Source organism: Nocardia sp. NPDC005746 (genome assembly GCF_040630785.1).
Lineage (GTDB): Bacteria > Actinomycetota > Actinomycetes > Mycobacteriales > Mycobacteriaceae > Nocardia.
This window is the reverse complement of sequence record NZ_JBEXYE010000035.1, coordinates 1-41221: the sequence shown is the minus strand read 5'-3', so window position 1 is coordinate 41221 and position 41221 is coordinate 1. Positions and strand designations below refer to the sequence as shown.

The following is a 41221-nucleotide window of genomic DNA, read 5'->3' as shown; positions in this document are numbered from 1 at the left end:
CTGCGCCGATGGTACTGCACTCGACAGGGTGTGGGAGAGTAGGACACCGCCGGAACATCCTTCGCGAAGGCCCCCAGCAATCTGCTGGGGGCCTTCTGCGTATTCTGGTGTTTCCCGGGTATCCCGGGTATGTACCCACAGAGAGTTCCCAGCCGAAAACCAGTCCCGGCTGGATGAGAAAGACAATGATCGACAGCATGGTCCTCGCGCCCGCGTCTCAGCGGCCCGTCACCGCCCGCCGCTTCCGGTGGTCGGCCCTCTGGCTCCCCGCCACCTACAGCTACGTGGGTGTGCTGATGGCGGTGGCTGTCGCCCTGACCATGGTGAGCGCTCCCCGTGAGACGCGAATCCTGCTGCACGCCAGCACCAACCTGCACAACCTCACCAACGGCCGCTTCGGCACGTTGTTCTCCAGCGCCTTCCTGGTCGGTGAGGGTGCGGCCACGGTCTTCTTCATCGTCCCCATGCTGGCCTGCCTGCTGGCGTTGGCGGAGCGCAGGCTGGGGGCTGTGAGGCTTGTGCATACTTTCTTCGTCGGCCATATCGGTGCGACCGTCCTGGTCGCGCTGGGCCTGTGGGTAGCTGTGCAGTCGCAGCTGATCCCCGGCAGCATCGCCATGGCCCAGGACGTGGGCGTCAGTTATGGCTCGATGACCGTCGTGGGCGCCCTGGTGGCCGTGCTGCCGCCGCATCGCCGGTGGGTGTGGGCGGGTACCTGGCTGTCGTTCGCGCTGGGCGGGGTGGTGTTGTGGCACACCTTCACCAATGTCGGTCACTTCCTGGCGCTGTGCCTGGGGCTGGGAATCGGGCGGTTGACGATTCGCCGGCAGGGCGGTGCGGTGCGGCCGTTGAACGTTCCGGAGTACCTGTTGCTGGCGGGCGGGTCGCTGTTCGCCTGCCTGATGCTGCTGGGCTGAATCCGACGCCGCCTGGGTCGAGGCCGCGTCACCGCGGCCGCCGCCCGGTCACTAGACTCGACCGGTGCGCCTTGTGATTGCTCGTTGCCAGGTCGATTACGTTGGCCGTCTGACCGCCCATCTGCCCATGGCTCGTCGTCTGCTGATGATGAAGGCCGACGGTTCGGTGCTGGTCCATTCCGACGGTGGTTCCTACAAGCCGCTCAACTGGATGAGCCCGCCGTGCTGGCTGGAGGAGCGGGAAACCGATTCCGAGACAACCCAACTGTGGGTGGTGGCCAACAAGGCCGGTGAGGAACTCCGGATCACGGTCGAGGACATCGAGCTGGATTCCAAGCACGAGCTGGGTGTGGACCCGGGTCTGGTGAAGGACGGCGTCGAGGCGCACCTGCAGGAGCTGCTGGCCGAGCACATCGAAACCCTCGGCCCCGGTTACACCTTGATCCGCCGCGAGTACATGACGGCCATCGGACCGGTCGACATCCTGTGCCGGGACGCGGACGGCGCCACGGTGGCGGTGGAGATCAAGCGCCGCGGCGAGATCGACGGTGTGGAACAGCTGACCCGCTACCTCGAGCTGCTCAATCGCGACCCCCTGCTGGCCCCCGTGGCGGGCGTGTTCGCGGCCCAGCAGATCAAGCCGCAGGCGAAGACCCTGGCCGCCGATCGCGGCATCCGTTGCCTCACGCTGGATTACGACGCCCTGCGCGGCACCGACTCCAGCGAATTCCGTCTTTTCTGACCCATGCCCCGCCGTAAGCCCCGCCCCCAGGACTCGGCGCGATCCCGCCAGGATCCGCGCCCCCTGGGCGACGTCTTCGGCCGCACCGAATCCGGTCCCGGCACCGACGAGACCTTCATCGTCCGGACCGTCCCCGGTACCCGCGCCACCAAGCCCTACCGCTGCCCCGGCTGCGATCAGGTGATCCCGCCCGGCACCCCGCACATCGTGGCCTGGGCCGCACACGACGGCGAGGACGACCGCCGGCACTGGCACACGGGCTGCTGGAAGGGCCGCAACACCCGCACCATCACCCGCCGCTGGTCCTGACCACCCCCCGAGTCCTGACGCCCTGGAAATCGGTGTTGAGCCTCCCTCGGCCCCTTGGAGCCGCGATGACTGTCGGCATGCGTCACACCGTTGCGGCACAGCACAACTCGGCGGATCGGTTCCCGATCGCCATGGGGCGCATAAGGAAGGCCGCCTCCCGGTAGGGAGGCGGCCTTGGTACGGAACGGGTTGTCGCCCGGGATGGTGGAATTAGCCGGAGATGTCGGCGTTTTCGCGCTCGTCGACGATTTCGTCGTCGTCCTGCGCCTCGGAGATGGCCTTGCGGCCGCCCTTGGCGAGGGAACGCTGTTCCGGTGCGCCGTCGAGGAGTTCGCTTTCGCGGTTGACGGCGGCGAGCATGGCCGGGACCGAGTCGAGCTGGCCGCGGATGCCGAGCAGCTGGGCCAGGACGCGGCCGCGGAGGACACGCATTTCCTCGGCGAGTTCCTTGGCGTGCGCGATCTTCCGATCGGCGGTGTTGGTCGCCGAGGTGATGAGGCGGTTGGCCTCGTCGGTGGCGTCCTTGATGCGCTGGGCGGCCTCGGCGCGGGAGGTGGCCTCGAGCTCCTCCATGGCGCGGGTCAGCTTGGTGCGCCGCTCCGCCATGGTGACCTCGAAGTCCTGCTGCGTCGCCTTGCGCTTGGCGTCGGACTCCTTGGTGAGGCGATCGGCCTCGGCGTTGGCCGCCTCGACGATCTTGGCGGACTCGGAGCGGGCGTTGGCGAGAGTCTGCTCGAATTCGATTTCGAGAGCTTCGCGCTTCTCCTTGGTCTCGGAGAGGAGCGATTCGTACTTCCCACGCATTTCGGTGGCCTGCTGCTCGGCGATCGAGATCATCTCGGCGGCCTCGGCCTGAGCCTGGGCGCGGACCTCGGAGGCCTCGTCGGAGGCCAGGCGCAGCATGCGGGAGATGCGATCGGACATGCCTTCGGCGGTCGTCGGCGGCACGGACAGCCGGTCGACTTCCTTACGGAGCTCGTCGATCTCGTCCCGGGCATCCTCGAGCTGTGCGGCCAGGTTGCGGGCCTGGGCGGCGGCGGCATCGCGGTCGGTGGCGGTGACCCTCAGCTCGGCATCGAAACGGTCGAAGTAGTTACGCACCTCGTCACGGTCATAACCCTTCCGCACAACGGTAAAGGGCAGCGCGACGAAGCGATTGCGATCGGGCTCAGTGGACGACATGCCCCACAAACTACAGCCTGACCGTCGCGGATGGTGAGCCGACCGCGAATGTTGTTACGCCCTCTTTAGGAGGGCGGAACACGGTACTAGTGAGTAGTTTTCGCGGCCGGTTCGACGAGTTCGACCAGCACACCGCCAGCATCCTTGGGGTGGATGAAATTGATGCGGGAACCAGCGGTTCCCCCGCGCGGCTCTGCGTACAGCAAACGCAAGCCCCGTTCACGCAGTTGCGCGGAAACCGCCTCGACATCGGTGACGCGGTAGGCGAGCTGCTGCAGGCCAGGACCGTTTCGGTCGATGAACTTGGCGATGGTGGACTCCTCGTTGAGCGGAGCCAGCAACTGGAGAGCGACCGAGCCCTCGGGCGTGCCGGGGACCGACAGCATGGCCTCGTGGACGCCCTGCGACTCGTTGATCTCGCGGTGGGTCTCCACCATGCCCAGATTGTCGCGGTACCAGGCGACCGCGGAATCCAGGTCCGGCACGGCGATTCCCACGTGATCGACGGCCACGACGTATTCCGACGGGATGAATGCGGTGTTCTCGGTAGTGCTCACAGCAGTGACGGTAGCGCGCACCCGCATACCCCCGCCGAAGTGCCTGGAGTTACCGTGGAGTACGGCTCCGATGGTTGGCGGAGCCGTGACGACACACAGTAAGTGAGGCCCCACGTGACGACTACCTCCGTGATCGTGTCCGGTGCGCGCACCCCGGTGGGTCGCCTGCTCGGGTCGCTGAAGGATTTCAGTGGCTCCGACCTGGGCGGCATCGCCATCAAGGCGGCGCTGGAGAAGGGCGGGGTAGCGCCCGAGCAGGTCGACTACGTGATCATGGGCCAGGTGCTCACCGCCGGCGCGGGCCAGATCCCGGCCCGGCAGGCCGCGGTCGCCGCGGGGATCCCGATGGACGTCCCGGCGCTGACCATCAACAAGGTGTGCCTGTCCGGCATCAACGCAATCGCCATGGCGGATCAGCTGATTCGCGCCGGTGAGTACGAGATCGTGGTGGCCGGCGGCCAGGAGTCCATGACCAACGCCCCGCACCTGCTCGAGAAGAGCCGCGAGGGCTTCAAGTACGGCGATGTGAACCTGCGCGACAGCATGGCCTACGACGGCCTGTACGACATCTTCACCGACCAGGCCATGGGCGCGCTGACCGAGCAGCGCAACGACACCGACAAGATCAGCCGCGAGGAGCAGGACGCCTTCGCCGCCGCCTCGCACCAGAAGGCGGCCGCGGCCTGGAAGAACGGCCTGTTCGCCGACGAGGTCGCGCCGGTCTCCATCCCGCAGCGCAAGGGCGACCCGATCGTGTTCGCCGAGGACGAGGGCATCCGCGCCGACACCACCGCGGAGTCGCTGGGCAAGCTGCGCCCGGCCTTCCGCAAGGACGGCAGCATCACCGCCGGTTCCGCCTCCCAGATCTCCGACGGCGCGGCCGCCGTGATCGTCATGTCGAAGGCCAAGGCCGAGGCGCTGGGCCTGAGCTGGATCGCCGAGATCGGCGCGGCCGGCGTCGTCGCCGGTCCCGACTCCACCCTGCAGGACCAGCCCGCCAACGCCATCGCGAAAGCCTGTGCCAAGGAAGGCATTTCGCCCGCCGAACTGGACCTGGTCGAGATCAACGAGGCCTTCGCCGCGGTCGGCATCGCGTCCACCCGCAAGCTGGGCATCGATCCGGAGAGGGTGAACGTCAATGGCGGCGCCATCTCCATCGGCCACCCGCTGGGCATGTCCGGCGCCCGCATCGTGCTGCACCTGGCCAACGAGCTGAAGCGCCGCGGCGGCGGTGTCGGCGCGGCCGCCCTGTGCGGCGGTGGCGGCCAGGGTGACGCCCTGATCATCCGCGTGAAGTAAGCGCGCTCCGCGCGGACAGCTGCACCGAACAGGCCCCGGCTCACGATGAGCCGGGGCCTGTTCGTGAACTGGGGTTTGGGGCCTTCAGGAACTGGGGTTCGGGGCCTCGAGGAACTGAGGTTCGGGTCCTGCAAGAACTGGGGGTTCGGGGGCCCAGCCCCCCGAAAATCCTCCTCTCACGCTGAAAGCGTGTGACCAGCTCCACTACGGGGCGTCGTAGCCAGTCGGGCAGAATGGGGGCATGGGTGATCTGTTCGACCTGTCCACGGTCGCGAAGCGTGTGCGTTTCTTCGGCCTGCTCGAGGTGCCGTCCTGGGTGCTGCTGTTCATCGGCTCGGCCCTGAAGCGCGCCGACGCGCTGGGCATCGCCGATCAGCCGATCAAGTGGCCGGTGATGGTGTTCGGCATGCTGCACGGCGTCGTGTTCCTGGCGTACGCGATCAACTGCCTGCTGGCCTCGCGTGAGTTCGAATGGCCGGGCAAGACCACGCTTCTCGCGCTGGCGTCCTCGGTGGTGCCGTTCACCTCCGTGCTCTTCGAGCGGTGGGCGATCAAGACGGGTCAACTGGGTGAACTGAGCGGAGCCCCGGCGCCCGCCGCCGTCGCTTCGTGACAAACTGGATGGCGTGACTCGACCCGCACGCCGTCCTTCCGCCGCCGCAGCCGCCGCCATGTCGGGCGCTGTGGACCTGTCCGCTCTCAAGCAGCCGGCCGCCCCCGCGGGGGAGGTCCCGGGTGACCACGCCGTCACCGAGGCCAATTTCGAGGATCGAGTGCTGCGGCGCTCGACCCAGGTCCCGGTGGTGGTGGCGCTGTACTCGCAGCGCAGCCCGGGCAGCATCGAGCTGGTGAAGCTGCTCGAGCAGCTGGCCGGCCGCAGCGGCGGCGACTGGGATCTGGCCACCGTCGAGGCCGAGGCCAATATGCGCATCGCGCAGGCCTTCGGTGTGCAGGGCATTCCGACCGTGGTCGCGGTGGCCGCGGGCCAGCCGCTCGCCGACTTCACCGGCAATCAGCCCGAGGAGCAGGTGACGCAGTGGCTGGCCGCCGTGGTGGACGCCGTGCGCGGCAAGCTCCCCGGTGTCGGCGAGGGTGACGCCGCCGAGCCCGAAATTCCCGAGGATCCCCGTTTCGTCGCGGCCGAAGAGGCTTTGGAGCGCGGCGAATTCGACAACGCCATCGCCGCCTACCAGGACATCCTGACCGCCGAGCCGAACAATGCCGAGGCCAAGGCCGCGCTGCGGCAGGTCCAGTTCATCTCCCGCGTGCAGGATCTCGACCCGGCCGCGGTGGCCAAGGCCGACGCCGACCCGGCGGATCTGGACGCCGCCATCGCCGCGGCCGACCTCGAGATGTTCAATCAGCAGCCCGACGCCGCGTTCGATCGGCTGATCGCCCAGGTCAAGCGCACCGCCGGGGACGACCGCACCCGGGTCCGCACCCACCTGCTGGAGCTGTTCGAGCTCTTCGACCCGGCCGAGCCGCTGGTCGTGGCCGCCCGCCGCAAGTTGGCCGCGGCCCTGTACTGATTCCGAGATCAGGGAGCTCCCAGCGCGGGGATTCGGACAGAATCCCGCGCTGGGAGCTCCCTGTTCTTTTTCAGAGCTTGGGGAGTCCGGCGAGCGCCGCGTCGATCCGGGGCTGGGGTAGTTCGAAATCGGGGATGTCGCCCGCCAGATAGCGTTCGTAGGCGGTCATGTCGAAGTGGCCGTGCCCGCACAGCGCCGTGAGCAGGACCTTCTTCTCCCCGGAGGCGGTGCAGCGGTTGGCTTCCTCGATGACCGCCGCGAGCGCGTGCGAGGGTTCGGGGGCGGGCAGGATGCCCTCGGTCTTGGCGAAAGCGACCGCGGCGGCGAAGCATTCGCGCTGCTGCTTGGACACCGCCTCGAACAGCCCGAGCTCGTACATGTGCGAGAGCAGCGGCGACATGCCGTGGTAGCGCAGGCCGCCCGCGTGTACGGGATCGGGGATGAAGTCGTGGCCCAGGGTGTGCATCTTCATCAGCGGCGTGAAGCCGGCGGTGTCGCCGAAGTCGTAGGCGTAGATGCCGCGGGTGAACGACGGGCAGGCGGCCGGTTCGACGGCGCGGATGACGGGATTCCCTCGGCCCGCGAGCTTTTCGCGCAGGAACGGCAGGAACAGGCCCGCGAAGTTGGAGCCGCCGCCGGTGCAGCCGATGATCACGTCGGGGGCGCGCTCGCCCGCCGCGGCGAACTGCTTCAGCGCCTCCTCGCCGATGACGGTCTGATGCAGGAGCACGTGGTTGAGCACGCTGCCCAGCGCGTAGCGGGTGAACGGGTCGCCCCCGGCCACCTCGACCGCCTCGCTGATGGCGATGCCCAGGCTGCCTGGCGAATCCGGGTGGTCGGCAAGGATTTTCGCGCCCGCCGCGGTGACCGGGGAGGGGCTGGCGTGCACGGTGGCGCCCCAGGTCCGCATGAGGGTGCGCCGGTGCGGCTTCTGGTCGTAGGAGGCGCGGACCATCCACACTTCGCAGTCGATGCCGTACTGCGCGCACGCGAACGACAGCGCGCTGCCCCACTGGCCGGCGCCGGTCTCGGTGGTCAGGCGGCGGGTGCCTTCGGCGGCGTTGTAGAAGGCCTGCGGCACAGCGGTGTTCGGCTTGTGTGAGCCCGCGGGGGAGACGCCCTCGTATTTGTAATAGATGCGCGCCGGGGTGCCGAGCGCTTTCTCGAGTCGGTGTGCCCGGAACAGCGGTGTCGGCCGCCAGAGCCGGTACACGTCGATGACCTCGTCCGGGATGTCGAGGTAGCGGTCGTCGCTGACTTCCTGCCGGATCAGTTCCATGGGGAACAGCGGGGCGAGGTCCTCGGGGCCGACGGGCTGCCCGGTGCCGGGGTGCAGTGGTGGCGGCGGGGGTTCGGGCAGGTCCGGGATGACGTTGTACCAACGCCGCGGGATCTCGGATTCGTCCAGTGTGATCTTGGTGCGCTCGTCCACGGGGCCCTCCCGGGCTTGATCCGACTGTCCGTCCAGGGTGCGCCCGAAGCGGACCTGTTGGTGTGGAATTGGCCGGATTGTTCCTGGTCTAGATCGGTCGAAATTAGTAAGCTTGTGCGTATGATACGCGCGTACGAAGAATTGTTGGCCTCGGGAACCGAACTGCTCGCGCTGGACGCCCGCGCGGTGCGGACGAGCATCGACGTGGTGTCGTGGGTGACCTCGGGCGACCTGGACGCGTCCACCCCGTGCGAGGGCTGGGCCCTGCGAGAGCTGCTGGAGCACATGATCGTTCAGCACCACGGGTTCGCCGCGGCGGCTCGCGGGGAGAGCGATCTCGGGCTGTGGAAACCGCAGCCGCTGGGCGCGGACCCGGTCGGCGAATACCGCGCGGCAGCCGAGCACGTGCTGGCCACGTTCGCCGAGCCGGGCGTGTTGGAGCGTCAGTTCCCCCTGCCGGAGGTCCGCGACGGCATCGTCATCCCGGGGACACTGGCGGTCAGCTTCCACTTCATCGACTACGTCGTGCACTCGTGGGATGTCGCGCGGGCGCTCGGCCGGACCGTGGAGTTCGACGACGATCTGCTGAGCGCGGCGCTGCCGGTGGCCGAGGCGGTCCCGCGAGGTGCGGAGCGGGAGCGGCCGGGCGCGTCGTTCGCGCCGGAAGTACCCGGCGCGCAGGCGTCGGGGCTGGATCGGATTCTGGCCGTGCTGGGCCGCTCGCCGAGCCGGCCGGAATAGGGAACCGTCAGTCGCGCGTGGCAGGTGGCGTGGTCGAGAGCCAGATCGCGCTGTGCGGCGGCAGGGTGAGGGCGGCCGACACCGGGCGGCCGTGCCACGGCTGCTGTTCGGCCGGGATCGGCCCGCCGGCGCCCGCGCCGCTGCCGCCGTAAGCGACCGCGTCGGTATTGAGCACCTCGTACCACGAAACCTGTTCGCACTCCGGCAATCCGATGCGGTAGCCGCTGAGCTGCCGCCCGGAGAAGTTGTACACGCAGGCGAGGATCGACCCGTCGGTCCCGTACCGCAGGAACGACAGCACATTGTTGTCGCGGTCGTCGGCGTCGATCCAGGCGTACCCGCCCGGCGAGGTGTCCTGACTCCACAGCGCCGGATTCGCGACGTAGAGCCGGTTGAGGTCGCCGACCAGGGCCTGGATGCCGCGGTGCAGCGGGTTCTCCAGCTCCTGCCAGTCCAGTCCGCGGTCGTGGTCCCATTCCCGGAACTGGCCGAAGTCCTGGCCCATGAACAGCAACTGCTTGCCCGGGTGCGCCCACAGGTAGGCGAGCAGCGCCCGCACCCCGCCCGCCTTGGCGTAGTCGTCGCCGGGCATGCGGGTCCACAGCGTGCCCTTGCCGTAGACGACCTCGTCGTGGCTGATCGGCAGCAGGTAGTTCTCGCTCCAGGCGTAGGTGAGGGAGAAGGTGACCTCGTTGTGGTGCCAGCTGCGGTGCACGGGATCGCGGGCCAGGTAGCCGAGGGTGTCGTGCATCCAGCCCATGTTCCATTTCATGGTGAAGCCGAGCCCGCCGACCTCGGTGGGGCGGGTGACGCCGGGCCAGGTGGTGGATTCCTCGGCGATGGTCAGCACGCCCGGATGATGCTTGTGCACGGTGGCGTTCATCTCCTGGAGGAAGGCGACGGCCTCCAGGTTCTCGCGCCCGCCGTGGATGTTCGGTTCCCAGTCCGGGCGCGAATAGTCCAGGTAGAGCATGGCGGCGACGGCGTCCACACGCAGGCCGTCGAGGTGGAATTCCTCGATCCAGTAGAGCGCGTTGGCGACCAGGAAGTTGCGGACCTCGTGGCGGCCGAAGTTGAAAACGTAGGTGCCCCAGTCGAGTTGCTCGCCGCGGCGCGGGTCGGCGTGCTCGTAGAGGGCGGTGCCGTCGAAGCGGGCCAGTGCCCACTCGTCGCGCGGGAAGTGCGCGGGCACCCAGTCCAGGAGCACGCCGATGCCCTTGCGGTGCAGGTGATCCACGAGGAAACGGAAGTCGTCGGGGCGGCCGAAGCGGGCGGTCGGCGCGAAGTAGGACGTGACCTGATAACCCCACGAACCGCCGAAGGGGTGCTCGGCCACGGGTAGCAGTTCCACGTGGGTGAAGCCCTGGGCGAGAACGTATTCGGCGAGCTGCTCGGCGATCTCGCGATAGTCGAGACCCGGCCGCCAGGAGCCGAGGTGCACCTCGTAGATGCTGATCGGCGCACGCAGCGGGTCGGTGCGGGCGCGTTCCCGCAGCCATTCCCCATCGCACCAGGTGAATTCGCTCGCCGTGATCACCGAGGCGGTGGCGGGCGGCACCTCGGTGGCGAAGGCCATGGGGTCGGCGTGATCGACCACGCGCCCATCCGCCCCGTGCACCCGGTACTTGTAGAGCGCCCCGGGCCCGATGCCGGGCAGGAACACCTCCCACACGCCCGAATCGCCGAGTCTGCGCATGGGCGCGGTGTTTCCGCTCCAGCCGTCGAAGTCCCCGATCACGGCGACACCGCGCGCGTTGGGCGCCCACACCGCGAACGCGGTGCCCGTCACCTCGCCGTCGAAGGAGGGATAGGACTGGGGATGCGCGCCGAGCACCTCCCACAGTCGCTCGTGACGGCCCTCCCCGAGCAGGTGCAGGTCGACGTCGCCGAGGGTGGGCAGGAAGCGGTAGCCGTCGGCCTCGACCACGGTGCGCCCGCCCGGATAGGAGGCGACGATGTGGTAGTCCCACAGCTCCGGGAACGGCAGCACGGCCTCGAACACCCCGTGATCCCGGTGCGTCAGTGGATGATCCACCTCGCCGACGCGGGCCGCGACCGCGTCCGCGTGCGGGCGCAGCACCCGGATGACCGTGCCGTCCGGATGCGGGTGGGCCCCCAGCACGGTGTGCGGATCGGGATGCGTGCCCGCCGCCAGCAGCAGGAGGTCACGCCGGTTCATCGGAACGATCTGCGATAGGCGAGTTCGGTGCGCGCGGCGGCTGGGACCGGCGGCAGGGTGAGGATGTGGGCGGCCGCGCGATGCGGGTCCAGACGCACGTAATTGCTCTGGCCCCAGTGGTATTCCTCGCCGGTGATCTCGTCGGTCACCACCGGCCGGTCGTGCCATTCGCGGCCGATGGCGGGCAGGTCCAGCGACACCATGCCGTGTTCGGTCCCGAACGGGTTCAGGTTCACCACGACGAGCACCGCGTCACCGGTGGTCGGATCCATTTTCGAGAACGCCAGGATCGCGTCGTTGTCCACGTGGTGGAAGTGGATGCAGCGCACCTGCCGCAGCGCCGGGTGCGCGCGCCGGATCTCGTTGAGCCGGGTCAGCCACGGTTCCAGGGATTCCCCGCGCGCGGCCGCGGCGGCGAAATGCCGTGGGCGCAGCTGGTATTTCTCGGAGTCGAGATATTCCTCACTGCCGGGCCGCGCCGCCTGGTGCTCGTACAGTTCGAAGCCGGAGTACACGCCCCAGGTCGCGCCGAGGGTGGCGGCCAGCACGGCCCGGATCGCGAACATGCCGGGCCCGCCGTGCTGCAGGCTCTCGTGCAGGATGTCGGGGGTGTTCACGAACAGGTTGGCGCGCGCCTCGTCGGCCTTGGCGGCGAGTTCCCGCCCGAACTCCTCGAGCTCGTGCTTGTGGGTGCGCCAGGTGAAATATGTATAGGACTGGGTGAATCCGCGGCGCGCCAGCCCGTACATGCGGGCCGGTCTGGTGAACGCCTCGGACAGGAAGATGATCTCCGGGTGCTTCTTGTGCACCGCGGCGATCAGCCATTCCCAGAAGTCGGCGGGCTTGGTGTGCGGGTTGTCGACCCGGAAGATGGTGACGCCCAGTCCGATCCAGTGCCGGACCACGCGCAGCACCTCGGCGTAGAGGCCGTCGGGGTCGTCGTCGAAGTTGAGCGGGTAGATGTCCTGGTACTTCTTGGGCGGATTCTCCGCGTAGGCGATGGTGCCGTCGGGCAGGGTGATGAACCATTCCGGATGCGCGGTCACCCACGGGTGATCGGGCGCGCACTGCAACGCCAGGTCGAGCGCCACCTCCAATCCCAGTTCCCGGGCGGCCGTGACGAAGTCGACGAAGTCGGCCTCGGTGCCCAGCCGCGGGTGGATGGCGTCGTGGCCGCCCTCGTCGGAGCCGATGGCCCACGGCGAGCCCACATCCTCGGGGCCCGCGGTCAGGGAATTATTGGGCCCCTTGCGGTTCACCTTGCCGATCGGGTGGATCGGCGGCAGGTACACCACGTCGAACCCCATGGCGGCGATGCGCGGCAGATCCTTGGCGGCGGTGGCGAAGGTGCCGTGCACCGGCGTGCCCGCGGCGTCCCAGCCGCCGGTGGAGCGCGGGAAGAATTCGTACCAGGACCCGTACAGCGCCCGCTGCCGGTCCACCTGCACGGTGTGCAGCGGCCCGTGGGTCACCAACTCCCGCAACGGGGTTGCCCGCAGGATCTCGCCGACCTCGGCGCCGAAGGCGGGCGCCACGCGCGCGGGCAGCTGGGCGTCGCTGCGCAGGGCGGCGGCCGCGGCGCGCAGGATCTGCCACTGCTGCTTCGGCACCGCGAGCGCGGCCCGGTCCAGCAGGCGCGCCCCGAGCTCCAGGTCGTTGGCCAGGTCGACGGCGCTCTGCCCGACGGCCAGCTTGGCCTCGACGCCGGAACGCCAGGTGGCGATGGGATCGCCCCAGCCCTCGACGCGGAAGGTCCAGCGGCCGGGCGTACTCGGGGTGAACACCGCGTTGAACACGTCCGGCTCGTATTCCGGGCTCATGCGAATACGTTGCGTGCGTGCCGAACCCGGGCCCTGCACCGCGAGGGTCGCGGCCACGGCCTCGTGTCCCTCGCGCCAGACCACGGCCCGGACCGGGACCACCTCGCCCACCACGGCCTTCGACGGCCGGCCGCCGGGGATCGCGGGGGCGGTGTCATCGATGGCGATGCGGCCGGTCACGCCTTCGAACTTACCGGAGCGACTACTGCTGGCCCGGCTTGAGGAGCAGGAACAGGCCGTGCGCCTCGGCACACAGCCGGTCGCCGTCGTGCAGGGTGGCGCGCACGAACACCTTGCGGCCCTCCTGCCGCTCCACCCAGCCGTGCACCCTCAGCTCGGTGTTCAGCGGCGTGATGGACCGGTAGTCGACGTGCAGGAAAGCGGTGCGGGTGACCGCGCGCGTGTTCAACGCCACGGTCATGCCGAGCAGGTCGTCGAAGCCCAGCGCGATGTGGCCGCCGTGCGCGGCCGCATTGCCGCCCAGGTGGAAGGTGCGGAAGGTGATGCGCGCGTGCACGCCCTCGGCGCTCGCGTCGTCGATCAGGAACGGCGGCAGGGTGATATTGCCGCGCGCCGGCAGGTCGTTGCGGTGCCAGGCGGGCGCGTCCCACTCGTCGCCGACCGCGGAGTCGAGCTTGGCGTTGAGTTCCTTCAGCGTGGCGATGGCCTCGAGGGCGACCTCGTCGGTCGGGGAGGCGAGCCGGACCCGGTCCATCAGCCCGCGCACCTGCTCGATGAACTCCCCGTAGTGCGGCCCACCCCGGCTGGCGTCCCGGCCGAGGGTCTGGATCGGCCGAAACCCGCCCTCATGGTGCTCTTCGGGGGCCAGTTCCTCGACCTGCTGCTCGCTCATTCGAAACACGTTATCGGTTGCTTACCGGATGCCCCCCGCTGGGATGCCGCTGACCAGCATCAGACCCGCCCCTGAGGTTCGCGGCCGTCTCGTTCTGGACTTGCGCTCCGCCTCCCCGCGCTTGGAACGGGGGAGCGAAGCGGAGGAGGGAAGAACGAGACTTCGGGGCCGCGAACCCGCCCGGAGCGAAGCGGAGGGCAGAATAAGCACGGTGAAGGCATTGCGTCGATTCACCGTTCGTGCCCATTTGCCGGAGCGGTTGGCTGCTCTGACGGAGTTGGCGACCAATCTGCGCTGGTCGTGGCATGGGCCCACGCAGGACGTGTTCGCGGAGCTGGATCCCCGGCTATGGGTCGAGGTCGGGAACGATCCGGTGCGGATGCTGGGGGAGGTGCCCGCCGAACGGCTCGACGAACTGGCCGTGGACGAGGCCTACACGCGGCGTGTGGATGCCGCCGCCGAGGACCTGCGCGACTATCTGGCCCGGCCGCGCTGGTTCCAGACGCAGCAGAGCGGGCCGCGCGGGATCGCCTACTTCTCGATGGAGTTCGGTGTCACCGAGGTCCTGCCCAACTACTCCGGTGGCCTGGGGATCCTGGCGGGCGATCACCTCAAGGCCGCCTCCGATCTGGGGCTGCCGCTGATCGGTGTCGGATTGCTGTACCGCTCCGGCTATTTCCGGCAGTCGCTGACCGCCGACGGCTGGCAGGCCGAGCACTATCCGGCGCTGGACCCGATGGGCCTGCCGCTGCGGCTGCTCACCGACGGGGACTCCGGCGCGCCCGTGCTCATCCACGTGTCCATGCCGGAGGGCCGGGTGCTGCGTGCCCGGGTGTGGATCGCCCAGGTCGGCCGGATCCCGCTGCTGCTGCTCGACTCCGACATCGCCGAGAACGATCCGGAACTGCGGGCCGTCACCGACCGCCTCTACGGCGGTGACCAGGACCACCGCATCAAACAGGAGATCCTGGCCGGGATCGGCGGCGTGCGCGCGGTGCGCGCCTATACCCGCGCCAACGGCCTGCCCGATCCGGACGTCTTCCACATGAACGAGGGCCACGCCGGTTTCCTCGGCATCGAACGCATCCGCGAATTCATGGTCGCCGGAATGGATTTCGACACCGCGCTGACCGCGGTCCGGGCGGGCACCGTCTTCACCACCCACACCCCGGTGCCCGCGGGCATCGACCGTTTCGCGAGCGCGCTGGTGCGCCGCTACTTCGGCGGCGCGCACGGCGAACGCGAATCCCCAGTGCTGCCGGGTGTTTCGGTGGACCGCATCCTCGCCATGGGCCGCGAGGCCGATCCGTCGGTGTTCAACATGGCCCACCTGGGTCTGCGACTCGCCCAGCGCGCCAACGGCGTGTCGAAGCTGCACGGTGAGGTCAGCCGCGCCATGTTCGCGCCGCTGTGGCCGGGCTTCGATGCCGCCGAGGTGCCGATCGGCTCGATCACCAACGGCGTGCACGCCCCCACCTGGGCCGCGCGCGAGTGGATCGACAAGGCCCGCGAGCTGATCGGCGACGAACTGGTCGAGGAGGCCCGCGGCTGGGAACGGCTCTGCGACGTGGACCTGCACGAACTGTGGTCCACCCGCAATGCCCTGCGCGGTGTCCTGGTCGACGAGGTGCGCCGCCGGTTGCGCGCCTCCTGGCTCGACCGCGGCGCGGCCCCGGCCGAGCTCGGCTGGGTCGACGAGGTTTTCGACCCGCGCGTGCTGACCGTCGGCTTCGCCCGCCGCGTCCCCACCTACAAGCGGCTCACCCTCATGCTGCGCGACCCGGACCGGCTGCGCGCCCTGCTGCTCGACCCGGAACGCCCGGTGCAGCTGGTGGTGGCGGGCAAGTCCCATCCCGCCGACGAGGGCGGCAAGGCGCTGATCCAGCAGATCGTCCGGTTCGCCGACGATCCGGCGGTGCGGCACCGCATCGTCTTCCTGCCCGACTACGACATCTCCATGGCCCGCTACCTGTACTGGGGCTGCGATGTCTGGCTCAACAATCCGCTGCGCCCGCTCGAGGCGTGCGGCACCTCCGGTATGAAGTCCGCCCTCAACGGCGGCCTCAACCTGTCCATCAAGGACGGCTGGTGGGACGAGATGTGCGACGGCGAGAACGGCTGGTCCATCCCGACCGCCGACGGCGTCCGCGACGAGCACCGCCGCGACGACCTGGAGGCGTCGGCGCTCTACGAACTGCTGGAACGCGCTGTGCTGCCGCGCTTCTACGACCGCGACCACGACGACCTGCCGGTGCGCTGGATGGAGATGGTCCGCCACACCCTGCGAACCCTGGGCCCGAAGGTGCTGGCCTCGCGCATGGTCCGCGACTACGCCGTCGACTACTACGCGCCCGCCGCCGCGGCCTTCGGCGCGGTGTCGGCCGACGACTTCAAGGGCGCGCAGGACCTGTCGGTGTACCGCCGCCGCGTCGAATCCGCCTGGCCCACCGTGAAAGTCCTGCAGGTGGACAGTGCCGGGCTGCCCGACATCCCGGTCATCGGTGCGGAACTGGACCTGCGGGCCCGCATCGACCTCGGCGGCCTGACCCCCGCCGACGTCAGCGTGCAGGCGGTCCTGGGCCGGGTCTCACCCAGCGACGACCTCACCGACGTCCACAGCGTCACCATGCACCACGCCGGAAATGATTCCGGCGCGGACGTTTTCACCATCCGGACGCCGGTGCCGATCTCCGGTGCGGTCGGCTACACCATCCGCATCCTGCCGCACCATCCGCTGCTGGCCTCGGACGCGGAACTGGGCCTGATCGCCTCGCCGAGCCCGTAGTCGCGCTCAGGCGGGCGCGATCAGCGTCCGCTTGAGAATCTTCCCGGTCGTATTGCGCGGCAACGCCTCCAGGAAGGTGACGTCGCGCGGCACCGAGAAGCGGCTCACCCGGTGCCGGATGTAATTGCGCACCATCTCCGAGTCCAGCCCGGAGCCGGGGCGCGGCACCACGAAAGCCGCCAGGCGCTGGCCGAATTCGTGATCCGGCACGCCCACCACCGCCACCTCGCTCACCTGCGGCAGATGCGACAGCGCTTCCTCCACCGCGCGCGGGAAGACGTTCTCGCCGCCGGAGATGATCATCTCGTCGTCGCGGCCGGCCACGAACAGCTTGCCGGAGGCGTCGAGATAGCCGATATCGCCGGTGTCGAGCATGCCGTCGGCCTCGTCGGGCGGGGTGGCGTCGGTGTAGCCGTCGAAGAGCATGTGATTGCCGACGAAGATGCGGCCCGTCGCACCCACCGGCACCGGCCGCCGATCCGGGCCCAGCACGGCCAGTCTCGTGCCCAGCGGCGGACGGCCCGCGGTGGTGGGGGACACCCGCAGATCCGCGGAGTCGGCGATGGACGCCCACGACACCTCGGTGGAGCCGTACACGTTGTAGAGGATCTCGCCGAAGGTGTCGAGGAAGCGCAGCACCGTCGCACCGTCCAGCGGCGCACCGCAACTGGCGACGATGCGCAGGCTCGACAGGTCGTAGCGGGCGCGCACCGCCTCGGGCAGATCCAGGATCCGATTCACCATGATCGGCACCACCACCAGGGCCGTCACCTTGTGCTCGGCCACCCGGCGCAGCGTGTCCTCGGCATCGAAATGATCGCCGAGCAGCACCGTCGCCCGTATCGCCGTCGACATCTGCAGCGCCCCGAGCCCCCAGGTGTGGAACAGCGGGGCCGGGATGAACATGGTCTCGTTGGTGTCGAACGGGATTCGCGACAGCAGCGCGGCCACCGTCCCGAATCCCTTGGGGTGCGGCCGCCGGGCACCCTTGGGCGTCCCGCTGGTGCCGGAGGTGAGCACCACCAGCCGGCCCGGTCGCGGCGCCTTGCGCGGCGGATCCTGACGCATGGCGATCAGGTCCTCGATGCTGGTGCGGCCCGCGTCCGGCGGGGCGTCGTCGGTGGTGAAGCGGGGGACGTCGGCGGGCACGTGGCGCACCAGATCCTCGAACTCGGTGTCGGAGAACAGCGCCGACAGCCGGTGCCGCTGCACGATCTCCTCGATCTGCCGCGCGGGCAGACCGGTATTGAGCAGCACCGCGTCCGCGCCTGACTTGCCCGCCGCGACCATGCACTCGACCATGCCGGTGTGGTTGCGGCACAGCAGCCCGATCGACGTGCCCGGGCCGAAGCCGAGCGAGGTGAACGCGCCCGCGAGTGCGCTACTGCGCGCGTGCAATTGGTCGAAGGTGCTCGAGTACCGGTCGTCGATCACCGCCGCCCGGCGCGGGGAGTGCGCGGCCGCCGCCGCGTATCCGCCGCCCAGGCTGAACCCCCACTTGGCCAGGCCGCCGATCTGCCGCAGGCCCACATCGGGGCGATAGGTGCGCACCACGCCGGAGCTCACCATCTGCCGGACCACCCCGGCCTGCAACTTCATTCGGGAATCCTCGGCATTGACGATGCGGGCCGTCGGCGCGCCCTGGATCAGCTCGGCCACCCGTTTCAGCCCGGCCTGCGTCCAGGCCACCACCGCCGCGTTCGGGAGCTGGGTGAGCAGCGGATGCACGGGCGCGGCCTTGAAATAGGTGACGTAGATCCGGGTGTGCCCGGCGTCGCCGCGCAGCCGGATCGTCGCGAAGCTGCCGTGTTCGGAGTAATGCAGTTCGAAACCCTCGCCCGCGCGGGTGATGTGCATGTGGATGCGCACCACCCGGATCTCGGTGCCCGCGCCGCCTACTCGCAAATTCCACGCGGGGTGTGCATCGACGGTGTCGACGGGCTCGCAGGCGCCGATTCCGGGAAATAGCCGGGGGTAGGTCTGCGGGTCGATCAGGACGTCCCAGAGCGATTGGCGGTCGATCGCGAACTCCGCGACCGCGTCGATGACATCGGTTACCACTGGCGTACAACTTCTGCCTGGCCGGTTCCCCTGATCAACCCCGGCGGATTACGTATTTGTAACGTCCCAGACAATGGCGGTCAAGGATCTCTAATTACCGGCCGGTAATCAGTTTATTTGCGGATCAATTGCGCTGGTCGTCAGTGGAAACCAATGCTCTGGCAGGTGGGATTGCCCACAGTTCGCCTGGGCGGTGAGCGAACCGACCCGTCCGACCAACTAGCGTGGCCACCAGCCTATGTCCTCCGGCCGACTGGAGATCCCCACCTATGACCACCGACGTCCTCACGCGCACCAAGGGGCGCGTCGACCGGTACTTCGGCATCAGCGAACACGGTTCCACCCTCAAGCGCGAGCTGATGGCCGGCACCGTCACCTTCCTGGCCATGTCCTACGTGCTCGCGGTCAACCCGCGCATCCTCGGCGACGGCCCCGGCGGCGATCTCCACGACAAGGGCATGCCGGTCCAGGCCGTGTTCACCGCGACCGCGGTCGCCGCCATCTTCGGCACCCTGGTCATGGGTCTGTGGGCCAAGTACCCGGTCGCGCTCGCGCCGGGCATGGGCCTCAACGCCTTCTTCGCCTACACCGTCGTGCTGCACATGGGCATTCCGTGGCAGGAGGCGCTGTCGGGCACCTTCCTGTCCGGCGTCATCTTCTTCATCCTCGCGGTGACCAAGGTGCGCGAGAAGATCATCGAAGCCATTCCCATGCAGATGAAACTCGCGGTCGGCGCGGGCATCGGCATGTTCGTGGCCTTCCTCGGCCTCAAGAGCGCCGGGATCGTCACCTCCGATCCGAACACCTTCGTGCACCTGGGCAACTTCCACCACGGCACCACGCTGCTGGCGCTGTTCGGCCTGGTCGCGACGGTCGTCTTCCTGGTGCTCGGCTGGCATGGCGCGGTGCTGTACGGCATTCTCGCCACCACCGTGGTCGGCATGGTGACGGGCCTGGTGAAGCTGCCGGATTCGGTGGCGGCGCTGCCCCACGGACTGGATCAGACCTTCGGCCAGGCCATCATCCACCTGCCGGGCGCGTTCACCGGGCAGATGGTGGTGGTCGTGCTGACCATGCTGTTCGTCGACTTCTTCGACGCCTCCGGCACCCTGATCGGCGTCGCCAACCAGGCCGGGCTGCTGGGCAAGGACGGCAAGCTGGAACGCGCCGGGCAGGCGCTGGCCGCCGACTCGGTCGGCACCGCCGCGGGCGCGGTGATCGGCACCTCGAGCACCACCGCCTACGTGGAATCCACCGCGGGCGTCTCGGCGGGCGGGCGCACCGGCCTGACCGCGGTCGCCACCGCGGGCTGGTTCCTGATCGCGCTGTTCTTCTTCCCGATCTTCGCGGTGTTCGCCGACGTCTCGGCGGTGACCGCGCCCGCGCTCATCGTGGTCGGCGTGCTGATGGCCCGGGCCCTGGGTGAGATCGAGTGGAACAAGCTCGAATTCGCGGTGCCCGCCTTCATCACCGTGATCATCATGCCGCTGACCTACTCCATCGCCAACGGCATCGCCATGGGGCTGCTGTTCTATCCGATCGTCATGATCGCGAAACGGCGTGCGCGCGAGGTGCATCCGATCATGTGGGTGCTGATGGCGGTGTTCCTCTACTACTTCTGGTTCCTGGCCGAGTAGGGAAGGCGAGCTCTAGAGCGAGCCGGGTTTCGGGCGCGAGGCGGAATAGCCTCGCGCCCGCTCTCGTTGGGGACCTGCTGTAGCCTCCGAAGCGGACCACGGTCCGGATATATGACCGGAGTAATGTAGAGAACCGAAAGACGAGGACCCGTCATGACCGCAACCGTGAACGCCACCACCTCCAAGGCTCCGACCGGTATCGACATCGGCCTCGCCATCGTGCGGGTCAGCGTCGGTGGCCTGCTGGCCGTGCACGGCAGTCAGAAGCTGTTCGGCTGGTTCAACGGCTACGGCCTGGACGCCACTGCGGGCTCGTTCGCGAAAATGGGCTACGACCCGGGCAAGTTCTTCGCCACCCTGGCCGGGCTGAGCGAGATGGTCGGCGGTCTGCTGCTGGCGCTGGGCCTGCTGACACCCCTGGCCGCGGCCATCGTGCTGGGCACCATGATCAATGCGGTGAACGTCACCTGGAGCGGCGGCTTCGCGAGATGGGAGCTGCCCGCGGTCTACGCCCTCGTGGCGGTCGCCTTCGCGTTCGCGGGCCCGGGCCGGATCTCGCTCGACGCGGGCCGTCCGTGGCAGCGTCAGGGTCTGGCCTGGGGTGCCGGCGCGATCGCGCTCGGCGTGGTGGCCGCGCTCATCACCCTTGCGGTGAAGTAGCGAAACCCGATCGGAAAGTTTCGGGTCCCCGCGCCGCGTGCAGGGCTTGGCGCGGGGACTACGGACACATCCGATGTGGGAATTGGGGGTTCACCGGCGTATCGAAATCCAATTTACTTCTGCCCGGAAGTAGGAGCTACTCCTGTGAGGGTTCTCACAGGTCATTTCAATTGTGCGACACTATTTGTCAGTCGTTCGAGAGCTTTTGTCACAACTTGGGGATCGGATGTTTCCCAATAAGGTGGTAAAGATGCTCGGAGATAACCGCCATAGCGTGCCGTCGCGAGTCGCGAATCGAGAATTGCGATAACACCGCGATCGTCCACACTGCGCAGCAGGCGGCCCGTGCCCTGCGCCAGCAGCAGCGCCGCGTGATTGGCCGCGATCGACAGAAAGCCATTGCCACCTCGGGATTCGACCGCCCGCTGGCGGGCCACCAGCAGCGGGTCGTCCGGGCGCGGGAACGGAATGCGGTCCAGGATCACCAGACTCAGCGACGGCCCCGGGACATCCACGCCCTGCCATAGCGAAAGTGTTCCGAACAGTGAGGTTTCCGGGTCGTCGGCGAATTTCCGGACAAGTGCGCCGGTCGCGTCGTCACCTTGGCACAACACGGGCGTATCGAGCCGTTCACGCAGAATCTCGGTGGCCGCCTTGGCCGCTCGCATCGATGAGAAAAGCCCGAGCGTGCGCCCGCCCGCCGCGCGAATGAGACGTTCGATCTCGTCCAGGTAGGACTGCGGCAGCCCGTCCCGGCCCGGCGCGGGCAGATGCTTTGCCACATACAGGATTCCGGACTTGGCATGATCGAACGGCGAACCCACGTCCACCGAATTCCAGCGCAGCGCTTTCTCGTCCGAGGGTGCTTCGGCGCCGTTGGCCAGCGCGGGATCCACCACCGCCGACGACTGCGGCGGCAGGCCCCAGGTCACCGCCAGATTGTCGAAGGAACCACCGATCTGCAGGGTCGCCGAGGCCAGCACCACGGTGGCGGTGCCGAACAGGCGGCTGCGCAGCAGACCGCCCACCGACAGCGGGGCCATCTGCAGCGTCCGGCGCGGCACCCCGCGGATCTCCTCCGAGGACAGCCAGACCACATCGCGGTGCGCGGCCGGATCGGCCTCCTCGAAGGTGGTCAACACCCGGACCGCGGCGTCGTGCACCTCCTCCACCGCCGCCAGAGCCTGATTGCGGGCCGCCGCCGACTCCGGATCGGCGGCCTGGCCGCCCTGCGGGGCCAGCGCGGTGCGGGCGTTCCAGGCCGCGTCGCGGATCAGCGCCAGCACCGGGGCCGCGCCGTCGGGCATCCGGTCCCAGCGGCCGGGCTGCAGGTCGTCGAGCAGGCCGTGCCAGGCCTCGGCCGCGCCCTCGAGCCGGTCCACTTCCTGTTCGTCGATGAGCTTGGAACAGCGCTTGGCGGCGGCGCTGATGCCGCCGGTGGACAGTTCGGCGGTGGCCACGCCGGTCACCCGGTCCACCAGTTCGTGCGCCTCGTCCACGACCACCACGTCGTGTTCGGGCAGCACCTGGATGCCGCTGATGGCGTCGATGGCCAGCAGCGCGTGATTGGTCACCACCACATCGGCCTGGGCGGATTCGGCGCGCGCCTTCTCCGCGAAGCAGTCCTGGCCGAACGCGCAGCGGGACTTGCCCACGCATTCGCGGGAGCTGACGCTCACCTGCCGCCACGCGCGATCGGTGACGCCGGGGGTGAGTTCGTCGCGGTCACCGTTCTCGGTGTCGGAGACCCATTCGTTGAGGCGCTGGACCTCGCGGCCCAGCTTCGAGATGGCGAACGCGTCGAACAGTTCCTGCTCCGGCTCGTCCGGAATCGCGCTGTTGATCTTGTTCAGGCACAGATAGTTGTTGCGTCCCTTGAGAATCGCGAACTGCGGCACGCGACCCAGATCCGACGCCAGCGCGTCGGCCAGGCGCGGGAGGTCGCGATCCACCAGCTGACGCTGCAGCGCGATGGTCGCGGTCGACACCACGACGGTGCGCCCGGTCCGCACCGCATGACGCAGACTCGGCACCAGATAGGCGAGGGACTTTCCGGTACCCGTCCCCGCCTGCACCGCGAGGTGTTCACCGGTGTCGATGGCGTGCGCGACCGCGGCGGCCATCGTCTGCTGCCCCTTGCGTTCCTTACCTCCCAACGCCTGTACAGCGGTGGCCAGGAGCTTGGGAACGGCAGGCAGTTCGGGCACGGCGACGAGATTACTGCGCGCTGCCGACAACCCTCGCGCAAACCTCGGCGGGCCGTCCGGCAGGACCGATTTCCGCCGACGACCGGGCGGGTCACTCCAGCGTTCCGGCCAGTTCCACGCCGGATTCACGCAGCGTCTTCAGCGCGGTGTCCAGGGTGTCGGGGGAGACGGCGGCGGTGAGGCCGAGCAGCACCCGGGTGTCGAAGCCCGCCGCGCGGGCGTCCAGGGCCGTCGCGCGGACGCAGTGGTCGGTGGCGATGCCGCAGACGTCGACGGCGTCGATGCCGCGGTCCCGCAGCCAGGCGTCCAGGGCGGTGTCGCCGTCGGTGGCCGTGCCCTCGAAGCCGGAGTAGGCGGCGGTGTAGGCGCCTTTGGAGAAGATCTCCTGGATCGCGGTGGTGTCGAGGGCGGGGTGGAAGTCCGCGCCGGGGGTGCCGACGCGGCAGTGCGGCGGCCAGGTGTCGACGTAGTCGGGTTGCGCGGAGAAGTGGGCGCCCGGGTCGACGTGGAAGTCGCGGGTGGCGACGATCGCGGTGTAGTCGGATACGCCCAGGTATTCGGTGATGCGTTCGGCCACGGCCGCGCCGCCCGCCACGGCCAGCGAGCCGCCCTCGCAGAAGTCGTTCTGGACGTCGACGACGATCAGGGCTCGGCTCATGGACTGCCTCCCGGGGCCAGGGGGAACCACAGCGGTTCGGGTCTCGTATCGCATTGTGCCGCTCGGTCGTCGGCCGGTCCACGCGGCGCGGGCCCGAGTCGGGGGATTCCCGTGAGGCGCGCCGTCGGGTCAGCTCTGGAAGGTCGTCGGGATCGCCGGTTCGCCCGCCGACAGCTTCAGGCCCTCCCACGGAAGACTGATCAGCCCCTTGGCGACCAGTTCGCGGCTCTGGGCCAGGGTCGGCAGGCCGGGGAGCACCTCGCCGTCGCGGACCAGGGGGACCTGGAGGTCGCGGACCTCGAAGCGGTCGGACTCGGGCCGGTCCGAGACGGCCGGGTAGACGATCTCCTCGACCACGGTGCCGGTGTCGCGGGACAGGCGCACGGCGCGCTTGGTGCCGCCGCGAGACTCCTTGTGGGAGCTGCGTTTCGCGACCGGGACGCCCTCCACCTCGACCAGCTTGTAGACCATGCCCGCGGTGGGCGCGCCGGAGCCGGTGACCAGTGAGGTGCCGACGCCGTACACGTCGACCGGTTCGGCGCGCAGCGCGGCGATGGCGTATTCGTCCAGGTCGCCGGACACCACGATGCGGGTGCGGATCGCGCCCAGGGCGTCCAGCTGCTCGCGCACCTGCCGGGCCAGCACGCCCAGATCGCCGGAATCGATACGCACCCCGCCCAATTCGGGTCCGGCCACCTCGATGGCGGTGGCCACGCCGCGGGTGATGTCGAAGGTGTCCACCAGCAGCGTGGTTCCCACGCCCAGGGCCTCGACCTGGCTGCGGAAGGCCGCCGCCTCGTGCGCGCCGTCGCGGCCGCTGTGCAGCAGGGTGAAGGCGTGCGCGCTGGTCCCGGCGCTGGGCACCCCGAAGCTGCGGGCCGCCTCCAGGTTGGAGGTGGCGTCGAAGCCGGCCAGGTAGGCGGCGCGGGCGCTGGCGGGGGCGGCGAGTTCGTGGGTTCGGCGCGAACCCATTTCGATCATGCGGCGGCCCCCGGCCGCGCTGACCATGCGGGCGGCCGCGGCGGCGATGGCGCTGTCGTGGTTGTAGATGGACAGGATCAGGGTTTCCAGCAGTACGCATTCGGCGAAGGTGCCGCGCACGGTGACGATGGGGGAGCCCGGGAAGAACAGCTCGCCCTCGCGATAACCGTCGATCTGTCCGCCGAATCGATAGTCGCGCAACCACTCCAGGGTGCGCTCGTCGAGGAACTTGGCGGCGACCGCGAGTTCGGGCTCCCCGAAACGGAATTCGCCCAGGGCGGCCAGCAAACGCCCGGTCCCCGCGACCACACCGTACCGACGACCATTCGGCAATCGTCTGGCGAACACTTCGAAGGTGCACTGCCGCTGCGCGGAATCGTCGGCCAGCGCCGCCGCCAGCATGGTGAGCTCGTACTGGTCGGTCAGTAGGGCGGTACTGGTCAGTCCGTCAGCGATGATCACGTGGCCAACTCTAAGACGCGGATCGATGGCTGCGACTATCGACAGACCTGCAGTTCGCGGCCCGCCTCGTTCCGGACCGCGGCTCGATCGACCTCCGCCTGGGCGCGGGAGAGCGAAGCGGAGGAGAGAAGAACGAGGTAACAGGGCCGCGAACCGCCCGGAGTGAAGCGGAGGGCATGTGGGGCGCTGCTGTGTTTCATTGGGGTCGAGTCGTACCCTGGTTGATATGGGTCTGTGTAGAGAAGACGTTGTCGAGATGACCGCCGGTTCGGTGGGCGTCGGCGCGACACTGTCGTCGGCACAGGCGACACCGGAGGCCATTGAACACTCCGAGATTCTGGAAGCAGAGGATCGGCCCTGGGTCACCGTCGTATGGGACGATCCGGTCAATCTCATGCACTACGTGACCTACATTTTCCAGAAGCTCTTCGGCTACAGCAAAGGTAAGGCAACCGAGCTGATGCTGAAGGTCCACAACGATGGCAAGGCCGTGGTGTCCGCCGGTTCGCGCGACAAGATGGAGCACGACGTCCAACGGCTGCACGCCGCCGGGCTGTGGGCCACCATGCAACGTGACGAGTGAACAAGGCGACTACGGTGAACCCGTGCGGAAGTGGAGCAGAAAGAACTCCCTGGGCGGGCTGAAGCTGCGTTCGGAAATGGACGCCCACGAGGCGGACGTCCTGCGTTCCCTGGTCGGGGCGGTCACCGGACTGCTGATCGACCGGGCCGAATCGGCCCCCGAGGACGATCTCGCGGCGCTGACCGGGCTACAGCTGGGCAACTCGACCCCGCCCGACGACCCGCGACTGGCCCGGCTGCTGCCGGACTTCCACCGCCCCGAACCCGGTTCCCCCGACGCCGAGCGCGCGGACCTGAACAGCGCTCTGCGCAGCCTGCACGAGCCGGAGATCATCGAATCCAAGGTGGCCGCGGGCCGGGTCGTCCTGGACACCCTGCCCCCGGAGGGCGGCCGCATCGTCATCAATCCCGAACAGGCCGACGCCTGGCTCACCGCCCTCAATGACGTCCGCCTGGCCCTGGGTACGGCCCTCGACATCGACGCCGACACGCCCGAGCATTTCCCGGAGGACGACCCGCGCGGCCCGAGCCTCGAGGTCTACCACTGGCTCACCTGGATACAGGACTCGCTGATCCAGGCGCTCGCGCCGTAGCGGGTCTCCGACCTGGCCGGGAGTGGGCAAAGGCAATTGAACACTGCGTGGTTCGGGGCGCGTCCCGTTCTGGACCGAGTGGAGCGGGGGAGCGGAGGGAGGGAAGAACGAGACCTCCAGCGCCCCGAACCCGCCCGGAGCGAAGCGTAGGGCAAATCAGACACAGAGGATGTGCCGTGAACAGTACTGCGGGACCACGTAATTCGATCACCGATGTCGGTGGGGTGCTGGTCGGCCACCACAGCCTGCTGGATCCGGACGTCACCCTGGGTGAGGGCGCGGCCACCGGCTGCACCGTGGTGCGAGTGCCGGGCGGCGCGGTCGCCGCGGTGGACGTGCGGGGCGGCGGCCCCGGCACCCGCGAGACCGACCTGCTGGATCCGGGAAACACTGTGCGGCAGGCGAATGCGATCCTGCTCACCGGCGGCAGCGCCTACGGCCTGGCCGCGGCCGACGGCGTCATGCGCTGGCTGGAGGAGCATCGGGAGGGCATCCCGATGGATCCCGCCGACCCCTCGCGTGTGGTGCCGATCGTGCCCGGAGCGGTCATCTTCGATCTGCCGGTGGGCGCGTGGAACATCCGGCCCGGCGCGGACGCCGGATTCCTCGCCGCCGACGCCGCGGGAGAAGAGTTCGCGCGCGGTTCGGCCGGTGCGGGCGTGGGCGCGCGGGCCGGGTCGATCAAGGGCGGAATCGGCACGGCCAGTGTGCGTTTCGCCGAAGGCCCGGCCGCGGGCATCACGGTGGGTGCGGTGATCGTGGCCAATCCGGTCGGCTCGGTGTTCGATCCGCGCACCGGATTCCCGTGGGGCGCTGGTACCGACGGTCCCGAGTTCTTCGGGCTGCGCGCACCCACCGCCGCGCAGCTGACCGCCGCCAACGCGCTGGCGGTGAAGGGCACCGTGCTCAACACCACGATCGGCGTGGTCGCCACCGACGCGGCGCTGGATCCGGCGGCGTGCCGCCGTCTGGCCACCACCGCGCACGACGGCCTGGCCCGGGCCATCCGGCCGGCGCATTCCCCGCTGGACGGCGACACCCTGTTCGCGCTGGCCACCGGGACCGCCGAGCAGCAGCCGAATTTCCCACTGCCCCCGGCCTTTCCCGCGGATCTGCTGATCCTGGACCAGCTGTGCACGGCGGCCGCGGTGTGCGTGGAGCGGGCGATTGTGGACGCGATCCTGTCCGCGACGGCGGTGGCGGGCATCCCGACCTACCGCGACCTGTTCGGCGATTGAGGCGACCCGGGCGCCCCCGGGCGCGAGGGTGACCGGCCGCCTCGGGAATACCCGCATATTCTGACCTGTTGACGGGAGCGTTTCGGCCGTTCGGCCGGGTGCTTCGGGTGCGGACGGAAGGATGCGACGGTGCTGGTGATCAGGGCGGACCTGGTGGAGGCGATGGTCGCGCACGCGCGCGCCGACCACCCCGACGAGGCCTGTGGCATCCTGGCCGGTCCCGAGGGCTCCGATCGCCCCGAGCGGTTCGTGCCGATGATCAATGCCGCCCGCTCGCCCACCTTCTACGAGTTCGATTCCGACGAGCACCTGCGCCTGTGGCGGGAGCTGGACGCGGCCGACGAGGAGCCGGTGGTGATCTACCACTCGCACACCGCGACCGAGGCGTACCCGAGCCGCACCGACGTGTCCTTCGCCTCCGAACCCCATGCCCACTACGTGCTGGTCTCCACCCGGGATCCGCACGAGCACGAGCTGCGCAGCTACCGGATCCTCGACGGTGTCGTCACCGAGGAACCGGTCGAGATCGTCGCCGCCTACCCCGCCTAGCGTCCACCCAGAAACAGAGGAGTCCCCCGATGCCGGTCACCGTGTCCATCCCGACCATCATGCGCCCGATCACCAAGGGCGAGAAGCGAGTTCAGGCGCAGGGCGCGACCCTGGCCGCCGTCATCGCGGACCTGGAGGCCAACTACCCGGGCCTGGCGGCGAAGCTGCTCGAAGACGGCAAGCTCAAGCGCTACGTCAATATCTACGTCGACGACGAGGACGTGCGTTTCACCGGCGGCCTGGACGCCGAGGTGCCCGAGGGCGGCTCGATCACCATCCTGCCCGCGGTCGCCGGCGGGGCCCGCTGACCGTGGCCCGCTACGAGTCGCTGATCGCGACCCTCGGCAACACACCGCTGGTGGGTCTGAAGAACCTGTCCCCGCGCTGGGACGGTGACGAGCACGTGCGCCTGTGGGCCAAGCTCGAGGACCGCAATCCGACCGGTTCCATCAAGGACCGTCCGGCGCTGCGCATGATCGAGGCGGCCGAGGCCGACGGGCGGCTCACGCCCGGCTGCACGATCCTCGAGCCGACCAGCGGCAATACCGGTATCTCGCTGGCCATGGCGGCCAAGCTCAAGGGGTACCGGCTGGTGTGCGTGATGCCGGAGAACACCTCGGTGGAGCGGCGGCAGCTGCTCACCATGTTCGGCGCGGAGATCATCGACTCCCCGGCCGCGGGCGGCTCCAATCAGGCCGTGGCGCTGGCCAAGCAGATCGCGGCCGAGAATCCGGACTGGGTGATGCTCTACCAGTACGGCAATCCGGCCAACGCGCTCGCGCACTACGAGGCCACCGGCCCGGAGATCCTGGCCGACCTGCCCGAGATCACGCATTTCGTGGCCGGCCTCGGCACCACCGGCACGCTCATGGGCACCGGGCGCTTCCTGCGCGAGAAGGTGCCGGGCATCGACATCGTCGCCGCCGAGCCTCGCTACGGCGAACTGGTCTACGGCCTGCGCAATCTCGACGAGGGCTTCGTCCCGGAGCTCTACGACGAGTCGGTGCTGACCTCCCGCTTCTCGGTCGGCCCCTACGACGCGGTCCGCCGCACCCGTGAGTTGGTGCTGGAAGAGGGCATTTTCGCGGGCATCTCGACGGGTGCGATCCTGCACGCCGCGCTCGGGGTCGCCAAGAAGGCCGAGAAGGCCGGGCGGCGTGCCGATATCGCGTTCGTGGTCGCCGACGGCGGCTGGAAGTACCTGTCCACCGGCGCCTACGACGGCACGCTGGAGGAGGCGGAGGAGAAGCTCGACGGCCAGCTCTGGGCCTGATCCGGCGGTACGCTCGGGGCAGGGCTAGGAGGTCTTGCCATGAGCGGTGGCGGCGGCATGGGCGCGTCGTTCGATCCGGAGCGGATCGCGCGGCTGCGCAGGGAATTGGCCGAACCGGCGGCGGGGCGCACCCCCGTCCCGACCGGCGACACCGGTTCGTCGGGTCCGGGCGCCCTGAAATCGCTGTGGCAGCGGGCCATTGCGCTGACGCTGGGCTTCACCGCGTTGCTGTACGGCGTGGAAGCGGTCGACAGCCTGTCCGGCGGCCGCCTCGAACAGAACGGGGTGCGGCCGCGTTCCGGCGAGGGTCTGACCGGCATCCTGTTCGCGCCTGTCCTGCATGCCAATTGGGGGCACCTGCTGGCGAACACGCTGCCGGTGCTGGTGCTCGGCCTGCTCACGCTGCTGACCGGGATCGGGCGCGGGCTGGCGGCGACCGCCATCGTCTGGGTGATCGCCGGTGCGGGGGTGTGGCTGACGGCCATGCCGCACACCGTGTCGGTCGGGGCGTCGGGACTGGTGTTCGGCTGGCTCACATATCTGATCTGCTGGGGCTGGTTCTCGCGGAATGTGGTGCAGATCGCGGTCGGATTGGGGGTGCTGGCCGTCTACGGGTCGATTCTGTGGGGCGTGCTGCCGAGCAACCCGGAAATCTCTTGGCAAGGACATCTTTTCGGGGCGGTGGGTGGAGTGGTTGCCGGATGGGTACTCTCTGCTCATGAACGTCGTCATCGTCGCGGGGCTGACGCCGGCCGTCCCGCGTCGTAGGGGTGACGCTGGTCGCGGTCGGCGATTTGGGGGATCCCTCCGTTGAGTGAGAATGCAGCGTGGCAGCATGGGGGAATGCGCCTCACCGTCCTCGGGTGCTCGGGCAGCGTGTCCGGCCCGGATTCCCCGGCGTCGGGTTACCTGCTGACCGGCCCGGATATGACACCGACCGTCATCGATTTCGGACCCGGCGTGCTCGGCGCGCTGCAGCGTCACCTGGATCCGGGCGAGGTCGACATCTTCCTCACCCACCTGCACGCCGATCACTGCCTGGATTTGCCGGGCCTGCTGGTGTGGCGTCGTTACCACCCGAACCCGCCGACCGGTAAGGCCGTCGTCTACGGCCCGGCCGACACCTCGCTGCGGATCGGCAACGCCTCCGCGGAGATCGGCGGCGAGACCGACGACTGGTCCGACGTCATCGACATGCGGCCCTGGCAGGCGAGTGTCCCGGTCCCGTTCGGCACCGGCCACACCGTCGAGGCGCGGCGCATGTTCCACCCGCCGGAGTCCTACGGCCTGCGCGTCACCACCGCGGCCGGCCGCACCCTGGTCTACACCGGCGACACCGCGCTGTGCGACGAGGTCTTCGAGTTGGCCAGCGGCGCAGACGTTCTGCTGTCGGAGGCGTCGTGGACCCACGACCCGGCCAACCGCCCGCCGGGCATCCACCTCTCCGGTCACGAGGCGGGCCTGATCGCGGCTCGTGCGGGCGTCGGCGAGCTGCTGCTCACCCACATCCCGCCGTGGACCTCCCGCGAGGACGTCATCGCCGAGGCGAAGGCCGTGTTCTCGGGCCCGGTCCATGCCGTGTCCCCGGGCGAAGTTTTCGATATCTGACGCGACCACTGATGTCGTGACGGTCGGGGTAACTCCCCGGGTACGCCCAGCAATCGGTTCGGTACCCGGCCGTCGGCACGGGTGCGAGACATGCAACGTCTGTTTGCTGCCCGCTAAAGGCGCGGGGAGGCGGCGGAGCTACGCTGTGCGTCGTGTCGAAACGAGCCGATGGCAGGGCGGATGACCAACTCCGCGACGTAAAGATCACTCGGGGATTCACTTCGCACCCGGCCGGGTCGGTGCTGGTGGAGTTCGGGCAGACGCGGGTGATGTGCACCGCCAGCGTGAACGACGGCGTCCCGCCGTGGCGGCGTGATTCCGGATTGGGCTGGCTGACGGCCGAATACGCCATGCTGCCCGCCGCCACCCACACCCGCTCGGGCCGAGAGTCGGTGAAGGGCAAGGTCGGTGGCCGCACCCAGGAGATCTCCCGGCTGATCGGCCGTTCGCTGCGCGCCTGCATCGACCTGGCCGCCATCGGCGAGAACACCATCGCCCTGGACTGCGACGTGCTGCAGGCCGACGGCGGCACCCGCACCGCCGCCATCACCGGCGCGTACGTGGCGCTCTCGGACGCCATCACCTACCTGGGCGCGGCCGGGAAACTGGCCGACCCGCAACCGATCTCCTGCGCCATCGCCGCGGTCAGCGTCGGCGTCGTGGACGGCCGGGTGCGCCTGGACCTGCCCTACGAGGAGGACTCGCGCGCCGAGGTCGACATGAACGTGGTCGCCACCGACACCGGCACCCTGGTCGAGATCCAGGGCACCGGCGAGGGCGCCACCTTCCCGCGCTCCACCCTGGACAAGTTGCTCGATTCCGCGCTGGCCGGCTGCGAGCAGCTGTTCGTGGTGCAGAAGGAAGCCCTGGCGCTGCCGTACCCGGGCGTGCTGCCCGAGCCCGAGGAGTCCAAGAAGCGATGACCCGCGTCCTGGTCGCCAGCCGCAATGCCAAGAAGCTCACCGAGCTGCGCCGCATCCTGGACGAGGCCGGTATCGCGGGCATCGAGCTCGTCGGCCTGAACGACGTCGAGCCCTACGACGAGGCCCCCGAAACCGAACCGACCTTCGAGGGCAATGCCCTGCTCAAGGCCCGCGACGGTTTCGCCGCCACCGGAATGCCCTGTGTCGCGGACGATTCCGGTCTCGAGGTGGATGCCCTCAACGGCATGCCCGGGGTGCTCTCGGCCCGCTGGTCGGGCACCCACGGCAAGGACGAGGCCAACAACACCCTGCTGCTGGCCCAGCTCGGCGACGTCCCCGACGAGCGTCGCGGGGCCCGCTTCGTCTCGGCCTGCGCCCTGGTCGGCGCCGGTGTCGAGGAAGTCGTGCGCGGCGAATGGCCGGGCGTCATCGGGCGGAAGCCGGTGGGCGACGGCGGTTTCGGCTACGACCCGTTGTTCTTCCCGGACGGCGGCGAGCTCTCCTCGGCCCAGCTCACCCCGGCCGAGAAGGACGCCGCCTCGCACCGTGGCCGCGCCCTGCGGCAGCTGCTGCCCGCACTGGCCGCCCTCGCCGGTCACTGAATCACGGCAGACGAGAACTGAATCACCGCAGACGCGAAAGGGGTTCGAGGACCTGGTCCTCGAACCCCTTTCGTTCGTCGGTATGTCGGCTGTCAGAGGCCGAAGGCCGCTTTGACCTCGCGGGTCCGGTTGTGCTCGAACACGAAGGACAGGAACGGGATGGTGCCCGCCAGACAGGTCAGGAAGGTGGTCATCGGCTGCCACCGCGCCTTGATGCCCAGGTCGATGGTGAAGACCAGGTACAGCATGTAGAACAACCCGTGGACCTGGCCGATGTAGAACAGCCAGTGCGGGGCGGTGCTGCTGTCGTCGAGGAGCAGGTACTTGTAGACCATCTCGCCGCACAGCACCAGCAGCCAGATGCCGGTGATGTAGGCGAGCACGCGGTAGCGGGTCAGCGCGCCGCGGATCTTCTCGGGCGCGGCGGAACCGAGCGGGCGCGCCGGCGCGGTGGTCTCGGTGGCGACGGGGGACGGCGCGGAATTGTCGCTGGCGCTCAACCGGCGCTCCTCTCGGTGTGCTGCAGTCCGGCGTCACGGACCTGGTCGTCCATGTCGCGGGCGTGCAGGTCGGCCAGATACCTGTTGTATTCGGCGAGCTCTGGATCCTCGTCCCGGGCGGCCTGGGGGCGCTCCGGCAGCAGGCCCGCGGGAATCTCGCGCGGTGCGGCCGGTTTCGGGCGACGGGGGCGGGCGGTGGCCTCGGTGCCGGGCTCGACGGGCGGGGTCTCGTCGTCCCCGGCTTCCTTCTCGAGCCGCACGAAGCGGACATAGGCCCAGATCACGAATCCGGCGAAGAGTGGCCACTGCAGCGCGTAGCCGAGATTCTGATAGGTGCCGCCACCCGATTCGAACCGGGTCCACTGCCAGTAGCCCAGACCCAGGCACGCCGAGAACGCCACGACCACGAACACGATCAGGGCCGGGCGGCGTTGGGGAGCGGACACGCACTCCACGGTACCTGCCTACTACGGGTCCCGTAGTAGGCAGGTTGCCGATCAGAACTTGAATGTGACCCCGGTCAAACGCTCGGATTCCGCCCAGAGCCGGCGCAGCAGTTCCGGATCCCGGGAGATCTTGCTGGACGGCGAGGCCTCGACCGGGCCCTGGCTGCCGAAGAAACGGGTCGGACCCCAGTAGGTGGTCGGGTCGGCGTCGGTCTCGGTCGCCGCGAACAGCGACGAGTAGGCCGCGTGGAACGGCGACTGGCCGATGATCCGGATGAACGGCTTGGAGATCTTGTCCAGGGGGGTTTCGGTCCGGGCGAACAGGTCGGTGGCCGAGACGCCGGGGTGCACGGCGTAGGAGCGCTTGGCCGAGCCCGCCGCCGCGAGCCGGTTCTGCAGTTCCCGCGCGAACATCAGGTTGGACAGCTTGGCCTGCGCGTAGGCGAGGTTGCGCTGGTAGCGGCGGTGCTCGTAGTTGAGGTCGTCGATCCACAGCTTGGGGGTCTGCTTGTGGGCGATCGAGGCCAGCGTTACCACCCGGTCGCCGATCTTGTCCAGCAGCAGGCCGGTCAGCGCGAAGTGGCCGAGATGGTTGACGCCCCACTGGGTCTCGAAGCCGTCCTTCGTCCGCGAGAACGGGATGTTCATCAGGCCCGCGTTATTGATCAGGACGTCGATGTCGCCGGTGCTCTCGGCGAACTGCCGGACCGAGTCCAGGTTGGCCAGGTCCAGGCTCGCCACGCGCACGTCGCCGTCGATGCGGTCGGCGACCTGCTGGGCCTTGGCGGCATTGCGGCAGGCCATGATCACGGTCGCGCCCTTGCCCGCGAGTACCTTGGTGGTCTGCTCGCCGAGTCCGCCATTGGCTCCGGTGATGACGACCGTGCGCCCGGTCTGATCGGGGATATCGCTGGGCTTCCATGCCATGGCTGTTGACCTCGCAGGTTCGGCGTTCGCGGTGCGGGTCCGCACTCGGATGACCCGACCTTACTGCAGAGTAAGTTCTAGCGGTAGGCCGAACACGCCGATTGTCTCCGGCAATACCCTGTTTGCCGTGTCGCTGCCGCATCTTGGCTGGTGAGCGCCAGATACTGGGCCGATGACCGGTGCCAGCGCCACCGCCGCCAAGCCTGTCCCACCGCCGCCGCTGAGCCGGGGCCGCAGAAACGTCGTCTTCGGAACCGTCGCGCTCGGCATGCTCATGGCCGCGCTGGACTCCACCATCGTCTCCACCGCGCTGCCCACCATCGTGGCGGATCTCGGCGGGGCCGGGCACATGGCCTGGGTGGTCACCTCCTACCTGGTGGCCGAGGCCATCGCCACCGCCCTGTCCGGCAAGTTCGGTGACCTGTTCGGCCGCAAACTGGTCTTCCAGATCAGCGGGGCCGTGTTCATCCTCGGCTCGATGATCGCCGGGCTCGCGCACGGCATGACGCTGCTGATCGCGGCCCGCGCCATCCAGGGTCTGGGCGCGGGCGGCCTCATGGTCACCTCCATGGCGCTCATCGCCGACGTCATCCCGCTGCGCGAGCGCGGCAAGTACCAGGGTGCGCTCGGCGCGGTCTTCGGCATCACCACCGTCCTGGGACCCACCCTGGGCGGACTGTTCACCGACCACCTGAGCTGGCGCTGGTGCTTCTACGTGAACGTCCCGCTCGCCGTCGTCATGATCGCGGCCGCGGCCCGCACCATCCCCATGACCCGGGCCGTGGTGAAACCGATCGTGGACTACCTGGGCATCGCGCTGGTCGCCGTCGGCGTCACCTGCCTGATTCTCGGATTGGAGTGGGGCGGACAGGAATACGCGTGGACCTCGCCCACCATCATCGGCCTGTTCGCGGCGGCCGCGGCCCTGCTGGCCACCTTCGTGGCCGCGGAGTTCCGGGCCCGCGAACCCATGCTGCCCATGCACCTGTTCCGCAGCAATGTGTTCACCGTGTGCTCGATCCTGAGCTTCATCGTCGGCTTCGCGCTGCTCGGGGCCATGACCTACCTGCCCGCGTATCTGCAGTACGTGGAAGGCGTTTCGGCCACCGCGTCCGGGCTGCGCACCCTGCCGCTGGTGGTCGGGTTGTTCTTCACCTCCATCCTGTCCGGCAATATCGTCGGGAAGACGGGGCACTACAAGGCGTTTCCGATCATCGGGTGCGCGGTGATGGCGGTGGGCCTGTTCCTCATGTCGACCATGGGGCCGGGCACCAGCACCTGGTTGATGTCGCTGTACATGCTGATCCTGGGCCTGGGCGTCGGTCTGGCCATGCAGGTGCTGACCATCGCCGTGCAGAACAGCGTCCCGTACTCGGATCTGGGGACCGCCACCTCCGGGGTCACCTTCTTCCGTACCATCGGCAGCGCGTTCGGGACCACCGTGTTCGGCACGCTGTACTCGAATCAGCTGCGGCCGAATCTGGAAGCGGCGCTGATCGAATCGCGGGTGTCGCCGCAGGTCGCGCAGAGTCCGGCGCTGTTGCGGGAGCTGCCGCCGCAGCAGGCCGCGCCGATCATCCACGCCTACGCCGACTCCATCGACTTCGTCTTCCGCTGGGTGGTGCCGGTGGCCGTGCTCGGCTTCGTGGTGGCGTGGTTCCTGAAGCAGGTCACGCTGCGTGACAGCGCTCGCGCCGAGGCCACCGACGTGGGGGAGCAGTTCTCCATGCCGGACTCGGGCGACCGGCTGGTACAGCTGGAGCGTTGTGTGGCGGGAGTGCTGCGCAAGCTCCGTGAGAATACCGTGCCGGATCCGGGAATCCTTGCGGCGGCGGGCAGTTCGCTCGGGCGCGACGAGGCGTGGGCGTTGGGGCAGGTGCGGATGTACAACCGGCTGCGCGGCACCGCCACCCTCGAGGCCATCGCCCGAACCCATTGGATCCCGGCGGAATTGATCGATCCGGTGTACGTCAAGGCGGAGCGGGAGGGGTTGTTGCGCCGCGACGGCGGCGAACTCGCCCTCACCGCCAAGGGCGACCAGGAGGTCGATCGGGTCCGGGGTGCGTGGAAGCGCTGGCTCGAAAGTCAGCTCACCGATTGGGATTCCACCGATCCGGCGGATCGGGCGCTGCTGGATCAGGCGATCGACAATATCGCCACCAAACTGCTGGACGAGGCCGACCGGCCCGACGTGCTGCCGGTCGGCCACTGAGCCCTATCAGGCGTTGACGGCGTCCGATCAGGCGTTGACGGCGGCGGGCCGCACGGTGGTGTCCCAATCGATCCGGAACCGCTGCTCGCCGCCGAGCATCTTCTCCGGATTCATCCGCTTGAACATGATCGGCATCATCACCTGCATGGCCATCCGGGCGACCGGCCCGGCCGCCTTGGTCTGGTTCATGCGCGCCACCCGCGCCGCGACCCCCTCCACCCGCGGCCGCCGCAGCGCCTCGTAGGTGGCGAAAGCCGTTGCCGGGTCGTCGATGTCGCGCAGGCAGCGGGCGAGTTCGATGCCGCTCTCGATGGCCAGCGACGCCCCCTGCCCGGAGGTGTTGCTGGGTGCGTGGATGGCGTCGCCGGTGAGCGCCATGCGTCCCCGGTGCCAGTGCGGCACTCGCGGCATGACGTGCAGCGCGCCGATCACCTGCAGCTGGGTGGCGGTGGTGGCCTCGGCCAGCTGCCGGCCGGGCAGGTCATCGGCGTAGGTCTCGCGCAGGGTGCGCAGCCACTGTTCGGCGGAGACGGCGCGGGCCTCGGTGAGCGAGTAGTACTGCTCGGTAGGAAGATTCGCGCCCCACGCGACCCGGCCGTCGGGCATGGCCCAGTACAGGTAGTAGGCCCGCTTGCCGAAGGCGAAGGTCATGGTCTCCGGCTCCAGGTCGAGGGGTGCGTCGGTGTACGCGCCGAAGCCGAGCATGCGCAGATAGGTGGGTCCGGGCGCGTTCGGGTCGACCAGGGTGCGCACGGTGGAGCGGATGCCGTCCGCGCCGATCAGCACGTCCGCGGTGGCGCTGCTGCCGTCGGCGAAGATGGCGGTGACGCCGCCCGCGTGCTCCTCCACCTCGACCAGCCGCTTGTCGTATTCGAAGCGCACCCCGGCCGCGACGGCGGTGTCGTGCAGGATCTCGTGCAGGTCGGAGCGGTCGATCACGCGCAGCGGCTCGATGTCGACCAGCCCGGGCAGCGGGAACTGCTTGCTGTTGACCGACATCGTGGAGTGGCTGACGGGTACGGCCTTGGCGCGCACCGGATCTCCGGCCCCGACCAGGTCGAGGGCGGCGACGCCATTGGGTGCGAGGGCGAGGTTGGCGCCGATCCCGTACGCGGGGCCCGGATACGCCTCGAAGACGGTGGCGTCGATACCGGCCCGGTGCAGGGCGGTCGCGGTGACGGGGCCGGAGATGCCGCCGCCGATGATGATCGCGGAACGAGTGGTTGTGGACATGGGTCTCTCCCGAGAAGTGTTCGAAGGCTTGCCGAAAACCCCGAACCGTCCCGCGCGTGGAGAACCCAGTTATCCTGTAGTTGCCAAACTCGGTGCCGGGTTCGCCTGCACGGACGCGGTTCGAGACGGTGTGTTCCGGGCTCCGGTGGCGGTGTTGCAGCACCCTCGCCGGGGCCCGGTTCCGTTCATGAGTCGTGCTGAGTGTGCGGTGTGTTCGCGCCCCCTTCCAGAGCCGGCTCTGCCAGGTCGGGGGGTGCAACACCGTCGCGATGCCAGGCCCGCCAGCCCTCGGTGTCCGGGAAGCTGCCGTCGGCGAGCGCGTTGCGCAGGCCGCGGGCCCAGTCGGCCTCGGCCGCCAGCATGGTCAGCTCGTAGTCCTCCTCGACCAGGAACAGGCGCGGCACCGCGCCTTCCAGAGCGGCCAGTTGGGCGCGGGTTTCGGCGATGATGGTGTCCAGCTTGGTGATTCGCCGGGTGAGCAGGTCGACGACCTCGTCCGGGGGCAGCACCGAGAGCACGGAGAGCCCGGCCATGAAGCGGCGCTTCTCGGGTTCCGGGTCGGCGATGAGTTCGCGGGTCCAGTCCACCAGTTCGGCGCGGCCCGCATCGGTGATGCGGTAGATGGTGCGCTCGGGGCGCGCGCCGTCGCGTTCGCTGCCGGTGATCTCCAGGAAGCCGTGCTTGGTGAGGTTGTCCACGACGGTATAGAGCGAGCCCCATTTGATGCCCATGTCGTTGTCCTTGCCCCAGGCCCGCAACCTCGCGGCGATCTCGTACCGGTGCATGGGCTGGAGCACGACGGCGGACAGCACCGCCAGACCCATCAGATTGGCGACCTTGCGCTTGCGGGCCATGGGGCACCTCCTTACTCGTCTACGAATATACGTCTACGAGTAATGAGGTCGCAAGCACTTACTCCCTGGCGAAGCGCGCCCGCAGGAGATCGGAGGTGGCCTGGTCGGCGGGCAGGAACGCCTCCAGGTGCAGTTCCGACAGGGTGATGTCGGTGGCCGTCGCGAACGAGGTGAGGGTGGTGATGAGCCGCAGCTCACCGGCCTCGGATCGGAGTCGCAGCGGCACCGCGAAACCCAGATGCCCGGGCCCGGGATCCACCGGTGGCAGGTAGCCCTCGAGCTCCGCGATGAGCGCGTCCAGCGCCGGATCGGGGCTGCGGCCCGCCCGATTGCGCAGGCTGTCGGTGATGTGGCGGCCCCACTCCGGCAGGTTCACCACCCGCCGCGCCAGTCCGTCCGGATGCAGGGCCAGGCGCAGCACATTGACCGGCGACGTCAGCAGTTCCGGCGCGCAGCCCTCGGTCAGCAGTTCGAAGGCCGGATTCGCCGCCACCAGCACGCCGAAGGGGCGGGTCACCACCGCCGGATACGGCAGGTGCCCCTGCAGGATGGTGTCGAGCGCGTGCCGGACCGCACCGAGTTCCGGTGCGTCCAAGGAGGATTCGGGAAACACGGGCGCGTACCCGGCGGCCAGCAGCATCGCGTTGCGTTCGCGCAGGGACAGTCCGAGCACCTCGGCCAGCCGCACCACCATGGTCCGCCCGGGATGTGAGCGGCCCTGTTCCAGGAAGCTCAGATACCGCTGGCTGGTCTCGGCCGCGATGGCGAGATCGAGCTGGCTGAGCCGTCGCCGGGTGCGCCAGCCGCGCAGTTCCTGGGCGAAGGGTGTCGTCGTCGCCACGGCCATGGTCGTCATACCTCCACTGTGCGGACGGGGATGCGCGGGCGCGATTCCCTCGAGGGAATGACGTGGGCGGCCACCCGATCATTCCCGCGAGGGAATCGCACGGATTCGCCGGACCGCACAGACTCGCTTCTCGACAACCGGACTCGATCCCACGGAGAACACCATGAACGGCCCCACGGAGAAGAGCATGAACGGCCCCACGGAGAAGAGCATGAACGGCATTGCCTACCAACTGGAATCGCGGCGCGGCCTCGCCGGGCTGACCACCCGGGTGCAGGAGATCCCGGTCCCGGGCCCGCGCCAGGTCGTGGTGCGGGTGCGCGCCACCGCGCTCAACCGGCGCGACATCATGCTGCTGGAGGGCAGCTATGTGCTGCCCGCCCGTCCCCGCGTCGTGCCGTTGGTCGACGGCGTCGGCGACGTGATCGCGCGGGGCGATCAGGTGACCCGCGCCGCGATCGGCGACCGGGTGGCCGGTACCTACTTCGTCTCCTGGACCGACGGCCCGCAGCGGCAAGCGGAGTCCGCTCAGCAGTACGGCGCGAATCACGACGGGTGGCTCGCCACCTACATACTGCTGGAGGAGGATTCGGTGGTCCATGTGCCCGCGCATCTCACCGATGCCGAGGCGGCGTCGCTGACCTGCGCGGGGCTGGTGGCCTGGGCCGCGCTGACCAAGCCGGTCCCGGCGGGGCCGGGGGAGACCGTGCTGACCACCGGCACCGGCACGGTGGCGCTGGCGGCGGTGCAGCACGCCAAAATGCTGGGGGCGCGGGTCATTTCGATCACGTCCTCGGCCGAGAAGGCGGAGCGGTTGCGGAAGCTGGGCGCCGATGAGGTGATCGATCGGGTCCAGGTGCCGGACTGGGAGCGGGCGGTGCTCGAGCTCACCGGCGGCGAGGGCGTTCAGCACGCGGTGGAGGCCGTCGGCATGCCCACGCTGCCGAAATCCGTTGCCGCCGCGGCGTACAACGCGCAGATCACGTTGATCGGGGCGTTCCCGCCGGCGCCGGGGCAGCCGCAGCCGCCCAGCCTGTTCGGGGGCAAGTTCGTGTCGATTCGCCGCATCGCCGTGGGCAGCCGGGCGGATTTCGAGTCGATGAACGCCGCGCTGGCCGAGCATCAGGTCCGGCCGGTCATCGACCGGGTGTACCCGTTCGAGGAAGCCGTCGAGGCGTACCGCTACTTCATGGAAGGTGACCCGTTCGGCAAGGTGGTGATCTCCATGGAGTGACCGCTATCTATTGGCAATCGGTTGGAAAAGAGATCTACCTGGAACGATTTCCTTATCAGTTGGAAGGTTCTGCAATTCCGCAAATCTGTGTAGCGTGCTTGAAGGAGTGGCTTTTCGGATCTACGGCGATCGCTTCGACCGAAGGAGTTCCCGGGTGACGGTGGGTGCGGTGCACGAGAGACCCGAGGTGGCGGACGAAGCGTCCGCCGCGGGCACCCCGGGTCTGAGCGCACCGGGGGCGATGTCGCCGAAGATGCTGGCCTGGCTCGTGGTGCTGTCGGTGGGCATGGTGGTCGCGCTGATCGGCGGCACCCTGCGGGAGGGCTTGAACAGTGGCGGCGGGCCCGAGGCCCCGGCCGGTCCGCCGCCCAGCACCTCGCAGCAGCCCCTCGGCGCCACCACCTCACCGGTCCCGGCCCCCGCTTCGGCCCCGCCGCCCGGCCCCGCCCCGGCCCCTGGTCCCGCCGCGCCGCCGCCTCCGCCCGCCCCGGTGGCGCAGAATCCCTCTCCCGCACCGCAAACCGAGCGCTATGTCCCGCCCCCGCCGCGGGAACTGATCCACGCGCAAACGATGTAGATGACGGTGGCC

39 protein-coding genes are annotated in these 41221 nt (G+C 69.1%); 23 read left to right on the top strand and 16 right to left on the bottom strand.

Annotated elements, in window-relative coordinates:
* Positions 1–185: 185 nt before the first annotated feature.
* From ABZ412_RS35030 to ABZ412_RS35020, 3 genes are all read left to right on the top strand, one after another.
* Positions 186–917, top strand: a complete 732-nt coding sequence (locus ABZ412_RS35030; protein WP_357289351.1) for a rhomboid-like protein — start codon at positions 186–188, stop codon at positions 915–917.
* Positions 918–981: 64 nt separating this feature from the next.
* A complete protein-coding gene (nucS, locus tag ABZ412_RS35025) occupies positions 982–1659 on the top strand; it encodes an endonuclease NucS (protein WP_357289348.1) in 678 nt (225 codons plus the stop codon).
* 3 nt (positions 1660–1662) lie between these two features.
* Complete coding sequence (locus ABZ412_RS35020; RefSeq protein ID WP_357289346.1) at positions 1663–1968, top strand: ATP/GTP-binding protein; 306 nt, start codon at positions 1663–1665, stop codon at positions 1966–1968.
* A gap of 210 nt (positions 1969–2178) precedes the next feature.
* On the opposite strand, the gene ABZ412_RS35015 is transcribed toward ABZ412_RS35020, so the two are convergent.
* Together ABZ412_RS35015 and mce are read right to left on the bottom strand one after the other, a co-directional pair.
* Positions 2179–3150 (bottom strand): hypothetical protein, encoded by a 972-nt coding sequence (locus ABZ412_RS35015; RefSeq protein ID WP_357289344.1) that lies wholly within the window; start codon positions 3148–3150, stop codon positions 2179–2181.
* Positions 3151–3236: 86 nt separating this feature from the next.
* Positions 3237–3734: a methylmalonyl-CoA epimerase gene (gene mce, locus ABZ412_RS35010; RefSeq protein WP_357289341.1), complete on the bottom strand. Its 498-nt coding sequence runs from the start codon at positions 3732–3734 to the stop codon at positions 3237–3239.
* 87 nt (positions 3735–3821) lie between these two features.
* On the opposite strand from mce, the gene ABZ412_RS35005 reads away from it, so the two are divergent.
* From ABZ412_RS35005 to ABZ412_RS34995, 3 genes are all read left to right on the top strand, one after another.
* Entirely contained in the window at positions 3822–5006 is a 1185-nt protein-coding gene (locus ABZ412_RS35005; RefSeq protein ID WP_357289339.1) for an acetyl-CoA C-acetyltransferase, read from the top strand.
* Positions 5007–5247: 241 nt separating this feature from the next.
* Positions 5248–5619 (top strand): DUF3817 domain-containing protein, encoded by a 372-nt coding sequence (locus ABZ412_RS35000; RefSeq protein ID WP_357289336.1) that lies wholly within the window; start codon positions 5248–5250, stop codon positions 5617–5619.
* A gap of 58 nt (positions 5620–5677) precedes the next feature.
* Entirely contained in the window at positions 5678–6535 is an 858-nt protein-coding gene (locus ABZ412_RS34995; RefSeq protein WP_357289357.1) for a tetratricopeptide repeat protein, read from the top strand.
* Positions 6536–6605: 70 nt separating this feature from the next.
* Here the strand turns inward: ABZ412_RS34995 and ABZ412_RS34990 are convergent, their stop codons facing one another.
* Positions 6606–7967: a TrpB-like pyridoxal phosphate-dependent enzyme gene (locus ABZ412_RS34990; protein ID WP_357289333.1), complete on the bottom strand. Its 1362-nt coding sequence runs from the start codon at positions 7965–7967 to the stop codon at positions 6606–6608.
* Between the two features lie 120 nt (positions 7968–8087).
* Between ABZ412_RS34990 and ABZ412_RS34985 the strand changes: the two genes are divergently transcribed.
* Entirely contained in the window at positions 8088–8708 is a 621-nt protein-coding gene (locus tag ABZ412_RS34985; protein WP_357289330.1) for a TIGR03086 family metal-binding protein, read from the top strand.
* A 7-nt stretch (positions 8709–8715) separates the two neighbouring features.
* Here ABZ412_RS34985 and glgB read toward each other — a convergent pair whose 3' ends face one another.
* Genes glgB through ABZ412_RS34970 form a run of 3 tightly spaced genes read right to left on the bottom strand, consistent with a single transcriptional unit; the run spans position 8716 to position 13560 of the window.
* Positions 8716–10887, bottom strand: a complete 2172-nt coding sequence (gene glgB, locus ABZ412_RS34980; RefSeq protein WP_357289327.1) for a 1,4-alpha-glucan branching protein GlgB — start codon at positions 10885–10887, stop codon at positions 8716–8718.
* Positions 10884–12887 carry an alpha-1,4-glucan--maltose-1-phosphate maltosyltransferase gene (locus tag ABZ412_RS34975; RefSeq protein WP_357289324.1) on the bottom strand — a complete coding sequence of 668 codons (2004 nt, stop codon included), beginning with the start codon at positions 12885–12887 and terminating at the stop codon, positions 10884–10886. Before ABZ412_RS34975 ends, glgB begins: the two co-directional genes overlap by 4 nt.
* Before the next feature lie 22 nt (positions 12888–12909).
* Positions 12910–13560, bottom strand: a complete 651-nt coding sequence (locus ABZ412_RS34970) for a PaaI family thioesterase (protein ID WP_357289321.1) — start codon at positions 13558–13560, stop codon at positions 12910–12912.
* 211 nt (positions 13561–13771) lie between these two features.
* On the opposite strand from ABZ412_RS34970, the gene glgP reads away from it, so the two are divergent.
* Positions 13772–16345, top strand: coding sequence for an alpha-glucan family phosphorylase (gene glgP / locus ABZ412_RS34965; protein WP_357289318.1), 2574 nt, complete (start codon positions 13772–13774; stop codon positions 16343–16345).
* A 6-nt stretch (positions 16346–16351) separates the two neighbouring features.
* On the opposite strand, the gene ABZ412_RS34960 is transcribed toward glgP, so the two are convergent.
* Positions 16352–18406 carry an AMP-binding protein gene (locus ABZ412_RS34960; protein WP_357289315.1) on the bottom strand — a complete coding sequence of 685 codons (2055 nt, stop codon included), beginning with the start codon at positions 18404–18406 and terminating at the stop codon, positions 16352–16354.
* A 269-nt stretch (positions 18407–18675) separates the two neighbouring features.
* On the opposite strand from ABZ412_RS34960, the gene ABZ412_RS34955 reads away from it, so the two are divergent.
* Both ABZ412_RS34955 and ABZ412_RS34950 read left to right on the top strand, forming a co-directional pair.
* Complete coding sequence (locus tag ABZ412_RS34955) at positions 18676–20043, top strand: NCS2 family permease (protein ID WP_357289312.1); 1368 nt, start codon at positions 18676–18678, stop codon at positions 20041–20043.
* Positions 20044–20196: 153 nt separating this feature from the next.
* Complete coding sequence (locus tag ABZ412_RS34950; protein WP_357289309.1) at positions 20197–20703, top strand: DoxX family protein; 507 nt, start codon at positions 20197–20199, stop codon at positions 20701–20703.
* A gap of 161 nt (positions 20704–20864) precedes the next feature.
* Here the strand turns inward: ABZ412_RS34950 and ABZ412_RS34945 are convergent, their stop codons facing one another.
* From ABZ412_RS34945 to ABZ412_RS34935, 3 genes are all read right to left on the bottom strand, one after another.
* Positions 20865–22910: an ATP-dependent DNA helicase gene (locus ABZ412_RS34945; protein WP_357289306.1), complete on the bottom strand. Its 2046-nt coding sequence runs from the start codon at positions 22908–22910 to the stop codon at positions 20865–20867.
* Between the two features lie 91 nt (positions 22911–23001).
* On the bottom strand, positions 23002–23568 hold the full coding sequence (locus ABZ412_RS34940) for a nicotinamidase (RefSeq protein WP_357289303.1): 567 nt from the start codon (positions 23566–23568) through the stop codon (positions 23002–23004).
* 129 nt (positions 23569–23697) lie between these two features.
* Positions 23698–25011: a nicotinate phosphoribosyltransferase gene (locus ABZ412_RS34935; protein ID WP_357289300.1), complete on the bottom strand. Its 1314-nt coding sequence runs from the start codon at positions 25009–25011 to the stop codon at positions 23698–23700.
* Between the two features lie 256 nt (positions 25012–25267).
* Between ABZ412_RS34935 and clpS the strand changes: the two genes are divergently transcribed.
* From clpS to ABZ412_RS34885, 10 genes are all read left to right on the top strand, one after another.
* A complete protein-coding gene (gene clpS, locus ABZ412_RS34930) occupies positions 25268–25594 on the top strand; it encodes an ATP-dependent Clp protease adapter ClpS (RefSeq protein WP_357098650.1) in 327 nt (108 codons plus the stop codon).
* A gap of 22 nt (positions 25595–25616) precedes the next feature.
* The gene (locus ABZ412_RS34925; RefSeq protein WP_357289297.1) at positions 25617–26186 is read left to right on the top strand and encodes a DUF2017 domain-containing protein; all 570 of its coding nucleotides are present in this window, start codon (positions 25617–25619) and stop codon (positions 26184–26186) included.
* A 176-nt stretch (positions 26187–26362) separates the two neighbouring features.
* A complete protein-coding gene (locus ABZ412_RS34920) occupies positions 26363–27424 on the top strand; it encodes a P1 family peptidase (protein WP_357289295.1) in 1062 nt (353 codons plus the stop codon).
* Positions 27425–27553: 129 nt separating this feature from the next.
* Positions 27554–27973: a M67 family metallopeptidase gene (locus ABZ412_RS34915; protein WP_357098659.1), complete on the top strand. Its 420-nt coding sequence runs from the start codon at positions 27554–27556 to the stop codon at positions 27971–27973.
* 29 nt (positions 27974–28002) lie between these two features.
* Positions 28003–28281 carry a MoaD/ThiS family protein gene (locus ABZ412_RS34910; protein WP_357289292.1) on the top strand — a complete coding sequence of 93 codons (279 nt, stop codon included), beginning with the start codon at positions 28003–28005 and terminating at the stop codon, positions 28279–28281.
* 2 nt (positions 28282–28283) lie between these two features.
* A complete protein-coding gene (locus tag ABZ412_RS34905) occupies positions 28284–29246 on the top strand; it encodes a cysteine synthase (protein ID WP_357289289.1) in 963 nt (320 codons plus the stop codon).
* Positions 29247–29285: 39 nt separating this feature from the next.
* Positions 29286–30014, top strand: a complete 729-nt coding sequence (locus tag ABZ412_RS34900; RefSeq protein WP_357289286.1) for a rhomboid family intramembrane serine protease — start codon at positions 29286–29288, stop codon at positions 30012–30014.
* A gap of 75 nt (positions 30015–30089) precedes the next feature.
* Positions 30090–30854: a cyclic nucleotide-degrading phosphodiesterase gene (locus ABZ412_RS34895; protein WP_357289283.1), complete on the top strand. Its 765-nt coding sequence runs from the start codon at positions 30090–30092 to the stop codon at positions 30852–30854.
* A 152-nt stretch (positions 30855–31006) separates the two neighbouring features.
* Positions 31007–31777 (top strand): ribonuclease PH, encoded by a 771-nt coding sequence (gene rph / locus ABZ412_RS34890; protein ID WP_357098674.1) that lies wholly within the window; start codon positions 31007–31009, stop codon positions 31775–31777.
* The gene (locus ABZ412_RS34885) at positions 31774–32379 is read left to right on the top strand and encodes a non-canonical purine NTP pyrophosphatase (RefSeq protein ID WP_357289281.1); all 606 of its coding nucleotides are present in this window, start codon (positions 31774–31776) and stop codon (positions 32377–32379) included. The genes rph and ABZ412_RS34885 overlap by 4 nt, the downstream gene beginning before the upstream one ends.
* Before the next feature lie 92 nt (positions 32380–32471).
* Here ABZ412_RS34885 and ABZ412_RS34880 read toward each other — a convergent pair whose 3' ends face one another.
* The 3 genes from ABZ412_RS34880 to ABZ412_RS34870 all read right to left on the bottom strand — a co-directional run bounded on the left by ABZ412_RS34880 (position 32472) and on the right by ABZ412_RS34870 (position 34252).
* Positions 32472–32789 carry a DUF3817 domain-containing protein gene (locus ABZ412_RS34880; protein WP_357289354.1) on the bottom strand — a complete coding sequence of 106 codons (318 nt, stop codon included), beginning with the start codon at positions 32787–32789 and terminating at the stop codon, positions 32472–32474.
* An 86-nt stretch (positions 32790–32875) separates the two neighbouring features.
* On the bottom strand, positions 32876–33334 hold the full coding sequence (locus ABZ412_RS34875; protein ID WP_357289278.1) for a transcriptional regulator: 459 nt from the start codon (positions 33332–33334) through the stop codon (positions 32876–32878).
* Positions 33335–33376: 42 nt separating this feature from the next.
* Positions 33377–34252, bottom strand: coding sequence for an oxidoreductase (locus ABZ412_RS34870; RefSeq protein WP_357289275.1), 876 nt, complete (start codon positions 34250–34252; stop codon positions 33377–33379).
* 172 nt (positions 34253–34424) lie between these two features.
* Here ABZ412_RS34870 and ABZ412_RS34865 point away from each other — a divergent pair, with 172 nt between their 5' ends.
* Positions 34425–36464 (top strand): MDR family MFS transporter, encoded by a 2040-nt coding sequence (locus ABZ412_RS34865; protein ID WP_357289273.1) that lies wholly within the window; start codon positions 34425–34427, stop codon positions 36462–36464.
* A gap of 27 nt (positions 36465–36491) precedes the next feature.
* Here the strand turns inward: ABZ412_RS34865 and ABZ412_RS34860 are convergent, their stop codons facing one another.
* From ABZ412_RS34860 to ABZ412_RS34850, 3 genes are all read right to left on the bottom strand, one after another.
* Positions 36492–37697: an NAD(P)/FAD-dependent oxidoreductase gene (locus ABZ412_RS34860; protein WP_357289270.1), complete on the bottom strand. Its 1206-nt coding sequence runs from the start codon at positions 37695–37697 to the stop codon at positions 36492–36494.
* A 185-nt stretch (positions 37698–37882) separates the two neighbouring features.
* Complete coding sequence (locus tag ABZ412_RS34855; RefSeq protein ID WP_357289267.1) at positions 37883–38551, bottom strand: PadR family transcriptional regulator; 669 nt, start codon at positions 38549–38551, stop codon at positions 37883–37885.
* A 58-nt stretch (positions 38552–38609) separates the two neighbouring features.
* Entirely contained in the window at positions 38610–39407 is a 798-nt protein-coding gene (locus ABZ412_RS34850; protein WP_357289264.1) for a helix-turn-helix transcriptional regulator, read from the bottom strand.
* 154 nt (positions 39408–39561) lie between these two features.
* On the opposite strand from ABZ412_RS34850, the gene ABZ412_RS34845 reads away from it, so the two are divergent.
* Entirely contained in the window at positions 39562–40632 is a 1071-nt protein-coding gene (locus ABZ412_RS34845; protein WP_357289262.1) for an NAD(P)-dependent alcohol dehydrogenase, read from the top strand.
* Positions 40633–40786: 154 nt separating this feature from the next.
* Positions 40787–41209: a hypothetical protein gene (locus ABZ412_RS34840; protein ID WP_357289260.1), complete on the top strand. Its 423-nt coding sequence runs from the start codon at positions 40787–40789 to the stop codon at positions 41207–41209.
* Positions 41210–41221 lie beyond the last annotated feature (12 nt).

Coding starts and splice junctions, on each gene's coding strand:
- ABZ412_RS35020 (WP_357289346.1), top strand. CDS start 1,663: ATGCCCCGCCGTAAGCCCCGCCCCCAGGACTCGGCGCGATCCCGCCAG.
- ABZ412_RS34850 (WP_357289264.1), bottom strand. CDS start 39,407: ATGACGACCATGGCCGTGGCGACGACGACACCCTTCGCCCAGGAACTG.
- ABZ412_RS34940 (WP_357289303.1), bottom strand. CDS start 23,568: ATGAGCCGAGCCCTGATCGTCGTCGACGTCCAGAACGACTTCTGCGAG.
- ABZ412_RS34955 (WP_357289312.1), top strand. CDS start 18,676: ATGACCACCGACGTCCTCACGCGCACCAAGGGGCGCGTCGACCGGTAC.
- ABZ412_RS34910 (WP_357289292.1), top strand. CDS start 28,003: ATGCCGGTCACCGTGTCCATCCCGACCATCATGCGCCCGATCACCAAG.
- ABZ412_RS35030 (WP_357289351.1), top strand. CDS start 186: ATGATCGACAGCATGGTCCTCGCGCCCGCGTCTCAGCGGCCCGTCACC.
- ABZ412_RS35000 (WP_357289336.1), top strand. CDS start 5,248: ATGGGTGATCTGTTCGACCTGTCCACGGTCGCGAAGCGTGTGCGTTTC.
- ABZ412_RS35015 (WP_357289344.1), bottom strand. CDS start 3,150: ATGTCGTCCACTGAGCCCGATCGCAATCGCTTCGTCGCGCTGCCCTTT.
- ABZ412_RS34855 (WP_357289267.1), bottom strand. CDS start 38,551: ATGGCCCGCAAGCGCAAGGTCGCCAATCTGATGGGTCTGGCGGTGCTG.
- ABZ412_RS34895 (WP_357289283.1), top strand. CDS start 30,090: ATGCGCCTCACCGTCCTCGGGTGCTCGGGCAGCGTGTCCGGCCCGGAT.
- ABZ412_RS34865 (WP_357289273.1), top strand. CDS start 34,425: ATGACCGGTGCCAGCGCCACCGCCGCCAAGCCTGTCCCACCGCCGCCG.
- ABZ412_RS34950 (WP_357289309.1), top strand. CDS start 20,197: ATGACCGCAACCGTGAACGCCACCACCTCCAAGGCTCCGACCGGTATC.
- ABZ412_RS34885 (WP_357289281.1), top strand. CDS start 31,774: ATGACCCGCGTCCTGGTCGCCAGCCGCAATGCCAAGAAGCTCACCGAG.
- ABZ412_RS34985 (WP_357289330.1), top strand. CDS start 8,088: ATGATACGCGCGTACGAAGAATTGTTGGCCTCGGGAACCGAACTGCTC.
- clpS (WP_357098650.1), top strand. CDS start 25,268: ATGACCGCCGGTTCGGTGGGCGTCGGCGCGACACTGTCGTCGGCACAG.
- mce (WP_357289341.1), bottom strand. CDS start 3,734: ATGCGGGTGCGCGCTACCGTCACTGCTGTGAGCACTACCGAGAACACC.
- ABZ412_RS34870 (WP_357289275.1), bottom strand. CDS start 34,252: ATGGCATGGAAGCCCAGCGATATCCCCGATCAGACCGGGCGCACGGTC.
- ABZ412_RS34860 (WP_357289270.1), bottom strand. CDS start 37,697: ATGTCCACAACCACTCGTTCCGCGATCATCATCGGCGGCGGCATCTCC.
- ABZ412_RS34900 (WP_357289286.1), top strand. CDS start 29,286: ATGAGCGGTGGCGGCGGCATGGGCGCGTCGTTCGATCCGGAGCGGATC.
- ABZ412_RS34845 (WP_357289262.1), top strand. CDS start 39,562: ATGAACGGCCCCACGGAGAAGAGCATGAACGGCCCCACGGAGAAGAGC.
- glgB (WP_357289327.1), bottom strand. CDS start 10,887: ATGAACCGGCGTGACCTCCTGCTGCTGGCGGCGGGCACGCATCCCGAT.
- ABZ412_RS34995 (WP_357289357.1), top strand. CDS start 5,678: ATGTCGGGCGCTGTGGACCTGTCCGCTCTCAAGCAGCCGGCCGCCCCC.
- ABZ412_RS34970 (WP_357289321.1), bottom strand. CDS start 13,560: ATGAGCGAGCAGCAGGTCGAGGAACTGGCCCCCGAAGAGCACCATGAG.